Genomic DNA, 56,126 nt, shown 5'->3' on the forward strand with positions numbered 1-56,126 from the left:
CGACGGCGCTGCGCCGAACGGTCGCCCCGCAGCGTCCGCAGGGCCTGCCTGCGCGGCCATCGAGGCTGGAGGAACGAGCTTCGACGAGCTGTACGTCAACTCAACGGCGAATCGGGATACTTCGACCGCAGCCTTGGCGTATACGGGAAGGCGGGCAGCCCCTGTACTCGCTGTGGGGAAAGTGTGCGGAGCAGCACGATCGCCGGACGCACATCCCATTGGCGCCCCGGGTGCCAGAATGCCCAGCGGCGGTAATGACACCACCGGCCTGCCCTGAGCGGCCCGGTGGCTCACGTGAATTCGGCGATGAGCGCTTCCACCCGCTGGCGGATGTCGTCGCGAACTGCTCGAACGAACTCCAACGACTGGCCGGCGGGATCATCGACCTGCCAGTCCTCATACCGTTTTCCCGGGAAGATGGGGCAGGTGTCGCCGCATCCCATCGTGATGACAACATCAGACTCTGCCACGTCGTTCTCGCTGAGTCTTTTCGGCTGCTGGCCGGCGATATCGATCCCGACCTCACGCATAGCTTCGACTGCAGCGGGATTGATTTCAGCGGCAGGCGCCGAGCCTGCCGAACGAACCTCGAAGTTCGGGCTCAGTGCACGCAGCCACCCCGCGGCCATCTGAGACCTGCCCGCGTTGTGCACACACACGAACAGCACTGAGTGCTTCTTCACTTCCGATCCTTTCCATTCGGCGCGCAGATTTCGTCCAACGCCAGAGCCGCGCTGTGACCCAACGGCGTGACGCGGTACCACACCCACGTCCCGCGACGGGAAGGTCGTGGCCGATCTCGTCGACCCGCACGGACACCACATGTCGGACGCCTTGCCGAAGTTGCGAGGCCTCGCAGAGTTCGCCGAGCGATTCCCCGGCGACTTCCGACGTATTGAATCGGTCGCTGAGACGGGTGGAACACTTCGGGTCCTGGACATCACGAAAGCATCCGTGCGCCAGGCCATTCGTGATGCGCATAGCGCAAAGGCGCTGTACGAGTCGGGCCTCGCGAACGACTACTGATCTATTCGAAGCGCGACGGTCGACGTGCGAGTTCGATGTCAGTGGCTCGTTCTAGTGTTCGAAGTGACAACACGGAGGTGGGGTGATGGCCCTGAAGATGTTTCTGGCTGGTCGCGCGCAGATCACCACGCTAGCCAAAACTCATGCCCTGTCGCCTCTCCTCGAAGCGGTCGTCAGCGGAGACACGTCCGTGGAGAGTATGAACGGAGAGACATGACAGATGGACAGTCCGCCGAGGTCGGCCCCGATGATCATCTGCTCGCCCAGGTGCGGGAGGCCTACGGCCGTGTTGTGTACAGCCACAAGACGCACGAGAAACAGGCGGACCTCTGTTTTAAGAGGCACCGCGTGCAGCAGGGTGTCCTCGTTGCGCTCACCGCGGCCAGCTCGGGGACTTTCCTCGCCGCAGTACTGGGGGCGACTGTCAACCCTGAGCTGGCGGGCCTCGCGACGTCGTTCGCCGCGCTTTTGGTTTCCGCCCTCAGCCTCAGCACCAAGACGTTCAGGTTCCACGAGGAGGCCGAGGCACACCGTGACGCGGCTTCGAAGCTCTGGGATGTCCGTGAGTCCTACCTGTCGCTGATCACAGACCTCATGTCGGGCGCGGTCTCCACAACTGATGCTCGCGCGCGCCGAGACGAACTTCAAGAGGCGGCCCGTGTCGTGTACGCCACAGCACCACGAACGTGGAAGAAGGCATTCGACAAGGCAACCGGCGGACTGAAAAAGAGGGAAGAGCTCACGTTCACGTCCGACGAGATCGACCCGTTCCTTCCCGAGAAGCTCCGAATGAATGAGGAGGACTCGCGAGGATGAAGGTCTCTGAGATCTTCGGTCAGTTGCTCGAGAACCTGAAGGTCGGCGACGCCAGCACGACGATCGCCATGCGCCGCGATGCGATCATCAAGGCTCTGAACGAGGACTTCCGGTCGATCGAGGGCTCCACGGCGCACCGCCTGATGGTCGGCTCCTACGGCCGGCACACTGCGATCCGCAGCGTCTCGGACCTTGACCTGATTTTCATTCTCCCTAGTGGTCTGCGCTCGAGCTATGACGACGAGAACGGACCACGGCGAGTTCTGAACCGGGTCCGTGACGTTCTGACGAAGCGGTATCCGAACACCGACGTACGCGTCGACCAGTGCGTCGCGCGCGTGCAATTCACGACCAACAAGTTCAAGTTCGAAGTGCAGCCGGCGTTCGAGAACGCCGATGGCAGCTTCGACTACCCGGACACGAAATCTGAAGGTTGGAAGCTCACGAAGCCGCACGACGAGATCGCTGCGACGAAGGAGTGCAACGACCGCACGTCGAACAACATGCGGCACCTGGCTCGGATGGCGCGGGCATGGAAGGATGCGAACGGTGTAGCCATGGGTGGCCTGCTCATAGACACCCTCGTCCACCGGTTCTTTTCGACAACGAGCGAGTACGACGACAAGGGGCCGCTCTGGTTCGACTTCATGGTCCGCGACTTCTTTGAGTTTCTCGCGAACGAGCCGAACCAAGAGCGCTACCTTGCCCTCGGCAGCAAGCAATGGGTGGCTGTGAAGGCGCGGTTCCAACCGAAAGCCAAGAAGGCCTACAGCCGGTGCCTCGAAGCGATCGAACTGGAGGGGAAGGCCGCCGCGAACAGGAAGTGGCGTGAAGTGTTCGGTACGGCGGTGCCGCTGGCCGACACGAAGACTGATCGCACGTTCGACGACACGGAGGAGTTCGTCGAGCACCTCTATCCGGTCGACATCGCGTATTCGGTAGCCATCGACTGCAAGGTCACGCAGAACGGATTCCGCACAATGTTGCTGCGGACGATGCTTCGAGACAAGACTCCACTCCTTGCTCGAAAGGGGCTCGACTTCATCATCGTCGAGTGCACGGTGCCCGAGCCGTACGAGGTCAAGTGGAAGGTACTGAACCAGGGCTACGAGGCCGAGCGGCGCAACAAAATCCGTGGTCAGATCGTTCCGTCGAGCCGTCCGGGCACCAGACATGAGCAGACGAACTTTCGCGGCGACCACGTCGTCGAGTGCTACATCCTCAAGGACGGCATCGTTGTCGCGCGTGATGCCATCGACGTACCGATCTCAACCAATAACGATTCGTAGAAGGGAGCGTTGGGTGTGAGACCCGCGTCATTCGCCGAGGTCATGGGGCGAGGCGCTGGTTCGTACGGGCACGACTACGACGCAACGTACATGTTCCATTTCGAGTACCACCTGGAATCCCTTGGTCCTCGGGGTTGATGAACGAAAGGATGCCTCATCCCGCAGCAGAGCTTCGTGGCTGAACGGGCCTCCCAAGGCGCGAGCATTCAGTTGGTGGTCGCGAGGAGCTCCGCGGGGGAGACATCGAGCCCGTGAGCGAGCTTGAAGATGATGTCGAGCGTTGGGTTGCGACGGCTACGCTCCAGGCCGCTTTGTAGGTGCGGTCGAGACTGACGTGGTGGGCGAAGGCCTCCTGAGACGCCCAGCCTAGCTCCTGGCAGAGTTCGCGGAGATGCTCGCCGAACGCGATGCGGTGCGCGGACTCCCTCTTATCTCAACGGTTTCGCTACGATGACCATGAGTCCACGGACTGTGAGTCACATTAGTCGGTCCGGGGTGATCGCGGTTGTGTCAGGCTCCGGGCAATGCGAAGGAGCGAGTAGGGCATGGGGTCGAGCGACGAGTGGGGCAACATCTCCGCGGCTGCAGATCGCGAGTCATGTAGCCCGCAGGCCATTTGCCGACGGATCAAGGTTGGGGTTCTGACGGCGCGCATAGAAGCGTCCACGGCTCGCGATGGGCGGCACACGGTTAAGGCTTGGGTCTGGGTCTCTGAGCTCGACAAGGTGTTCGGTCACGCGGCTCGGGAGGAGCATGTTCGAAGGATCCGAGCCACCGCTCAGCCGCTGACACGCGGCCAGGAGAGCGCTCTGCGTAAGGGCTTCACGATCATCTTGCAGAGAAGCAGGCGAAGCGGACGAGACGTAGGGTCGGCGGGGAGGCCGTGGGGTGCCTACAGGGGTATCTTCGTGAAGTCTCGCCAGGCGGGCTGAGCAGCCCGCACTGCTAGAATCGAAGGCGTATGCCCCGGTGACTGTCCGGGCCTCCTGGCCCGGACCCCCGGGGCATCAGTCTTGTAGGGGGGGACGCATATGCCGACCGAGCCGCTGCATCTGGTCGATTCCCACGAGTGGTCTGGGCTGTGGTGGTTGCCCGACGCGCCGGATGAGCGTGTCCCGGGCGTGCTGCGATACGACCGCGACGGCGGTGCGGAACTAACGTTGATCGGCACCTTCGAGGACCGGGTCATGACGTCGCCCCGACCAGGCGTGACGCATGTGCATGAAGGCACACGGTCGTGGGACGTCATACTCGGCGTCGCTGAGAAGAGGGAGATCACCCTCCTTGGGTGCATCCCGACGAGCACGAACCGATCCTTCGGCGCGCGGGTGAAGAGCCCCGACAAGCAGGTGGTTTCGGCTCAATCCGCGCTGATCGGCGTCCACGCGGCGAACACGGAAGCTGCACTGTTCGAAGGACTTCAGATCTCCGTCGAGGACGTCGGTCGTTGGGCGGCAGACGGGGTCTTCTCGTCGTCGATCGGCGGCCCAGGCGGGACGCCGTTCGATGGCAGCGGCTCTATCAGTGCGAAGCCGCTGGAATCGACGTCGGTCCTGGTCGACGGCACCGAGTACTCACTCGAGCATCTTCGCAATCCTCCGTACGTCGACGAGCTTCGCGGGAGAACGACCGCGCGGATCCGCGACACGGTCTTCCTGCAGATCGCTCCGCCGGACGCGTGCTCCTTCGAGGAAGCGCTTGCGTCCGCGAAGTCTCTGCAGGACCTGATCTCGCTCGCGACCCATCGTGCTGCCGGGGTGATCTGGCTGCGGCTGAAACTGAAGGCAGACGGGCCGGGGGCCGAACGGCATCCGATGGAGCGTTATGTCGAGGTGCTCTACTCGCCCGCCGCCGTGGGGGAGCGGGATGCAAAGGCCATCGAGCACCGCAGAGTGTTCTTCACCTGCAGTGACATCCCCTTCCAGGAGATCGTCCCGCGATGGTGTGCGGTGCATAATCGCCTCCGGGCCTCGACGGACCTGATCTTGGCGCTCCTGTACGCGCCAGCGCAGTACGTCGAGAGCCGTCTTCTCATGGCGGTCGGCGCTGCCGAAGCCCTCCATCGGGCGCTCGGAATCGAAGAGCTCCCGATGCCGAACGCTGAGTTCAAAAAGATGCGCGAGGCGATGCTTGAGGTCGCTCCGGAGGATCAGCGGGAGCGGCTCAAGTCCGCGATCCGCAACGACATGACTCTCCGCGACCGGCTCGAGGCTCTTGTCAATCGGCCTGACCAGGAGGCGGTGTCGGTGCTCGTTCCTGATGTTGAACGATGGGCCAGCAGGACGGTAAAGGCCCGCAACGACCTGGCTCACGAGGGACGCACCCCCCAGGCACGAGTTCGACGAGCTCGTCGCCGTCGTCGAGGTGACGACGGGCGTGGTGATCCTGAATCTCCTGCACGAGATCGGGCTGCCCGCAGACCGTCAGCGAGCGATCGTGAGCGAGCATCCACAACTCCGGATGATCGCGCGTTGGGCGAGGGCGGAGCTCGTGACGCCCGAAGCGTGAGCTCGTCGAATGTGAGGAGCAGTACGCTCGACCACGTCACTGACGGCCTAGCCAGCCCGCGTAGGGGAGTCGAGTCCCTATCGAATCACCACTGGAATGACGACTCGACTGGCCATTGGTGAGGGTCATAAACGAGTCGAATCGGGATATTTCGACCGCAGCCTCGGCGTCTACGGAAAAGCCGGCACCGCGTGTACCCGCTGCGGTGAAACTGTGCGCAGCAGCACGATTGCCGGGCGCACATCCCACTGGTGTCCCGCGTGCCAGAAACCGCAGCGGCGGTACTGAACCGCAACCATACGAAAACCGATAGCAAAAGGGCCCGTGGGGACAGCGGACGCTGCTCCCACAGGCCCTTTGCTCAAGCAGTTCGGGCTGAACCTCGGATCAGACTGAGATCTGCTCGGAAAGCTTGCGCAGTTTGTGGCGTGCGAGTGCCAGGTTCGCGTGACGGCGATCCAGGACGAGGTAGATGAACAGACCTTCTGTTGCCGAAGTGTTGAGAACGCTCAGCAGGTGGTACTGCGATTCGAGCGTAATCATGATGTCTTCGATGTTCTCGTTGATGCCCAGGTCGGCAATGGTGGCGAGCTTTGCGCGAATGACATTCGAGTTGCCGGCAGCTGCGACGTTGAGGTCAAAGTTCGGGTTGCCGCCGGTTCCAAGCTCCATGCCCGAGGCGATGTCGACGATTGCTGCACCCGTAGCGCCTTCGATTTCGAGGAGGCTGCGAAGGGACGCCTGAATATTTGCTGACATAGTGTTCTCTTTCGTTTCTGACCGAGGATCGGTCTCCTCGGAAGAAGAATCGTCGAAGTGCTCATCTCCTTCAGAGTTCTGCAGGAAATGAGGTCCTTCGTTATTGGCACTAGCAGTATAACCGCGCACTTCAGTGAACAACGGCGTGGGTTCGGCCGAAAGGTCCTCTGCGGGGCTTTCGGTGGTGTAGGTCTCCGCGGGGAGATCCTGTTCGCCTGCGTTGTCAAAGGTTATCGCAAAGTGGTCGCGGGGTGGGTCGTCGGCGCTTTCTGCTTCAACAGGCTCGGGGTCATCAGGGGTGTCTGGGTAGTCAACTTCGAAAGATTCAGGGGCGTCGTAGTCGTCCAGGTCGGTGTGAAAGGCACGCCCGGGGCCCGGCGCTTCTTCCTGCCACGGCCGCACTGGATAGTTTGAACCGGCAGCGACCTGAGGCTGTAGGGCGCCGTAGTGGTGGCCGGTCTGCGGAGAGGCTGGCGTGGGGGTATCTGAGTTCGGCGGGGTCTGCATCACGTGTGAAATATCGGGCACATAGGGTTCGTCAGTCTGCACTTCATCTCGCTGCTGTGGTGAGCGGCGAAGAAAGTTGAAACTCATTCAATCTCACCTTGAACACCAGCGTCGGTGGTCTCCTCGGCGGTTTCTTCGGTGTTCGATGACGAGCGTCGCTTGCTTGTTGTGCGGAACGGGGTGTAGCCCAGGGCGATCATCATGATTGTGTCTTCTGTGAAGCTGTCGGTCTCGTGCGGGCCGATGAGCCTGTTTTCGCGCATAACAGCGACTCTGTCGCTCAGGGCGAGCAGTTCGCTGATATCGGATGACAGCAGGACGCAGGCGCTGCCGCGGCTGGTGACCTCTTCCAGGAGCTTGTACACGGCCTGGCGCGAAAGTTCGTCAACTCCGCGGGTGGGCTGGTTGAGCACGAAGATGTTCGCATCGCTGTGCAGGGACTTGGCGACAGCGAGCTTCTGCTGGTCGCCTCCGGACAGTTCGCCGACCTTGCGGTGAATGCTCGGAGTTTTGACCCGCAGCTCCTGGAGGGTGCTGACGAGTTCCCTGAAGCTCTGGACCTGGTCGGTGAACGACTGATCGTCTTCGTCGATTTTGGAGTACTCGGACGCGAGGTTATTGCCTTCGCCGTAGTCAACCTGACCGTCAGTTTCTCCCAGGGTGAAGATTCCCGCCTGCAGAGCATCCTCCGGGCTGGAGAAGCTCTTCTCTTCGCCGTTGACGACAATCGTGCCGGAGGTGTGGGCAGCCTTGCCGCTGATGATGTCGGCCAGCTGTTCCACACCGGATCGGCGCAGTCCCGTGATGCCGAAGATCTCACCCTTGTGGAGGGAGAACGTGGTCGGTGAGAGCTTGTCGTCGAGGGCGACATCCTCGAACCGCAGGATCTCATCGCCGATCTCGCCGCGCTTCTTGGTGGGAACGGGAGCTTCGGTATCGAAGATTTCGACTGTGATCGTGTCGCGGTCAGCTTCGCGGGGAACCAGGATTGAGCGAAGCCTGCCGTCTCTGATCACTGCAATGCGGTTCGACAGTGACTGCAGTTCGTCCAGGCGGTGGGAAACATAGATGATGGCGCGGCCCTGCTTGGACAGGCGGATGATGAGGTCGTGCACCAGCGAGATTTCGTGGTCGTTGAAGGAAGCAGAAACCTCATCCAGCAGGATCAGGGCCGTTTCCTCGTTGGCCAGCCGCAGGATCTCCACCATTGTGCGCTCGGCCTGAACAAGGTCGCGCATCTGCTCGTCAGCAGAGATGGCAACCCCGTTGTCTTCCAGGAGGCGGGTTGCTTCAGCGCGCTTTTCCTCATCCGTGAGCTTCGACAGGTACGAGGTGCGGAACATCGCGTGGTAGACGGTCTGGTCCTCATCCACCGAGATGCGCTGAGGGATGTAGCCGACGCCGATGGCTCGGGCCTCGGCTTCGGTTTCCGGGGCGAACTTCTCATCTGCGAGGGTGATCGTGCCCTCGTCTGGGATGATGCCTCCGGAAAGAACCTTCAGAAGTGTAGATTTGCCGGCGCCGTTGGCGCCGACAATGCCGAGAATCTCGCCCCGCTGCAGCGTGAATGAAAAATCATCGAGAGCGGTTTGAGACCCGTGTTTGACAGTCAGCCCCTCAACCGTCAAAACAACATCGCTGGTCATTAAGCCTCCACTTCATTGCAGATTCAGTGTTCGTGCCCGTGCCTGGTGCCGTGCCAGATCCCCCGAATGTGCGGAGTTTCGGTACGGCGTACGCGAAAGGCAGTCTACACGTGTTCGCAAGACCGCCGACGCTTTTAAGCGGAGAGCCTACATATTTCTTAATGAGGCTTGTTTCTTCCGGACCTTGCCAGCGGTGCTTCCTCAGCTTTTGCTCCGTCACCGCGGGCGGCTTACTCTGAGGGCGGTTCATGGGAGCCGGGACACGCCCGGCTGAGAGGGCGAAGCGGCCGACCATCAGCACTCGAAGCGGATCATGCCGACGTGAGGAGAATGGTGAAGACAGCGGTCATCGGGGCGGGAATTCTCGGACTCGCCACAGCTGTGCGGCTGAAGCGCCGCGGTCATGACATCACTGTCTTCGACCCGGAACCGGCGTTGGGAGCATCATATGCGGCCGCCGGTATGCTCGCCCCAGTCGCGGAAGTCCAGTTCGGCCAGGACGGTTTGCTGCCGATTATGCAGAAGGCCCTCGAGGAATACCCGGAGTTTCTGAAAATGCTTGGTGTTGCCCCGGAGGCTGTCGGCTTTGAAACCGCGGGAACCCTCCTGGTGGCCGCAGACTCCGGAGACCACGAACACCTTCAGCGGATGGAGCGGGCCTACGCCGCACGCGGTCTGACATTCAATCACCTGCCCGGAAGCGGGCTCGCCCGCCTCGAACCCGGTCTGGCGCCCGGCCTGGCAGCCGGAGCCGAAATCTCCGGTGACCTCCGCATCGACCCTCGCCGGCTCATGGAGGTCATGCTCGGCGCACTGGAGTCGACTCCCATTTTCCGCCAGCGCGTCACCCGCATTGCCGGGGCGACAGTGGAAACCGCCGACGGCAGACAGCACCCATTCGACACGACTGTCGTGGCAGCGGGCATGGGCATCGCCGGGATCGCGGGCCTGCCCGAAGATTCCAAGCCGACCCTGCGCCCCGTATACGGAGACGTCATCCGCGTGCGCACCCCCGACAGCCGCCTGCGCTTCGGTCCGCTTGTGCAGCGGACAGTCCGCGCCGTGGTCGCAGGCCGAAGCGTCTACATTGTGCCGCGGGCAAACGGCGAAATCGTCATCGGCGCATCCGTGCGCGAAGACCGCCCTGAAACCGACCTGGGCAGTGTTGCAGACCTCCTGGCTGACGCCGTCACCGTCGTTCCCGGTCTGCGCGACTGCGACCTCGTTGACGTGACAACCCGCGCCCGCCCGACAGCCGAAGACGACATGCCGGTGGTCACACGGACCGAGGTGCCCTGCCACTCGTCAGCAGGACCGGAAGCGAACCCCGCTGGCACCTCGGCGGTTGTCGTCGCAGGAGGACTGTCCCGGCACGGAATCCTTTTGACCCCTTATATTTCCCGCTTGGCTGCCCAGGCCGCCGAGACCCACACGGAAGGAAAAATCCCATGAGCATCACGGTCAACGGCACAGTGCAGGAACTCGAAGGCAGGCTCACGGTGCTTGACGTCGTGGCCCGCACGACCAACACGCAGCTCAAAGCCGACGGAACACCCGCCGACGGCAGCCGACCGGGCATCGCGGCAGCACTCAACGGCGCTGTCGTGCCGCGCGTACGCTGGGTGCGAACGGAAGTAGAAGACGGTGCCGTCATCGACATCGTCACAGCAGTGCAGGGAGGCTGACGTGCAGCCGCTGACAATCGGACCGACCACTCTGACGTCCCGGCTGATCATGGGAACCGGCGGGGCAGTCGACCACGCGAACCTGCGTGCCGCCCTGCAGGAGTCCGGGACCGAACTTACGACCGTCGCCATGCGCCGCTACAGCCCCACAGAAGCCGGTTCGCTGTTTGCCATGCTGTCCGACCTGGACATCAAGGTGCTGCCGAACACCGCCGGATGCTACACCGCGGCGGACGCAGTGCTCACCGCCGAACTCGCCCGGGAAGCCTGCGAAACCCCGCTGGTGAAAGTTGAAGTCATCGCAGACGAAAAAACCCTCCTGCCGGATGTCATTGCAACGCTGGAAGCCACCGAAATGCTCGCCGAGCGCGGCTTCGTACCCTACGTCTACACCTCGGACGATCCGGCTGTAGCCAAGCGGCTCGAATCCGCCGGGGCTGCGGCCGTCATGCCGCTGGGTGCCCCGATCGGGTCCGGTCTGGGCATTCTCAATCCGCACAACATCGAACTCATCTGCTCGCGCGCCTCTGTTCCCGTTGTGCTGGACGCCGGGATCGGCACCGCGTCCGAGGCGTCGCTGGCAATGGAGTTGGGCTGCTCGGCTGTTCTTCTGGCAAGTGCGGTCACGCGTGCAGAAGACCCCGTCGCCATGGCAAGGGCTATGCGCTTGGCCGTCGAAGCCGGCGGCTGGGCCCGAAGCGCCGGCAGGATCCCCACGCGCCGACACGGTGCTGTTGCATCGAGCAGCTTCGACGGGCTTGTCACCGGCCATGATCCGGCCGAAGGATTCCGCGGAATGGGGGTCACGCAGTGAGCGATAACACGCCGCTTGGACTGACACCGGAGGATGCTGAGCGTTTCCGCAGGCAGATGGGCCTGGCCGGCTTCGGTGAACAAGGCCAGGCCCGGCTGCTGAAGTCTCGGGTCGCGGTTGTCGGTGCGGGAGGACTCGGAGCGCCTGTGATGCAGTATTTGGCCGCCGCGGGGGTTGGCCACCTCGAAATCATTGATGACGATGTTGTCGAACGCAGCAATCTGCACCGCCAGGTCATCCACTCCGAATCCGACATCGGCAGGCTGAAAGCCGAATCTGCAGCCGATGTGTGCCGCGGTTTGTTCCCCGGAATCGAACTGACCCTGCACACCGACCGGCTGACCGCCGGCAACGCCCTGCACGTTCTGCGGGATGCGGACCTCGTGATCGACGGCACCGACAGCTTCGATTCCCGCTACCTCATTTCCGATGCGTGCGAAATGCTGCGCAAACCCGTCATCCAGGGTTCGGTCCTGCGCTTCTCCGGCCAGGTGGGCGTTTTCTGGGCGGGGAAGACCGGCACCTACCGCGACCTCTACCCGGAAGCCCCCGACGCCGGCTCAACACCCACGTGCGCGGAAGCCGGAGTCATCGGCGTGCTGCCGGGAATCATCGGGACGCTGATGACGATGGAGGCCATCAAGCTGCTCGCCGGAGTCGGCGAATCTGCCCTCGGCTCTGTTCTCATCTACGACGGACTGGCCAGCACCATGCGGAGCCTCACGGTTGCCGCAGACCCTGACCGCGCACCCGTCGACCACCTCGACTCCGCCGCCGTCATCACCCCGGCAGCTCTCGAAGCCCGCCTGCAGGCGGGCCAGTCGACCCTGCTGGTCGACGTGCGCGAAGCCGACGAGTACGCCGCCGGCACCATTGCCGGGGCGCACAATGTTCCGCTCAGCGCTCTCCTGGAAGGGGCACAGCTTCCGAAGTCCGATGCGCCGCTGACGGTGCTGTTCTGTCAGGCCGGTGTGCGCTCGCTGCAGGCACTCGACATTCTCAAAGCCAGGGGAATGCACGAAGGCGCGGCCAGTCTTGTCGGCGGCATAAACGCGGTTTGAGGCGGTTTGGCGGCTATGCTGATCTGAATGTTCCTCAAAACCCTGTCGATGCGCGGCTTCAAGTCGTTCGCGTCTGCCACCCGGCTCGAACTCGAACCGGGCATCACGTGTGTGGTCGGACCAAACGGTTCGGGCAAGTCGAACGTCGTCGACGCGCTCGCGTGGGTCATGGGCGAGCAGGGTGCGAAGAACCTCCGAGGCGGAAAAATGGAGGACGTCATCTTCGCCGGCACTTCGAAGCGGCAGGCGCTGGGCCGAGCCGAAGTCAGTCTGACGATTGACAACGCCGACGGGGCCATCCCGATCGACTACACGGAAGTCACCATCAGCCGCACGCTGTTCCGCTCCGGCGGCAGCGAATACGCCGTCAACGGCGCACCGGCGCGCCTGCTGGATATTCAGGAGCTGCTGTCCGATTCCGGTCTGGGCAAAGAAATGCACGTGATCGTCGGCCAGGGACAGCTGGACCAGGTTCTGCACGCCGATCCGTTTGAGCGCCGCGGGATCATCGAAGAGGCCGCGGGCGTTCTCAAACACCGCAGGCGCAAAGAAAAAGCCGTCCGCAAACTCAACGGCCTGCAGACCAACCTCGACCGTCTGCAGGACCTGCGTGCAGAACTGGCCCGGCAGCTGGGTCCGCTGGGCAAACAGGCACGTGCCGCACAGCGGGCCGCGACCGTGCAGGCCGAGCTGCGCGACGCAAGTGCTCGCCTGCTGGCCGACGACATCGTCCAAACACAGGCAGCGCTGCAGAACACGGGAAACGCGCGGGAAGAATCCCAACAGCGGCAGGTCGTGCAAGCGCGCATTGAACAGCTCGAACAGGACATTGCCGAAGCACGCGCTTCGGCAGTGAAAGCAGAACAGGACAACGACCGGCTGGCCCAGCTGCTGCGCAGACTCGGCCGGACCGCCACGCGAGCCACAGCGGCAGCCGGCCGCGCCCGCGACCGCGTGGAGTTTCTGCGCACGCCCGCGCAGAAGCTCAGCGGCGACGCGCCCGAAGCCCTCCTCGAGAGGGCCGAGCACTTCCGCGGTGAACTCAGCGACGCCGAAGACCAGCAGAGCAGACGGGCCCAGAGCCTCGAAGAGCTCGCCCAAGCCAGAAACGAAATCTCCGGCAAACTCGACACGGCGGAAGCAGCACTGAAAGCCGCACGTGCGGAGATCGCCGAAAAAGTCCGCATCCGGGCCGGACTCGAATCTGATGTCGAAACCGCCCAGCGGGCACTCGAGGGCATCTCTCGCGAAAAGGACGAAGCCGCACCTGCACGCGAGAAGCTTTTGGCGGACATCGAGAGCGCACGCGCCGAAGCGCAGCGGGCAGAAGCCGCCGTGGCCGATTTAGAACAGGAACAGACCGGAGTGGATGACGCAGTGCAGGCCGCAGCTGATGCGACCGCTCGCGCCCAAGCCGCTGTTGACGAAGCCGACACCCGCAGCGCCGAACTGACCGGCGAGCTGCGCAAGACGGAGGCCCGGATTGAGGCCCTGCAGATCAGCGCATCGCATTCGGCGTCCGCAGATGACCTTCTGGCCCTTGAAATCGACGGTGTCACCGGGCGAGTGGAAGACCTCCTCGAAATCGAAGCGGGCTTTGAAACAGCCGCCGCGGCAGCGCTTGGCCCCTTCGCCCAAGCTCTCTTCGCAGACACCCACCAGGCGGGGCTGGCGCTGCTGGAGAACACGGACGGCAGCACTGACGTCGACACCGTCATCGGCGCCGACTCTCACGAGGGTTCTCCAGAGCCGATCGCGATCGGTTCCGCCCGGCGAGCCGTTGACGTGGTCAGCGCATCCAACCTCGGACTGCGCACAGCACTGCGCGCTGTGCTCAGCCGCACTGTCATCGTCGAAGAATCCGAGCAGGCGCTCGCCCTGCTGCAAGAACACCCCGACCTGACGTGCGTGACCCGGTCGGGCACTGTCATCGAGACCCACCGCGTGCGCCGTTCCGGTCGTGCGGAAGCCGCCCGCGCCGAAGCCCGCAACGCGCTGGCCGAAGCTCAGGGCGGCATCGACGAGCTCGCCCTGGCAGCCGCAGAGGCAGCCGAAGAAGTCAAGAGGCTCCGCGAAGCCCTCCGGGAGGCCCGCAGTCAGGAGCAGCGGGCTCAGGAAGCTCGGCGCGATGCAGAAGCGCGCATCATCCGGGCACAGGGCGCCGTCACGGCAGCGTCCGAACGCGTGCAGCTTCTCGAAGCCGAAGTCGAGCGCCTCGACGCACGCAGCGCACAGCTGGACAAACGACAAACCCAAGCCGAAGAACAGCGCGAAAAGGCCCAGGCGGCACTGGCAGGACTCGACACGGTTGACGCCGAACCCGACACCGAAGACCGCGACCGCTTGGCGCAAGAACACACGCAGCTGGGCGAAGAGGTCATGGAGGCCCGAATCGCAGCCCGCTCAGCCGATGACCGCGTGCGCTTCCTGGCCGATCGCATCGACAGCCTGCGCCGCAAAGCCCGAGCCCAGCAGGCTGAGCGCGAACGCCTGCAGCGTGAAGAGCAGGCGCGGAAACTTCTGGCGGACAGAACTCAGGCCGCAGGCGAGGTGGCCGAAGAGCTCGCACAGCACCTGGCCGAAAGGGAAAAAAGCGTCGAAGCCGAACACGCCGCGCTGCAGGAGAGCCGCACCGCAGCCGGCGAACAGGCTGAAAAGCTGCGCGAAAACCTCGATGAACAGCGTGGGGAACTGGCGAAACTCGCAGAGGCCGAACACGCCGCGGCACTCAAACGCGAACGCTTCGTGCTCAGGCTCGAAGAGCTCAACCGGCGAGCAGAACAGGAAATCGGCCTGTCAGCCCAGAACCTCATAGAACAGTTCGGCCCCCACCTCGACGTCCCGGACTTCACCGCGGACGTCGACGGCGACGAACTGCCCACCCGCCCCTTTGTGCGCACCGAAGTGGAGGGCGTGCAGAAAAAAGCCGAACGCGAAATGAAGCGCATCGGCAAGGTCAACCCGCTGGCGCTCGAAGAGTTCACAGCGCTGCAGGAGCGTCACGACTATCTGGAAAAGCAGATCAACGACATCGAAGAGACCCGCGAGGATCTGCGCGGCATGGTCAGCCAGATCGACGAGCTCGTCAAAGAGGTCTTCGCGGAAGCCTTCGCCGACACTGCGCGGGAGTTCACCGATATCTTCAGTCGGCTGTTCCCTGGCGGCGAAGGCTCACTGTCGCTGACAGACCCAGACGACATGCTCACAACCGGGGTCGAGGTGTTTGCCAGGCCGGCCGGGAAGCGGGTTCGCAGGCTGTCGCTGCTGTCTGGTGGGGAACGGTCGCTCGTCGCAGTTGCCATCCTCGTGGCGATTTTCAAAGCCCGGCCCAGCCCCTTCTACGTCATGGACGAAGTCGAGGCAGCCCTCGACGACGTCAACCTCTCAAGACTGCTCGGGGTTTTCAAAGAGCTGCAGGAGAGTTCACAGCTGATCGTCATCACCCACCAGAAGCGCACCATGGAAATCGCCGACGCGCTGTACGGCGTCACAATGGGCGGGGACGGGATCTCCAAGGTCGTCTCACAGAGGCTGGTCAGCAGTGTTCGAGGTGCCGCTGGCGATCCCTGAATAGAACTCTCAGCTCGGTCCCACTAAGCTGGCCTTCTAAGAAATGCACGTATACGCCGTCAAGGAGCCTCTGCCCATGTTCTGCAACCGCCCGATCACGGGGTGCTGATGGCTGGTCTGGCCAGCTTTCTCATACTCCTCGTCGGATTGGCGATCATCCTGACGCTCGGCATCGTCATCGTGCTCGCCGTGGCTCTGCCGAGCCTGCGCCAAGAAGGGCGAATCAAACCCAGTTCGTCACAGCGCTTCCGCCTGCCGCACTCGTGGACCGGCTACGACGACTACGGCTTCTTCGGATCAGAGGAAGAAACCGCTCACCTCCCCACGCGCGAACAGGCGGCCGTCACCGCAATGGCCGACCACCACTACGTGCTCGTGCCGCAGCCCAGGCGCCATGCGGCACCGAGCCTGCTGACCCTGCGTCCGCGCACTCGGCACTGGAAAGTCCCGGATACCGGCACGGGGCTGAGCACCACGCTGCAGATTCTGTTCCGCTAGATTGGGTGCCATGGACACTCTTGTCACAGTCGGCATTATTCTGGCCATTGTTCTCATCGCCGCGGGCTTCGTGCTCTTCGGCCCTGCGCGCACCAAACGGCGCACCCCGTCAGCACACGTTCCGGATCTCACTGAGGACACCGCCGAAGTCGAAGAAGAGCGGCGGTATGAAACTCCCACCGAACCAACCACGCGCCTGGCCCGCCTGCGTGCTCGACTGGCCAAGTCCAACAACGTCTTCGGCCGAGGTCTGCTGACCCTGCTGTCCCAGGACACCCTGGACGAACAGACCTGGGAGGATGTCGAAGATGCCCTCATCATGGCCGACCTCGGCGTCGACACGACCGCCGAACTGGTCGACTCGCTGCGTGAAAGGGTGCGGGTGCTGGGCACACGCGATCCCGAACACCTGCGGCCGCTGCTGCGCGAAGAGCTCATCAAAGTCGTTGACCCGACCATGGACCGCACGCTCAATGTGGCTGGCTCCGAAGTTGCTCGCGAGGCCGGAGACCCCGCCGTCATGCTGGTGGTCGGTGTCAACGGTGCCGGAAAGACGACGACCGTCGGCAAAATCGCCCGCGTTCTCGTAGCCGAAGACCGCAGGGTTGTGCTCGGAGCGGCAGACACCTTCCGTGCGGCAGCGGCAGAACAGCTCACCACGTGGGGTGACCGCGTCGGGGTGGAAACGGTTCGCGGGGAAGAGGGCGCCGATCCCGCATCGGTGGCCTACGCCGCGGTAGAACAGGGCAAGCGCGACGGCGCCGATGTTGTCGTCATCGACACCGCCGGTCGCCTGCAGAACAAACGCGACCTCATGGATGAGCTCGGCAAGGTCAAGCGCGTAGCAACCCGCCCCCTGGGCGAAGGCCACGACGTCGACGAGGTGCTGCTCGTCCTGGACGCCACCACTGGCCAAAACGGCATGCAGCAGGCCAAGGTGTTCGCCGAGTCGGTTGACATCACCGGCATTGTCCTCACCAAGCTCGACGGGACGGCCAAGGGCGGCATCGTCGTCGCCGTTCAGCGCGCCCTCGGCGTGCCCGTCAAGCTCATCGGCCTGGGCGAAGGCGCAGACGACCTAGCGCCGTTCACCGCCGAGGGCTTTGTCGACGCTCTGCTCGAATCCTGACAGGCTCCCGGCTGCCGCGCAGCTGGAGGACAGCCGGGGTCGGCGCGCCACTGCTGAGAAGCCGGGACCGGCGCATCGTCTATCCTTGTCTGTTGAGTTTCAGTCCACATACGAAGGCAGTCAGAACCCGTGTTCAACTCTCTTTCCGATCGCCTGACAGCGACTTTCCGCAATCTGCGCGGCAAAGGCCGCCTGACGGAAGCCGATGTCGATGCGACTATCCGCGAAATTCGCCGCGCGCTTCTCGATGCTGACGTTGCGCTGTCGGTAGTGCGCTCCTTCACGGGGCGCGTGCGCGAACGTGCGCTCTCGGAAGAGGTTTCGCAGGCGCTCAACCCCGGCCAGCAGGTCGTCAAGATCGTCGGCGATGAGCTCAAGGGAATCCTGGGCGGACAGACCCGCCGGCTCGAGTTCGCAAAGAAGCCGCCGACGGTCATCATGCTCGCCGGTCTGCAGGGTGCCGGTAAGACGACGCTGGCCGGAAAACTCGCCCACTGGCTGCGCACGGAGGGCCACCGCCCCATGCTGGTGGCCTGTGACCTCCAGCGGCCCAACGCCGTCAACCAGCTTGAGGTGATGGGCAGTCGCGCAGGCGTGCCCGTCTACGCACCACAGCCGGGCAACGGTGTGGGAGACCCCGTCGCAGTTGCCAAGGACTCAATCGAAGAAGCGCGTCAGAAGCTGCACGACGTGGTCATCGTCGACACCGCCGGACGCCTGGGCATCGACCAGGAGCTCATGCAGCAGGCCGCCGATATCCGTGCCGCCGTCAACCCGGACGAAGTCCTGTTCGTCATCGACGCCATGATCGGCCAGGACGCAGTCCAGACCGCAGAAGCCTTCCTCGAAGGAGTCGACTTCACCGGTGTCGTCCTGTCGAAGCTCGACGGCGATTCCCGAGGCGGTGCCGCCCTATCGGTTGCCGAAGTCACCGGAAAGCCCATTATGTTCGCCTCGACCGGCGAAGGCCTGAAGGACTTCGAACAGTTCCACCCGGACCGCATGGCCGACCGGATCCTCGACATGGGCGACATCATGACGCTCATCGAGCAGGCCGAGCGCACCTTCGACAAGAAAGAAGCTGAAAAGCTCGCCAAGAAGGTCGAATCCGGCGGAGGCTTCGACCTGGAGGACTTCCTCAAGCAGATCGGCGCCATCCGCAAGATGGGTTCGATGAAGAAGATGCTCGGCATGATCCCGGGCATGGCCCAGCACCGGCAGCTGATCGAACAGTTCGACGAACGCGAATTCGACCGCATCGAAGCGATCATCCGCTCAATGACCCCGGCCGAACGCGCCAACCCCAAGATCCTCAACGGGTCCCGCCGTGCGCGCATCGCTCGCGGCGCCGGTGTTGAGGTCAGCCGCGTCAATCAGCTCATGGAGCAGTTCGCCGCCATGCAGAAGATGATGAAGCAGATGGGCGGCGGCCGCGGTATGCCGTCGATGCCGGGAATGCCCGCCATGCCGGGAATGCCCGGCGCCGGGGCTGGCGCAGGCCGGAAGCCGCGCCGCAAGTCCGGTGGCAAGAAGAAGGGCAGCGGGGCGGGCAAGTCCGGAAATCCCGCAAAGCGGGCCCAGCAGGAACGCGAAGCGCAGCTGCGCCGCGAGGGCAAAGCACCCAGCCAGCAGGGTGCGGCCTTCGGCGGCATCGACCTCGGTGACGACGAAGAGTTCGACCTGTCGAAGCTGCCCAAGGGCTTCGGCGGCTTCTCGAAGTGAACCCGGTGGAAAGCCGCCGTCTTTTCTGGCACAATAATCTGCTGTACTTGTCTGCCCGCTGATCCCTCTCAGCCAGCGGACAGGCTGGAACACGAGGAAACGAAACGCCGACATCCCCACGTTGCGCGTTCGGATCTTCACCCTGATTGCAAAAGGAGACACCACAGAAGTGGCAGTCAAAATTCGTCTGAACCGCATCGGCAAGGTCCACGCACCGCACTACCGCGTTGTCGTGGCTGACTCGAAGACCCGCCAGAACGGCCGTCCGATCGAAGAGATCGGTCTGTACCAGCCCACCTACAACCCCTCGGTCATCAAGATCGACTCGGAGCGCGCACAGTACTGGCTCTCCGTCGGTGCTCAGCCCACCGACCAGGTCAAGGCTCTGCTCAAGCTCACGGGTGACTGGGCTAAGTTCACCGGCGAAGGCGACACCGCCAACCGGGTCGAAGGTCAGGCTGAAAAGCAGGAATTCGAAGCTCCCGAAGCCAAGTCGGTCATCAAGCCGAAGGAAGACAAGGCTGAGGAAAACGCCGAAGCCGCTGCTGAAGAAGCACCCGCTGCCGAAGAAGCAGAAGAGGCCTGATCATGCTTGCGCAGGCGCTTGAACACCTCGTGCAGGGAATCGTCGACAACCCAGACGACGTTTCCGTGAGGGAGCGCAGCGGCGGTCGCGGTACGACCCTCGAAGTGCGCGTCCACCCTGACGACCTCGGTCGTGTCATCGGACGTGCCGGGCGCACCGCCAAATCGCTGCGCAAGGTCGTCAACGCCATTTCGGGCGACCGAGTGCGAGTCGACCTCGTTGAAGCCTGATCACACTCGCAGTCTTCTAACAGCGCCCCGCGGAGGGAAACCTCCCCGGGGCGCTGTTGCATTTGGGCGCCAATGAGCAGGCGCGCAGGCGGTTGATCTGCACACGAAGACTCCCGTTAGCCGGGATCTGCGCTTCAACCGCAAGGAACCCACCCTCCAGCAACAAAAACTCCCGTCAGCCACCGCTCTTTTCGGGTGTTTTTGTTGCTGGAGGGTGTGCGGGTGCAGAACAGGCCGAGGCGGAGGTCTGGTTCAGCAGGGCGAAACCCCTGTGGGGTGGGGCTTGGCTGCGCTGGTGCCAGGCGTGCCCGGCAACTGCCGCCCGCCGTTACACTGGAGGGGTTCGTCAAGCTGTGAAAGGCCCCTGTGAGTCAAGTTGTCGCCCGCCTGGGCAAACCGCACGGCATCCGCGGTGAGTTCACCGTCGAGGTCCGCACCGATGATCCCGACGAGCGCTTTCTCGTCGGCAGTGAATTCGCCACCGAGCCGGACATCGGCACCCTCACCCTCACCCGTGCCAGGTGGCACCGTGATCGCCTGCTGCTGACCTTTGCGGAAATCAGCGATCGCACGCGGGCAGAGGAAGTCCGCAACACACTCATCAGCGTTGAAGCTGAGGACGACGATGACGACAGTGCCTGGTATGTCGCCGACCTCATCGGCCTTGACGTTGTTGAAGACGGTGCGGTGATCGGCACGGTCGCCGACGTCATCAACAACCCCGCCCAGGACCTCCTCGAAATCACGCTGAGCGCCGGTGCCGAGGCTCTGGTGCCGTTCGTTGAGGAAATCGTTCCGCACGTCGACATCGACGCCGGCACGGTCACCATCACCCCGCCGGCGGGTCTGCTGCCGCAGGACGGCGAATCGTGAGGCTTGACGTCCTCACCATCTTTCCGGACTACCTGAGTCCCCTTGACCTTTCGCTCATCGGCAAGGCCCGCAGGGACGGCCACCTTGATCTGAGGGTGAGCAACCCGCGTGACTACACAGCCGACCGCCACCATACGGTCGACGACACCCCCTACGGTGGGGGAGCCGGGATGGTGATGAAAGCCGAACCCTGGGCCCTGGCCCTTGAAAGCACACTCGAAGGAACCTCGACAACGGCCGAGCGGCCGTTGCTGATCGTGCCCAGCCCCGCAGGCGCTCCGTTTACGCAGAAGACTGCCCGCGAACTGGCTCAGCGTGAGCACCTTGTCTTTGCGTGCGGCCGCTACGAGGGAATCGACCAGAGGGTGATCGAGTGGGCAGGCGATGACGGCCGATTCGACGTCCGACTGGTCAGCATCGGCGACTATGTGCTCAACGGCGGCGAAGTCGCCGCTCTCGTCATGATCGAAGCCATTGCCCGGCTGATTCCCGGGATCATCGGCAATCCGGAATCACTCGATGAGGAAAGCCACGAAGACGGGCTGCTCGAATATCCCGCCTACACCAAACCCGCCGAATGGCGGGGTCGAGCGATCCCTGAGGTGCTGCTGTCGGGAAACCACGCGGCAATTGCCCGCTGGCGCTATGAACAGCGGCTGCTCAGAACGAGTCAAGTGCGGCCGGACATGCTCGAAAAGCTGTGGGACAACCTCAGCCAAAAAGACCGGGCCTACTTGGAAGCGCAGCTGCGCCAGCACTGACAGGAACGGCTGGCGCGGCAGGAGCCGATCGGCTTCGCGAGATCCTCGAGGCCCCGAGTTGGTCAGTCCCGCGCCCGTGCACTAAACTGAGCCTCTGTGTTTGCTGACTGCAGCCTGCCTCGGAGGGCTCGCAAGTCCACAAGGGAAAGCCGCAGGGCCATCCGGCAGACCATCCGCCCATCCGCTTGCCGCGGATAATGACACGCGCATGTACGATCCGGGGCGCGCATGCAGGAGAAACCCATGCAGAAACTTGATTTTCTCGACAAGGCTTCGCTGAAGACCGACATTCCCAAGTTCAAAGCCGGTGACACCGTTGATGTGCACGTGCGCGTCATCGAAGGCTCGCGTTCGCGTGTCCAGGTGTTCCGCGGTGTTGTTCTGCGCCGCCACGGCCAGGGCGTCGGCGAAACCTTCACCGTCCGCAAGATCAGCTTCGGCATCGGCGTCGAGCGTACCTTCCCGGTCCACGCACCCACGATCGACAAGATCGACGTGCTGACCCGCGGTGACGTTCGCCGTGCCAAGCTGTACTACCTGCGCGACCGTCACGGCAAGGCCGCTCGCATTCGCGAGAAGCGCTGAGTATGACGCACTGAGGGCGCGAACCGCCGGGTTCGCGCCCTTTGTCATATCCAGAACATGCACACATCACGCACACGCAGAATCCTGCCCGTGATCGCCTGGCTGGCCATTGCCGCACTTCTGCTGGCCGGCATTCTGCGCGGCTTCGTCGTCCAGCGGTTCACCATACCGTCCGAATCCATGGAACCTGCACTTCAGCCGGGCCAGAAGATAACGGTGTGGCGCATGCCCGCACTGTCAGCCGGCATCGAGCGCGGCGATGTTGTCGTCTTCGACGGTCGCGGCAGCATGCTGCCGGGCACGGGCCCCGGCGGGGTGCAGAACATCGCATCGTGGTTCGGCATCGGACCGAAAGACGTCTTCTACGTCAAGCGCGTCATCGGCACGGGCGGAGATGAGGTCGTCTGCTGTGAGGGCAAACACCTCACGGTCAACGGCGAGGTGCTGAAAGAGCCGTACCTGAAAGACCAGTCCGGCTCCGCCTCGGACATCGAATTCCACGTGCGAGTGCCCGAGGGGCGGGTGTGGCTCATGGGTGACAACAGGCACAATTCGACCGATTCGCGGAACCTGCTGGGCAGGCCCGGCGGGGGAATGGTGCCGCTGAAGCGGATTATAGGAACTGTCCGAGAGTCCGACCTGCGCGGTTCGCGGTAGGATGGCTCGGTGACTGAACGGAAGAAGAACGGCGGCAGGGCTCTGCGGGGTCTGCGTGAAATCGCCATCATCGCGGTAATCGCACTCGTCGTATCCTTCGCGATCAAGACGTTCGTCGTCCGGTCTTTCTACATCCCGTCGTCGTCGATGGAGAACACGCTGCAGATTGACGACCGCATCATGGTCAACCAGCTGCCGTGGAACGAACCTGAACGCGGACAGATCATCGTCTTTGACGACCCGGGCGGATGGCTGCCGCCGGCCGCCGCCGGCACCTATCAGCCGAACCCGATTCTCGAATTCTTGGGCCTCGTGCCCGCCAACGCAGGCCAGCAGCTCATCAAGCGCGTCATCGGCGTCGGCGGGGACACAGTCGAATGCTGCGATGAACAGGGCCGAATCAAAGTCAACGGCCAGCCAATCGACGAAAGCTACGTTAAGAGCGGAACCGACCCGTCGGCCATCAAGTTCAACGTGGAAGTCCCCGAGGGAAGCTACTGGGTGATGGGCGACAACCGCTCAAACTCACTCGATTCGCGCTACAACACCGAATCTCCCGGCGGTCCTTTCGTGCCGAAGGACAACGTGGTCGGCACGGTGTTCGTCATCAACTGGCCCTTGGACCGCTTCTCTCGGGTCAAAGCTGCCACCGACGTCTTCGCCGACGTGCCCAACCCGTGAATGGACTGACCGACCTCAGCCTCGAAAAGCAGCTGTACGACGAGGGCATTGGGCGGGTCATCGGAATGGACGAGGTGGGGCGCGGCTGCACCGCGGGCCCCGTCGGCGTGGGCGCCGTCTGGTTCTGTCTGCATGAGCTGCTGGGCGGGGCTGAGCACATTCCGGCAGGGCTCCACGACTCCAAGCAGATCAGCCCGGCACGCCGACCCGGTGTCGCCCAGTCGGTCCGCGACTGGCAGGAGCACGCGCAGGTGAGCTTCGCCTCGGCTGGGGAGATTGACGAAATCGGGCTGACGGCAGCATTGGCGCTTGCGGGCAGGCGGGCGCTGGCACAGCTTCCCGAAGCTGATCTTGTGCTGCTGGACGGCAAACACAACTGGCTGTCTTATGAACCGTCTCTTGTGGACGCCCACCTGTTTGCCGATGCTGATGCTGTTGTGCCGAAAGTGCGCACATTCATCAAGGGAGACGGGCGGATTGTGACGATCGCGGCGGCGTCCGTCATCGCCAAAGTCGACCGTGACGCACTGATGGTTCAACTCGACGCGCAGTTCCCCGGCTACGGCTGGGCTGGAAACAAAGGCTATCCGAGCCCCGCGCACAAGCGGGCCGTTGCCGAACTGGGGCCCACGCCCTGGCATCGCAGGTCATTTGCCCTCTGAGGGCCGAACACTAGGGTAGGGGCTATGAGCGTCGAGGACTTAGAAGCTTTTGAAGCCGATCTTGAACTGCAGCTGTACCGTGAGTACCGCGACGTCATCAGTCTCTTCTCCTACGCTGTGGAAACCGAACGCCGGTTCTATCTGGCCAACTCCGTTGACGTGCAGCAGCATTCCGACGGCAGGGATGTGTTCTTCGAGGTCACGCTGGCTGACGCCTGGGTGTGGGACACGTGGCGCACTGCCCGCTTCGTGACCAATGTGCGGATTCTGACCTACAAGGACGTCAACATAGAAGAGCTCGCCAAGAGCGATTTCCCCGGGCCCGAGGACCTCGACGGCTGAGGTTGTTTCCGCTGCCGCGGTCGAGGTGGTGGTCGGCGGGGCAATTGGGCTGGTGCTGACTGCGGCTAAGGAGCCTGTGGACTGCTGCCCGGTTATCCCCAGCAGTTTCCATGGGGTGCCGCTTGAAGCGGTCCGCCGGGCACCGTTGGCGGCATGAATGAGCCGCAGAGAAAACCACACAACACCACGCTGGGCGCGCGGGGTGAAGAAATCGCCGCAATCTATCTTGAACGCGAATGCGATTGGATCATCCTCGACCGCAATTGGCGGTGTCGCGACGGTGAAATCGACATCATCGCCTATGACGACGAAGACGTCGTCTTCGTTGAAGTCAAAACCCGTTCCACTGCATTTTCCGGTGATCCGCTGGAAGCCGTCGACTTCCATAAGCTGCGCACCCTGCAGGGCCTGGCCACACGCTGGGTGACACAGCAGAAGGGCTACATACCCAGCTACCGGATTGACGTCATCGGAATCTGCTTCGGGGGCCAAGCGCCCACGCTCACCCACATTGAGCAGGTGTTCCATGACTGGTGAAGCACTGGCGCCGGCAGCCGAAGCTCCCTTCACGCGGCCTGACGGGCCCGGAGACGGCAGTGAAGCCCCCGCATACACCGTCATCAAGCCGAAAGCGAGGGCTATTGGGGCTACGAGCGCGGTTGCCCTGTGGGGACTGTCCGGGACGGTCGTAGCGGTGGAGGCGAGCATCAACAACGGTCTGCCCGGCATCGACATCGTGGGTCTTCCCGACGCTTCGGTGTCGGAAGCGCGCAAACGAGTCCGCGCCGCAGTGTCGAATGTGGGACTGAGCTTGTCGGCGCAGCGCATCACGGTGAACCTCTCGCCGGGCAGCGTGAAGAAAGCGGGCACCGCGTTTGACCTGGGCATTGCAATAGCGCTTCTTGCCGCCGAAGGCGCGGTCAGCCGCGACAGCGCCCAATCGTGCGTGTGCATTGGGGAACTGGGCTTGGACGGTCGGCTTCACCCAGTCAACGGAGTGCTGCCGATGGTGTCAGCGCTTCAGCGGGAAGGCCTGTGCAGAGTGATTGTGCCCAAGGCCAATGAAAGCGAAGCCCGACTGGCAGGCGATGTCGATGTGCGCGGGTGCATAAGCCTGGCCGACGCTGTGAGAGTCCTCGGCGGCCACGTCCGCCCCGTAGACCTCGTGCCAGTGCAGCTGAGCGGTCGGCGCTCTGCCGAGCCGCAGCGGCCGGGGGACCTTGCGGACGTGCAGGGTCAAGACGATGCCCGGTGGGCTCTCGAAGTCGCCGCAGCCGGCGGGCACCACCTGTTGATGAGCGGGCCGCCGGGGGCGGGAAAGACAATGCTCGCCGGCTGTCTGCCGGGCCTGCTGCCGCCGCTTGCCCCTGACGAGGCGGTGGAAGCCTGCTCTCTGCAGTCCCTGGACGGAACATTCGATCCCGATCGCGGGCTCAACGCCGTTCCGCCTTTTGAAGCTCCACACCATCGGACAACAGCCGCGGCAATGGTGGGCGGTTCCAAGCCTGGGATGATCGGGGTGCTGTCAAAAGCCCACAGGGGAGTGCTGTTCCTCGACGAGTCGTGCAATGGAAAGTGCACCTCCTTCTCCAAGGAGGTCACTGATGGCAACGAACACGAGCACGACGGAGCGTCGTCCCGGCCCGAACGCGCGGCCCGGACGAGCTACGCGGTCGGTGGTATACCCGGCGTTCACCCGGACTGGACCGGACGAGCCGTTGCCGGGAACGAGGCCGATCTACCTGTACTTGCGGCTGTCGAAGTACCACAAGGACAAGGCCGATGCGATCGAGCGGCAGCGGCTTGACCTGACCCGGAAGCTGGCAGCAGAGGGCGGCTGGACGATCATGGGCGAGTACATCGACAACGACTCAGCCAGCAAGTCCGCGGCTCGCACTCGGAAGGGGTGGCGACAGCTCAACCAGGACATCAAGGCCGAGAAAGTTCCGGCGTTGGCGTTCTGGAAGCTCGATCGCACCAACCGGATCGCGGCGAAGACGATCGAGTGGATCGCGCAGTGCCAGCAAGCGGGGGTCTATCTGGTCTCGCACCAGGACAGCGCTGACGAGCTGAACACGGCGACGGCGGGCGCCAAGCTGGTGACCGGGATCAAGGCGCTACTGGCCGAGGTCGAAACCGACGCGATGAGCGAGCGACAGCTCGCGTCGAAGAGGCATCTCGCCGAGGCTGGCTTCATCCACGGTGGCATGTTGCCCTTCGGGTGGAAGGCGGGTCCGCGGGTGGTTGACGAGTTCGGCCGCTCCGGGGTCCGGCTGGTACCGCATCCGGTCGAGCATCCAGCTTTGAAGGACGCTGTGGACATGGTGCTGGCTGGGAAGAGCCTCGCTCAGATCGGTCGGCACTGGCAGGAGCAGTACGGGATCACGACTGCGAAGGGTAGGCCATTGTATGAGGGAAACATTCGTCGGTACCTGGTGTCTCCGCGGATGATTGGCTATCGGATGCGGAAGGTCCCCGAGCACCAGCGGGGGGTGAGTGTCGAGCTGTTGGACTACATCGCTCGTGACGCGTCAGGAGAGCCCGTGATTGCTCATGAGCCGGTGTGTGATCGTGCCACGTGGTTGCGCGTGCGGAGGTTGCTGGAACAGGCGAGGACGTCGAAGACCAGGCGGCCGTGGGGCTCACATGAGTGGCTGCTGACCGGTTTGCTGTACTGCCAATGCGGGGCATCCCTGTATGGGAAGCAGAAGTACTGGAAGAAGGCCTCTGGAGAGTCGGTGAAAGCGTTTGAGTACACCTGCCAGGCGAACCGGAGGAACGGCCCGGGCAGTTGCTCGGGCGGTTGCACGGTCAATGCGGAGCGTGCCGAGGCGTTCGTGCTGGGATGGTTCTTCTCGCAGATCACCGACGAGGCACTGGAGAAGGCTCGGGCGCGCCGCCGAGCTGCGCGCTCCGATACGGGAATCAACGAGATGCTCGCTCAGCTCGATGAGGCCAAGGCAGAGAGGGATACTCTCGTCGCCAAGCAGGGCACCGGTGAGTACCGTGGCGCGATGGTGACAGTGCTCCTCTCACTGATCGAGGACGCCCAGGCTCGCGTGGAGTCCCTACAGCGACGACTGGACGCCATGGAGCTCGATGAGATCCCCTTCGAAGATGGGCCGACTCTCATCGCATCGTGGAAGGGTCGCGACATCAAGGAGAAGCGGGCCTATCTGCGGCGGCTGATCCATCGCATCGATGTGCTCCCGATCAAGGCAGCCGTCGAAGAGCGGCTGCAGATTATTCCCGTGCAGTGAGGCTGTCGGCGACGTGCACGGCATCGAGCATCGTCGCTACATCATCGATCAGCTCCGCGGAGGCGGGGTGGGCGGTCCGTCGGAAGATACCGGCGGACCACCCGGCTGTGAAGGCACTGTACGCGCGGGAAGGCACGACTCCGTCGAGGGCAGCGACAGGTGGGCAGTCCATTTCGGCTGACTCTGCTGGCTGATGACACGGCCCGTGGGGCTGGCTGAGCGCCTCATGCTGAGCCATCGAGGTCGCCGCCGCGGTTGACTCGGGTTCGCTGCTCGTGGGTGTCATACCAGACAGGTGCGACGGTTCCCCCGAGCCCTGGGGAACGTGAGCGCATAGACTCGCCCTCATGGGCAAGAAGATCATTGAACAGCTGGTGGATGATGTGGACGGTACTGTCCTTGAGCCTGGGAAAGGCGAGACGGTCACCTTCAGCATCGATTACCGCTCCTACGAAATCGACCTCACCAATGCTCACGCGCAGGAACTTCGAGACGCGCTGGACACGTACGTGAACGCGGCTCGGAAGATCAGTCCCAACCGCGCACCCCGTGCACGGCGCAAGCAGGGCAGTGCCTCGCATCAGCGCAGCGGTTACCCTCTGGCCGAGATTCGGACATGGGCGCAGAAGAACGGATTTGAGGTCTCCGATCGTGGGCGGGTGTCTAACGACGTGATCGACGCCTATACCGCATCTCGCTAATCGCCTTCGACTCGCTTATCGGGCACGCCCTGACGTCGACGTCATTAAGGAGGTGCAGCTGACAAACGCAACCAACCGTTGGAGCAGGAAGCACACAACCTCCATCCCCCGTAACCGGGCCAGTCGAGATCCTCTAACCGGACGAAGGAATCCGGATGCAGCCGAGAACGACAAGCCAATTACCATGGGTTTGAAGGCATGCACACGTCGAAGGTAGAAAGGGGGGCCATGCACTTGAATGTATCAGTTCCTGAGAAGACGCTTGAGCATTGGGTGAGCCAGTACCTCACCTACCGTTACCGGTCCAACGCGGCATTATGGTGGCCCGTTCGGGGCGAGGATGTCGACGTTCAATCGCTTCCCCACCTACCGGGCAAAGCTGTTCAGCTCGAGTTGAAGACCACTACTCCGGGCGCCAAGGGTCGGCACAAAGTCATCGTGGATATCGGGCAGCTCATAGACTACTTGCGGTCCGATGTCCCGGTGTATTACGTGATCCCTCGGCCGACCTGGTCCGGTGAACTCAAGCCCGCCGCTCACAGTTCCGGCGTGCCCGCCACGGATATAGCATTCTCTCGCAGTGGACACAAATGGTGGTTCGCTGAATGGATGATCGTGCTCACCGCGAAGCAGGTCGCGAAGGTTCTCAGTAAAGAAGTCGCCGCCCACGGCAGTACGGTTCGGGGAAAACGTGAAAGGCTCGTGCTTTTCACCGTCGGCCCAAGAGGCCGTGTGACTGCTCGATGGGGTACAGGCGTGAAGCCACCAGTCATCTATGAGTGGAGAGACTTCTGGACGCGGCTGGGCCGGTGCGGGGAGCCAGACTGGCCCCAGGTCGTCCGAGTGCCGAGCGAGCACGTCCAGGGGCGCATGCAGCTGTCGAGAGATGACGTTCGTTCCGCGCTGGCTGACGCGGCCAACTCGATCGATGAAGATGGACGCTTCCAGGGAGAACTCACGGACTTTGTCGCCAGCGAGACCGAGGGATTCCGCATCATGGAACCCGCCGATGAGGTGCCCGATCCATTACTCGATTCCGAGGACGAGGAGCATCGACAGATTGTGTTCCTCGACGCCCGGGCACTACAGAATTAGCAACCGGTCTCTGGCACTGGTCGGGAACGGCTAAATGTGCGGGGAACTTCCGGTTCCTTGCGAGGAATGGTCGTCGGGCAGCTGTGCGCTATACGGAGCCCCTGAGACCCTAAAGGTCGTGCTCGACGGCCCCGGCCGCCCCCGACTCGCACGGAGACTATGGCCTTGCCGTGATCGGGGCGTGCAACGGGGCCCGGCCGCGGGCCAGGAGGCCAGCAGGGTACTGATCAGCGACGTCGCCGATCGTACGGGACTACTAGTCTGGGCCGCTCGTCTCAGTTCCCAGCGTTGACGGGCTCAGCGGTAGATACGTTCGCGGGCGTGTGGCTGTCCTCCGAGGCGCCGCATGTGTCGCGCCGATGCTGGGCGTGTTCGCGGAGGCGGGCCGCGGCGAGGTGGATGAGGCTGAGGGGGCCGATCCAGATGAACTTGAACCCGGAGATGATGCAGATGAGCACGACGAGGTGGAGCAGACCAGTGGCGCCGGTGTCGATGGCGACGGTGCACCAGTAGGCGATCGCGAAGTACGGGATCGCCAGCAGCATCGCGGGCACGCCCCATTTAAGGCCGCGCCGGGTGCGGATGGCGTTGAGGATGAGGTTGCTGGGCAGCCACGGGCTGATGACCAGGGTGTAGCGGGTGGTGATGAACACGCCCACGGCGATGGCGGCGAACCAGATGAGAGCAAGCACGACACAGTCCTTCCTACGTGGACGGCGACGTCACGTATAGAAGGACTAGCCCAAGCGGCTCCTTGGGGTCGTCAGCCACCAGTCGGGCTGGTAGCGCAGGCAATTTTCACTGCCGCCGTGCCCCAGATTTTACCCCGCCCGCCGGCCGAACGGAAGGGCACTGCCCGGCGCGCGACCGGCAACAGTGGTGTACCTGGCCGGTGGGAGGTGACCGGGACCATGGCTGCATCCGATGGGCAGTTGGCGTTCGACTTCGACGAGCTCGCCCGCGAGGAGGCCCGTCAGCATGCCGGGCAGTGGCAGGGCGCACCGCTGCACTTCACCACGGACTACTACCCGCCGAGCGAGCTGGTCGGAGCTTTCGAGCACTGGTGCTTCCTCTACAGCCACTTCGACTCCTACGCCCGCAGTCACATGTGGCATCGCGACATCGCCCACGACCAGCGCACCGAGCTGGGCGAGCACGCCGGGGAGATGTTCACCGCGGAACTACGGCCCGACCACGGGGAGGAAGGGCCCGGCGATCTCCTCTATCAGATGATCTGTGAGCCGTGCGGCTGGCACTCCATCGCGGGCAACGAGAACGCCGCGGTCGAGGCGTGGCACGACCACGCGCTTCCGGGCTGGCGGGATCTTCCCGTGGTCCCCGGCAAGGTGATCGCGCGCACCGAGACCGGCCTGAGCAAGGTCGGGCGCGTCTGGATCACCGAGCGCTACCCGCAGCACATGCAGATACCCGGCGCTCCAATCATCACCGAACGGGCACCGTACGGCACCCGTCACGTACCGGGCCGCTCACCCTGGGGCGGCTGCGACTTGTCCTCCACCGCACTAAACGTTCCGGCTACTCCTCGCGGGGAGGCCGTACGCCTTGAGCGTGCGGTGCCGTCCTTCGACCACACGGCCGGGCCTGCGCAAGGGCCGGTGCGCGGCCGCTCCCTGACCGACTGACACCCGTGGTCGACGCGCTGGCGGGGCCGGCACCAGTGTGGTGCCGGCCCCTCCGGGTTCGGGGTGTGGGTCAGGTGATCTCGCCGGTGTCCGGGTTGATGCGCTGGTAGACCGCTTCCTCGGCTTTCCGGCGCCGTTCGACATCGTCGAGGACGAAGGCGACGAAGTCCTCGTCCCGATCGGTGATCGGGGTCTCCTCGATCGGCCCGGCGGCCTCTTCGCCCGGCCAGGTCGTCTGCCGGGTGGGCCGGTCGCGGTCAAGCCGGGTCCCGGAAGCGGCGACCCAGTCGCGCAGCCGCTGGCGGGCATCGGCAAAATCCCTGTGCCAGCCCAGCGCCGCGCTCCCGTTCTGCTCCGGGTCGTAGGCGCACAGCCAGTGCGTGTGCAGCGCGGAAAGTTCCCACACAAGTTCGGCGTGGCGGTGCCACATCGGTGGGATCACCGAGGCCGGGAGTCCGTAGGTGTGGCGGAGCCAATCGACCCAGGCGTTGAGCTCGAGCCAGGCGAACTCCGCCTCGTCCGCGCGCAACAAGTTCCAGTTGACCGGGGCCGGCGGGTCATCGGCCATCGGTGCCGGGCGAGGCTGGGTGAACTCCTCCCCGTCGAAGGGCCCCATGGGCGGGGTCTCGTCGTGCGGGTCGTCGTGGTCGGTGCTCATCGTCCGACCACCGCGCTCGGTGGTGCCTGTACTGGCCGCTGGGGCGGGTCGAAAGCCTGCCCGGCGTTGTCCACCGTGGCGGGTTGCCGCTGCGGGGCCTCCTGGGCCTGGGAGCGCTGGGGTGGCGTCCGGTTCAGGCCCTGGCCGGGCCCGGAGGCGTTCGGCCAGGTATGGCGGATGACATCGGCGACGAACTCCTCTTCCCGGAGCGTCCCATCGTGTCCGGGCTCGGGGGTGTGCTGGTAGCCGGAGGCGAGGAACGGGTCGCGCTTGTTGAAGTTCTGGTAGGCATATTCGGCTTCCTGACCGAAGATGACCAGGTTGTGGAACGACGGCGGCAGCCGCGTCCAGGACCCGTCCTCCTCCGGCCGGGAGTGCAACTGCTTGAACCGGGCGTAGAAGCGGGCGATGCCCGTCTTGCCGTAGGTGAGCTTCGGTTCGGTGGCGATGTAGCCGCGCACCGAGGTGCCGGTCTGCATCTGCGCCTGCTGTGCGTCCATCATGTCCTCCTGATCCGTACGACCCCGGCCGGTGGCCTGCGGGGGTGACGACAGGAAGGTGCACGCACGCTCCCCGGCACCGCCGCGTCCCGTTAGAAGTGATGCGTTGGCGGGTCGGGCCGGTGTCCGGGAGGACGGGTGGGCTCGGCGATCGAGGCGGGCTCGCGGTGCGGGTTAGGGTGCACGCCCAGGGCAGGGCGATGGCCGCGCACCGCCTCGACCGTGAGACCGGCCTCGTCAGGGGGCGGGGGCTTGGGCGGGCTGGTCTCGGCTGGGCCCTGGTGGGTGACGTCGTCGTTCATGGTCGCCAGCTGTGTCTGCACCCGGTCGAGATCGGCTTCGGCCGTGGCAAGGGCCTCGGCGTGGCGGAAGGGCTCCCCGATGCGCTGCCCGGCCTCCGCGGCGGCCTCGCGCGCGTCGTCGAGGTCGCGCTGGGCGTGCTCCAAGAGCGTGGGGATGCCCGCGGCCCGGTTCTCGATGCGCTGGATGAGCCCGATGCCACCGTCGAGGAACCCCGACCGGCTCATGACGAACCCGGTGCGCGGTACACCCGCGAGTTCGACCTCGACATGCGGTTCGTCGCCGAGAGCAGGCCGGGTGGAGACGGTGACGTCAAATCCCGAGACCTGGCCGAGGACCCCGAAATCCCGGGCGGCGTACTTCGGTGCCCAGGTCAGCCCCGAACCTTGCGCCCAGGCACCCACCGCCGTCGCAGCATCGGCGCGGGAGTCGTAGACTCTGTCGCCGATGCGCATCCGGAACCGGTCACCGGAGGTGTCGGCGACCTGCGGGAGTGCCGCCTGCAGGCCAGCGATGTCGTGCTCGGCGCGGCGGGCGTCCTCACTGGCCCGGTCGCGAGTGTGGGCGAGCATCGCCTGGGAGCGGTGGTGCGCGCGCTCGAGGCGCCGCAGCCGGGTGACCTCGGTCTGGATCGTGGCATGCTCGAGCAGCAGCGGGTTCCCGCTGGAGATGGCTTTGGCCTCGGCCGCCGACAGGGCCGAGGAGTCGATCTCCTCGATCTCGCGGGCATCGAGGCTGCCGCGCATGATCTGGGCGATGAACCTGGCTTTGCGCTCCACGCCCTGCCACATGTAGGAGTCGAAGGAGCGCTCGGTGACGAGCCTGACGATCGCGACCTGCTCGTTCTGGTTGCCCTGTCGCAGGATGCGGCCTTCGCGTTGGGCGACGTCGGCTGGCCGCCACGGGCAGTCGAGGTGATACAGCGCGAGCGCGCGATTTTGCACGTTCGTGCCGACACCCATTTTCTCCGTCGAGCCGATCAGCACGGCGATGTGGCCGGCGCGTGCGGCAGCGAAAAGTCTGGCTTTCTCGACGTCGGTCTTGGCTTCGTGCATGAACCGGATCGACTCGCCGGGCATGCCCCGCATCACCAGTTGCGCGGCGAGCTCGTCGTAGGCGTTCCACCGGTCCGGGTGCGGGGTGCCGATATCGGAGAACACCAGCTGCAGGCCACCGCGTACCGGTGAGGGCTCCCCGGTGGACGGGTCGAGGTACTCGCGGTCGCGGGTGGCCTGCCAGGTGCCGGCGATCATGTCCGCGGCGACGTCGATCTTCGTCGGCCCGGTCGGGTCCTGCGGCAGGACCATCCGGATGTCGAGCGCGGCTTTTCTGCCGTCGGTGGAGATGACCAACATGTTGTCGTCGCTGGGTGATACGGCCCGTGAGGCGACTTTCTCCGCGCGGGTGCCGAGCTGGGCGACGAAGTCTTCGAGTTCGACAGTGGGTGGGACCGGGATCGTGGCCGGGACGCGTTGCCCGTCCTCGCGCGCGGTGATCTCCGGTACCGGCAGCTGGAGGTCTTCTGCGGTCTTGACATCGGCGAACACGCTGAAGATCCGCAGCATCTCGGGGACATTGGTGAACTTCGCGAACCTGGTTTTCATCCGGAAGTTCGTGCCGGTGGGGTCCATCTCCATCTGCGTGATCGTCTGCCCGAACGTGGCCGCCCACGCATCGAAGGACTCCACCCCGGCGGCTTCGAGGAGGTCCGGGCGCATGTAGCGTTCCATGACGTAGGCCTCGGTGATGCTGTTGGCGATCGGGGTGGCCGTCGCCCCGGTCACGACTCGCTCCTTGCCCTGGGAGCGGAGGTATTCGAGCTTCATGTGCAGATCGGATGCGCGTGCGCTGCCCTCGATCGCGGCATCCCGGATATTGGATTCCGTCGAGAGGTTCTTGTACATGTGCATCTCATCGATCACGACGTAATCGATGCCCGTATCTTCGAAGGACACGCCCTGGTCCCGGTCGGTGTCCAGACGCGACTTCAGCTTGTTCTCCAAGCTCAGCAGCTTGCGCTGGATGCGCTTGACGCTCATCGCGTCCTCGCCGGTGGCATCTTCGAGGACCCGGCGGACCTCGTCGATCTGCGCCCGCAGGTAGGCCTGCTGGGTCTCCTCCCGCAGGCCGATCTTCGCGAACGCGCCCTGGGTCATGACCACCGCGTCCCAATCGTTGGCGGCCGCCCGCGCGACGAACTGCCGCCTCTTATCCGCGGCGAGGTCTTTGGTGGACGCGGCGAGGATGCGGGCCCTCGGGTAGATCTGGAGCCATTCCCTCCCGACCTGTTCGAGCATGTGATTGGGCACCACGACGACGGGTTTGCGCACCATCCCCATCCGCCTCATCTCCATGGCACCCATGACGAACTCCGCGGTCTTGCCCGCCCCGACCTCATGGAACAGACCCGTGGCGGGCTCCGCGATCATCCGGGCGACCGCGGCCCGCTGATGCGGGCGGGGTGTGAACGACTCCGCGACCCCGGGCAGGGTGAGGTAGTCCCCGGCATCGCTGTAGTCGCGCAGCACGATCGAGTTGAAGCGGCGGTTGTACTCCTCGACGAGCGCCTGGGCGCGGGCGGGGTCTTCCCACACCCATTCGCTGAAGCGTTCCTGGAGCTGCTCGGCTTTTTCCTGCGCGGCGACGGTTTCGACCTGGTTGAGCACGGGCCGTTTACGGCCGTCGGCGTCTTCGATCTCGTCGTAGACCAGCAGCGTCTTCTGCTCCATGAGCGCCTGCGCGATGTCCGAGGCCGGCCGGCGTTCGGTGCCCCACTCCGAGGTCGCCAGCAGGCCCTGCCGTCCGCCGCGGACCTCCCACATCCCGCTCATCGGGTTCTCCACGCGCACGTCCGGGGCACGCAGCAGTTCGCGCAGGAACCTCTCGTGGATCTCGGCGCTGATCCACACCGCCCCGAGGCGGGCGGTGATGTCCTCGACCCCCAAGGGGTCCGGCAGCACCGCGGTCAGCGCCTCGACGTTGGCCGTGAAGGAGGGATCGGTCTCGGCGCGGGCGTGGGCGGCGTCGAGCTTCGTGCGCACGTCACCGGAGAGGTAGGCCGGTGCGTGGACGAGCTCGTCGGTGGCCGGGTCGGTGAACACCAGCCCGGTCAGGGCCTCCCGGGCCTCGGTCTCGTCCATGCCGAGCATGTCCGCGACCAGTGGCAGGTCGATGCTGCCGGTGCGGTCGAGGGACACGGCGATCGCGTCGGCCGGGGTCTCCACGCCCTGGACCTCGGTACGGGGCGCGACCACCCGGCGGGAGAGGATCTCTGCCGGTGTGGCGGTCTGGTCGGTGTCGTCGAAGTTCTCCAACGCCATGACCAGGGGCCCGAAAGGGTCGCCGCGCAGCAGCCGGATGGCGCGGGGGATGATGCGGGCATGGGTGTCCTCACCGGCGTCGTTGGTCCTGCCGGACCGGCGCAGCGTGTACCTGTTCAAGGGCCCGTAGCGTCCGAGGTACTTCTGGTAGGCCCGGCGCAGGTCCTCCCGTGCGGTGGTGATCTCCGCGGTGTCCTCGGCGGTCGCGGCCTCGGCTTCCAGCAGGCTGGTCGCCGCGTCCCGCAGCCCCAGCAGGGCACGCAGCTCCGTGGTGGTGCTCTTGGGGACCTCGAGCGGTTCGATGCCTCCGGCGGTGACGGTGCCGAACCCCGTGCCGGTGCCGACGATGCTGCCATCCCACCGCTGCGGCGGCGCCGGTTGGCGGGCCACCGGGCGCATCGCCCGCTCCGGTGGGGCGTCGGTGAACGTCAGGCCGGTGCGGCGGGCGGTGAACGTGATCTGGTCGAGGACATCGGCCAGATCAGCGTCGACCCGGTCCACGTCGCCTGTGACCGTCAGTTCCTGGCGTCCGAACTGGCCGGTGTCCGCGCCGATCTGCCCGAGAACATGCTCCGGATGCTGGTCGAAGTAGCGGTTCATCCGTAGGGTCTGCCCGTCCACGGTGATCGGGGTGACGGTCTCCCACAGATCATCGAGGACCGGTTCCCCCTCCTCGCGGCGGCGGAAGAGGAGCAGGTCGGTGACCACATCCGTGCCCGCGGTGCGCCGGTGAGCCCCGGCCGGCAGCCGCACCGCGCCGACGAGGTCGGCCATCAGGTTCATCTCCCGGCGTGCTCCCGGGTTCTGGGCATCCATCGTGTACCGGGAGGTCAGCACCGCCACCATCCCGCCCGGACGCGTCAAGGCCAGGGACTTGAGGATGAAGTGGTTGTGCATCGAGTGCTTGTGCGGGTTGTGTACCCGGTCGTGCAGCGCCACGTCGGCAAACGGCACGTTCCCGACCGTGAGGTCGAAGCCGCCCTCCGGCAGGCGGGTGTCGGCGAAGGACTCGGTGCGGATCTGCGCGTGCGGGTAGAGGGCGCGGCTGATCTGCGCGGTCACGGGGTCGAGCTCGATACCGGTCATCTGCGCGGTCTCGGGGGCCAGGCCGATGAACGTGCCCAGGCCACTGCCGGGCTCGAGCACGCGCCCGCCCCGGAACCCGAGCGCGTCCAGGGCGCGCCACATCTGTGTGGCGAGGGCCGGGTCGGTGTAGTGGGCGTTCAGCGTCGTCCGGGCCGCTGCCTCCCACTCCTGCTCCGAGAGCAGGCCCCGCAGCTGGTCCCGCTCCGCCTCCCAGCCGGGTTTCCCGGTATCGAAGACGTCGGGGACGGCACCCCACGAGGACCAGCGTGCCAGGACCTGCTGCTCCTCGGCCGTGGCGGCGCGGTCCTGCTCGGTCAGCGTGCGCGCGAGCCGGATCGCTGCGATGTTTGCCTGGAACCGGGCCTTCGCCCCGGACGGTGCCAGCTGGTCACGGGAGGGCACGAACCGCGGCACCCCCACCACAGGGGGAGGTGGTGTGGGGGTGTCGGTTACGGGGTGCCGGTCACCTCGCGGAGGAACCTCACGTCCGCTGCTTGCCGCAGCACCTCCTGGTGCTCCTGGGCGTACTGGCCCGGGATCTCCGCTGCCAGCAGGCCCTCCAGGAACCACATCGGGATCGCCCAGTCGAGGGCCTTCTGCTCCAGCTCGACCTGGGAGTACTGCGGGTACGGGGAGTCCTGGGTCCGCTCCGCCCACGAGATCAGGTTCTCGTCGGCTGGTCGGGTCTCCTCCCACTCCTGCCGCGCCTCGTCCAGGGGCAGGCTCGGGTCGTGGATCCAGGCCAGCTGGCTCATCACGACCTCCTCCGCGATCTGGTGCGCCGTCATCCGGCGCGAGACCTCCTGGAGATAATTGTCCTCCCTCGGGCTCTGTTTCTCCAGGCCCCAGATCCGGTCGTTCTCCAGCCGGGTCGACAGCTCGGTCACCTGCGCCTGGATCTCCTGGCCTAGCTGGGTGAAGAACCAGCTTGGATCCTCCATCGCTGCGACCCGCTCCGGGGCGTGTGCCCTCCAGTGCTCCATCGCCCGTGCCCCGTACTGGTTCATCACTGTCCTCCCGCGGTGTCTCGGTGGGGGTCTGTCCGGCCTCGGCGACGGCGGCATCGGCCTCGGCCTCGCCGAGGCCCCACAGATCGAACTCCAGCTGACCGGGAGGCGGAGTGCGGCGGCGCCGGGCCATCACCACCACCCCCGCACGCCCGGCAGCCGACCGCCCCTGCCCGCTGGTGACCGGTGGGCGGTGGTGGTGTGGGTGGGTGCTTCGGGGGTCATGAGGCGGGGTCCTCGAGCAGCGCCTCGATCTCGGTCCGGTCCTGCTTGAGCTGGTCGGCATCCGTACGGGCCGGCCACGGCCGGAGATCCGTGATGATCGGTGGGGCCGAGCGCAGCAGGGTCACCCCGGTGCCGAAAGGCAACATCCGAATCCGGTCCGGGGGCATGACCGCGACCCGGCGGATGGAGCGCTGGTTCGACCGTGACCCGTGATCGCCGAGTGTGACGGAGTCGGTGTGCTCATCGCGCTCACCGATGAGCGTGGACAGGTCCTGCAAGTCTCTGCTGTTGGAGGCCCCGCCGAGGATGATCTTCACGATCGCGGCATCCCAGATCGCCCCGGCCTGGGCTTCGTTCCACTTGTCTCTGGCCTGGGCCAGGGATTGGAGCACCGGCATCGTGGTGATGCCCGTGCCTCCGCCCTCGGCCATCAGCGTCGGCAGCGACGGCAAGGGGCTCAGGTTCCCGATCTCGTCGAGGGCCAGCAGCAGCGGCGGGTCCAGGCGGGCGCCCGGGGACCGGGCGGCCATGCGGCGGGCGACCTCGACGAGATCCTCGACGAGCGCCGCCACCAGCGCCGCCGAGGCGCCTGCCCCGGCACCGGTGGCCAGAAGGTAGAGGGTGCCCTGGTCGCGGATGAACTGCGCCGGGTCGAACTCTTCACCCTCGCCGGGGCTGACCGCATCCAGCACGCGCGGATCGGCCAGGGCCGACAGGGCCAGGGACACGCCCTGCCAGATGCTGTCGCGGGTGCGGGGGTCGGCGTCGATCATCGACTCCAGGGAGTCCGCCCACCCCTCTGCGGCGCCGGAGTGGTTGGTGAGGATCGCGACCGCATCGGAGGCCGCCGTCGGGTCCAGCGTCCACCGGAACAACTCCGAGGACGGGCGATGATCGAGTGCGGCGGCGTGCAAGAGTGCTTGCAGCGCGGTCTTCGTCTTGCCTTCCCAGAACCCGCCGGACTCGACCCCTCCCGAGCCGAGCCCGGTCGAGGCGGCCAGGCCCGAGGCACGGATCATCGCGGTCAGCGGGTCCGCGCAGCCCCGGATCGGTGACCAGCGCAGGCCCGCGGGCAGGCCCTCGGCCAGGTGCTGCGGATCGAACACCGCCACCGGGCCGCGCCGCTGCCTGGCCCGGAGCGTGGCAGTCAGATTGTCGGGGCGGGTCGAGGTGGCGATGACCGCACCGGGGGCGTCCAAGATCGCGTTGATGACCACATGCAGGCCCTTGCCGGATCGGGGCGGGCCGAGAACCAACATCGAGTCCTCGACCGAGGCCCACACCTGGCGGCCTTTCGACCGGCCCAGCAGATACCCCACCTCCGCGGGAGTGGGCGTCTCCAGCGAAGGGCGCAGCGTCCCGGCCCGCTTGAGCAGGGCCTGGGAGGAGGCGCTCTGGTCGATATCGCGCCGGTTGGCCGCGCCGGCGACCTTCCGAGGGTCGGTCTCGACCTGGTGGACATGGCGGCGCACCCGTACCCAGGTCCACCCGCCGAGCGTGCCGAGCCCGACCAGCACCACCCCGGTGACCAGCCAGTACCCGAGCGTGCTCAGCCCGGCCGCGTCCAGGGCTCGGGCGGGGTCTGCCGGGTTGAGCAGCACGGCGGCACCGGCGGCCAGTCCGGCACGCGGTTGCGGTGCGCCGGTGAGGAACGCGGTGATCGACCCGCCCAGGCGCAGGATGAGGGTGAGGCCGAACATTCCGATCAGCGCGATCATCGCGGCGTTGGTCAGCTCGTCCCCGAAGCTGCCGGCCTGGCGGCCCTGCGGCGAGCTCACGACAGCGCCTCGACATGGACGGCGCCCGAGACCCGCCCGACCAGGACGACCTCCCCGGCCTCGCGCAGTCCCGCACGCGCGATCACCGCCCGGGCCCGGCCCTGCCCGTCGGCCTCCGCGGTCCCGGTGATGATGGCGATGGCGATGTCCTCGCCGGGCACGAACCCGGTCGCGGTGACCTCGACATGCCGGGTCGGCTTCGCCTTCTTCGGTGTCGCCGGCGGTGAGGCCGTCGCCGGGGGCTCTGGTCGGTGTCGGGCGGCGTGGACGATGTCGGTGAACGCGGTGCCGTCCGTTTCGTGGACCTCGATCCGCACCGGCACGCGACGCTCGTCGGTGACCGTGTCGAGCAGTTCCCCGAACCTCGCCCGCGTCCAGGGTCTCTTCGGCGAGCGGGGTGGGAGGTCCTTTCCGTCGACGGTGACATCCAGGGTTCCCGCGTCCGTGGCCGTGATGACCACGTGCGGGAGCACCGGCGGCACCGCGGGCAGATCCGCCTGCTCGGAGCCTCGCGTGCCCGTGGCCTCGGGGTCGTCGGTGCTTCTCCGGTGCCGGTGCTTCCTGCCGGGTTCGTGTGTGCTCATGACCGCAGGTGCGCACCCAGGCACCCCGCGCGCCCGATGGCCTCATCGTCTGGTCAGTAGCGGGCGCGTTCATAGGTTCTGCCGCGGGCACGGTGCCGGTGGCAGAACAGGAGAATCGATGACTATGGACAACGCCGTACCCGGGCCCGCGTGGCTGCGCGAGTCGTGCCCGTCATGGTGCACCGGCGATCACCACCGGCAGGTCCTCGCCGCTGACCGCGGCCACTTCGGGGAGCTGTGCGAGGTTCCCGCGATCACCCGTCGCTACCGGCATGCCTCCGACTGCGATCCGGTCCCGATCGTCGACGCTGGTGCGCTGGTCCTGGCCGCCAGCCGTGGGATCGGGGCCAGAGACACGTGGGTGGCGATCGGCACCGAGCACGAGCGCATCGAGGTCACCCTCGAGAGCGCGCTGCGCCTGCTGGACCAGCTGGCCGTGTTCCTGAACGGGCTCAACCCCGCCACGGACAGGTGAAGCTAGTGCGGGCCGGGCACCTCCCTGCTGGGGTTCCCGGCCCGCACCCGGTCAGAGACCGCGCCCGGGCCGCGGCGGCTCGGGACCGGACCGGTCGAGCACGGCGAATGCCTCACGCAGCGCGTCCCGGCGGGCCATGGAGCGGGCCGTCTGTGCCCAGTTTCGGACCAGGCCCAGGAGTTCCTCGACGTTCTCGGGCTGGACCTCCCAGCTGGAATTCTCATGCCAGTAGGGCGAGCCGTCCTCGCGCGTGCTCAGCGTCTCCTCCCGCCAGAGCCACGAGGAGAGCACCGGTACCTGGCCCGGGACCCTGCTCGTGGTGAGTTCTTCGATGGCGAAGCGGCGGCCAGGGTCCGCGCTGCGGTAGAGCACATGGTGCCCACCGCTGACGAGACCGATGAACCCGCCGCCATACGGCTGCGGCTCCTCCCGCCGGTAGTCCACATACCGCCCGTACTGATCGGCGAGATCGGCCAGACCGAGACGTAGGCGCAGCCCGGGCTCGTCACCTGTTGCCGGGCTGCTCTCAGCCACGTCCTGCTCCCTCCCGTGAAAGTACGGCCGCGGGGCATGCGCCAGGTTCGTCCGTGGTCGTGGAGTGGCACGGCCGTTACTGGTCTGGCCCCTGGGGTGTGGTGTCAGAGGCTGCGGTCGGGCCCCCGCGGGATCGGGGCCGGACTGCGAGGGGCGAAGGCGGAGGCGGCGTCGTCACGGCGCGCGGCCGTGCGCGCCTGTTGCGCCCACTGCCCGGCACGGTCCAGCAGCTGCTCGAAGTCTTCGGAGGCGACCTCGCCGCTGTCGTGCTCGTGCCAGTACCCGCCTCCGTCAGGGTGCGTCCGCAGACTCTCATCGCGCCACGTCCACGAGGTCGGTATCTGCTCCTCCTCCGAGACCTCGTCGGCGTACTGCTCCTCGATCGCGAACCGACGCTCGGCGTCGTCGAGACGGGCGTCGTCGAGGCGATAGAACACGTAGTGCCCGCCGCCGAACGCGCTGGGATCGGAATCGGTGAGCTCCACGTACCGGCCGTAGTCCTGCGCAACCTGCTCCAAGCCATGCCACAGCCGCATCATGCGATCTTCGAACCCGCCGCGGGCATCCTCATCCATCGGTTCCACCTCCCCGGGCCCCGGACCGCCGTCGATGCGTTCTCCGGGGTCCCGCGCCCTGCCCGTCCATGTCGTCCTGTACTCGAGGTGCACGATCTGCCACCACGACCCCAGCGGGCCGATCGATCACGGGCAGGGCGTGAGGGCCTCGCTCGGTGCACACCGCGCAGCCGGTACAGCCTGCACCTCGGCGGCTCAATCGACCCCGGCGTGTTCCCTTGCGTGTGAACGGTGGTTACAGCGAGGGGGCGGCAGGCCCGTGCGCCTGTGGGCTGCGGTGCTGGGCATGGAACGGGTTCGGCGGGGCCGGTGGCGGGGGCGCGTCGAGGGCGTCGGCGATCTGCCGGGCATCGCTGGTGAGCATCGCCGTGCCTGCGGCGATGAGCTGATGGGGTCCGGCACTGGCCGCACTGGTGACCGGACCGGGCACCGCCCCGACGACCCGCCCCAGGGCGTGCGCGTGGCTGGCAGTGCCCAGGGCTCCGGAGCGAGGGCCCGATTCGACCAGCACTGTCGCCCCGGCCATGGCCGCCATCAAGCGCGACCGGGCCAGGAATCGGGTCCGGGTCGGTGTGGCCTGCGGGGGGAGCTCGGTCACGAGCAGGCCCCGGTCGCCGATCCGGTCCAACAGATCGGCGTGGGCGCGGGGATACGGCCGGTCCAACCCACCAGGAAGCACCGCGATGGTGTCACCGCCGTGGGCGAGAACCCCGCGGTGAGCGGCGCCCTCGATGCCGAAGGCCCCACCGCCGACGACGACCTTCCCCGCCGCGGCGAACTGGCCGGCGAAGTCGCTGGCGACGCGCTCCCCGTACGAGGTCGCCGCCCGGGTTCCGGTGACCGTGACGGTCTCCCGGGTGCGCGGGCCGAGCAGGGTCTCGTTGCCGAGGGTCCACAAGACGTAGGGGGCGCGATCGGTGAGATCGTTGACCCCGGCAGGCCAGTCCGGATCGGTCGGGATGAGCGTGCCGTAGCCGGCCTGGCGGGCATGATCGAGGGCTTCCAGCAGGCCGTCGCCCATGCGTCGGGCGTGCTGGTCGCGCCAGATCATCGCATCCGCGCGGCCCAGCAGCGGCACCGTGTCCTGGGACTCGAGCAGCCGCACCGTGCCCACGGCGCCGGCGAGTGCGAGCACCCGCCCGGTCACCGCATCGCCGGGCTCGGCGATCATCGACAACACCATGCGCGCTTCCCGCTCGTCCTGGAGTTCGTCGGCCAGTCCCGCCATGTCGATGTCCTTCCATGATCGTCGTCACCGGTCAGGTACGCCTGGACTCACCAGGTCCCGCTAGCCGTCACCGATGCACGGTGGACGGATCGGTTCACAGGCCCCATCCGTGGTGCGGTGGGCCGGCGCGCGGGGGCGTGGGTGGTTCCGGGCCTGGACGCTGCCGCGGTTGCGGTGCGGGATAGTGGATGCTGAGCACGTCGCTGGCGCCGAGCACGGCCTGCGCGGCCCCGTCGCGGATGAGTTCATTCGGAACTTCGCTGGCTGGGCTGGTCACCGGTCCTGGTATGGCCCCGACGGGTCGGCCCAGCTCCCGGGCGCGATCGACGACCGCGGCGGCGGCCGAGCGGTCGTCGGCTTCGACGAGCGTGACCGATCCCGACAGCGCGGCCTCGATCCTCAATCGGGCGAGGATGCGGTCCGCATCGTGCCCGCCCTCACCCGGCGGGCTCTCGCTGAGCAGCAGGCCCTGAGCGGCGATCTCGTCGAGGGTCTGGGCGTTGCTGTCCCCTCCGCGAACGTCGATGCCGCCGGGGATGACGGCGATGGTGCGGCCATCGTTGCGCAGCGCCGTCTCATGCACGGCGGCATCGATGCCGGACGCGCCCCCGGCGACGACGACACCCCAGTCATCGACGAGGTCGACAGCGAGCTCGCTGGCCATCTGCCGCCCGTAGGCGGTGGAGTTGTGGGTGCCGGTGATCGTGAAGGTCTGGGCGAACGACTGGAGCAGCTGGGTGTCGCCGGAGGCCCAGAGGATGTACGGGGCACGGTGACCTAAGTCGGCGAGTCCGGGCGGGTAGTGCTCGTCATCGGGGATGAGCGTGCGGAGGCCGGACTTGTCCGTGCGGTCGAGGGCCTGCTCGATCCTGTCGGCGTCGATCCGTGGGCGCTGCCGTGTCCGCCATAGGCCGGTCTCGACCCTGTCCAGTCCCGGGATCGGATCCTCGTCCTCGAGGAGCCGGAGGGTTTCGAGCGCGCCGACGGTGGTGAGCACGCGCCCGGTCAGCGGGTCGCCGGGGCCGGCGATGGCCGCGAGCGCGATGCGTGCCGAGCGTTCGTCGCCGGTCATCTGGGTCAGGGCCGCCATGAGGGTCTCCTTCGGTCCTCAGTCAGGTGCGCCCGCAGTGCCGTGAGCACGGTAGTGGTCGCGCAGCACTCGGATGTCCTCATCGGAGAAGACGAGGACCCCGGATCTGCGCGTGATCGCGGAGCATGGCATGACCGAGCCCCAACCTGGAGGGCTGGTGATGAAGACCCGGTGCGCTGTCCCGGTCTCACACGCCTCACAAGCCTCGCCGGAGTTCTGGGGGTGGCGGCGATGGAGCAGCCAGAGCGTACCGATCGCCAGGGGCGCGTTGAGCAGGCCCGGTGCGCCCGGCCACACCGCGTCGGCGAGGACACCGTAGACGGCCCACACGGTGGCGTTGGCGAGCACGCACACCTGGCCGAGGCTGCTGATCCCGGCCAGCCTCTCCGCTCGGTGCCGGTTCACCCAGGTGTGCCGGGCCTGCGGAAGGAAGAGCACGAACGAGAGCACACTCCCGCATGCGCCTACAATCGTGGTGAGTTCCATCAGAGTGCCGCCTCCCTCCGTGCGGATATGGATTCCAGGCCGCGGCCTAGCGGGAATCAGTCATGCGGCTTGTCGTGTCGAAGAGCTCGTATTCGGCTGGGTGGAGTTGATGTTGCGCGACGAAAGCCCTGTCCTTGATCTTCCACAGCCCCTGACCCGTGGTCAGCTGCGGCAGGAGCTGGCGTTCCGTGCGGGTCAGGCCCAGGGTCTCCGCGGTGATGCCGAGCTGGTCGCTTTCCTGTCGATAGATGATCCGTGTTTCGGCATTGGCGAGCAGAGAATTCGCCAGAGACCGCATCGCGCTACCGGAGTCGCCGACGTTCTCCAAGTCGCTGAGCTTGTGGAAGACGAGCATGTTGGCGATCCCGTAATGTCGGGCAAGCCTCCATTGGGAATCCATTCTTTTCAGCAATGACGGGTACTGCATGAGCCGCCAGGCCTCGTCGTAGACCACCCACCGCTGCCCGCCAGCGGGGTCGAGCAGCGCGGCTTCCATCCACGCCGAGGAACACGTCATCAGCACCGAGATCAATGTCGCGTTCTCGGTCACCCGCGACAGATCGAGCGAGAGCATCGGCAAGGTGGGATCGAAGCGGACCGTCGAGGGGCCGTCGAACAATCCACTCAGATCCCCGGCGACCAGCCGGCGCAGCGCATGCCCGACCAGACGCCCGTCTTCCTTCAGCCGCCCATCGGGGTCCTCGGTGGGGTCGAGGATGTGATCGACGATCATCGGCAGAATCGGGACGCTGTTCTCACGCACCGTCGCAGTCAGGGCCTGATCGATCGCGGTGTGCTCCAGGGGCGTGAGCCCGCGGGCGAGGACGGTCTCGGCGAGCGCGCCGATGAGGTCCCGGCGTCGTGCGGCGACCGTGGTCGCCCACTCGGCATCGCTCATGTCCCTGGGGCGGTAGCCCTCGTCGAGAGGGTTGAGCCGGGCCGAGGCCCCGTGACCGAGGGCGATCGCCTTCCCGCCGACCGCCTCGGCGACTTTCGTATGCTCCCCTTTCGGGTCCCCGGGTACGTAGACGCGGCGCCCGAACGGCAACGACCGGGTATACAAGCTCTTGGCGAGGGAGGACTTGCCGGAGCCGACGATGCCGGCCAACACGATGTTTGGCGCGGTGATGACGCCGCGTGCGTAGAGGACCCAGGGGTCGTAGACGAAGCTCGCGCCCGAGTACAAGTCCTGGCCGATGAAGATCCCGTTGCTGCCCAACCCGCCTTCGGCCAAGAAGACGTACGCGTTCGACAGGGTCGCGCTGGTGTCCTGGTGCCGCGGCAAATGTAGCCGCGCCGGGGTGCGCAGCTGTGCGGGGCCGGGTTCCCCGGCGGCGGGCAGGTAGCGGGTGGCGCGGCGTTCAGCGCGTTCGGCCTCGGCGCGGGCCTTCGCCTCAGCGATCTCGGCCCGGCGTCGTTCGGTCCGGATCCGTGCGGCGGCCTGGCGGCGCTGCTTGCGCAGGCGCCTGCGCTCGGCCGCCGGTGCGACCAGGACCGCGGTGTGGAGCTTCTCGTCTCGCTCGGTCACCGTCCCAGCCCCCGCTCCTGCGCGACCGCGGCCACCCCGGGATGCCCGAACCAGGACGCATCCGGAAGCTGCCGTCCTCCGGTCTGGCTGCCGGTCGCGGTGCCTGCCGGGTCAGGACCGCCGATACCGTCGAGGCCGGTTGCACCGGGGTCGCTGGGGTTGGCGTGGTCGAGTGGGAGGGTCTGGCGGCGGTAGAGCGCGATCTGGGGCGGGGTGGAGCCGTACCTCAGCAGGTAGGTGTCGGCGTCGACCCGGTGGTCCATCGAGCCCGCGGGCGGTTCGTCGTAGACGTACCCGTTCTCCAGTGCCTCGGTGGTCGTGGCCTCGCCGCGGTCCCACGTCGTGAGGTGGTCGAGGCCGGCGGAGACGCCGTCTCGGTCGATGCGGTCGAGGGCGGCCTGGGCCTGCGCGCCCTCGAGGCGCACGACGGAGATCCACCGCTGCTGCGTATCGGTTCCCGGGGCATGCCAGGCGATGCGACCGGCTGCTGCCATGGCGGTGTCGAGGTGGTTCTCGGTCAGGTCGGCCAGCGCGCTGGCCTCGCGCAGCCAGGCGGACGCGACGCGCGCGTTGAGCACACCGGCGTCGTGACTGCCGGCATCGTCGTGCGCGCGGGCGCGGTGCGTGAGGTGGGCGTCGGCGAGCTGGTCGAGGACCTGCCGCAGCGACCGGACGCCGCTGAGCAGATCCCCGAGCACGCCGTAGAGGTCCTGGGGGTGGTCGAACGCGCGGCTGGCATGCGCGAGCCCCCGCAGTGCCTGCGAGGCTTCGCCGGCGTCCGCGACGGGGTCGTAGAAGGTGGGCATGACGGTTCCTCCCGGTTCATGGCGATGGGATGTCGGTCAGGTGCCCGCCCCCTCCCCACCAGCCCGGCCCGGTGAGCGCAGGCAGTCCAGAGGTGTGGCCAGAGAGCGCGGGGGCGCCGGGCCCCCGCGGGTGCCTGTCTCCGGCTGGCTCGTTTTCCTGGGTGAGCGCCGGTCACAGGCCCGGTCCGGGGGCGCGTCTGCCGGTGGTGCTGCCCGGGTGCTCGAACCACGACGCGTCGGCGCGTCCTCTCGATGCCGCGGGGTCGTGGTGGCGCACCGGGACGGGACTGGGCGTGGTGGGGTGCAGCGCCGGTGGCAGGGGCGGGGCGAGGGTGGGTCCCTGGCCCGGTTCGTCCCAGTGCGAGAGGCCCGCCCAGCGGCCTTCCGGGTTGATGCTCAGCTGGTAGGCCCCGACCTGGAACACCCGCTCACGGCCCGGTGGCGGTTCGTCGTAGGCGTAGCCGCGCTCGAGCTCGCGCATGATGGCGGGGTCTCCGTGGTCGGCCTGGGCGAGGTAGGCGACAGCGGCCTCGGCGCCGTGCTCGTCCAGCAGGCGCATCGTCCTCGCAGCGGTCGTGCCTTCCTGCAGGGTCACCGTCCGCCAGACCCCGCGCTCGGACAGGCCTCTGTACGCCTGGGAGGGGGCGATCTCCTCGACCACCGGAGCAGTCGGAGCGGGAGCGGGTGTCCAGTCGATGGTGTCTGTCCGGTCCACGGCCTCCCGCAGCAGCTCCTCGACCCCGCCAAGCCGCTGGGCCGCTTCCCGCAGGACGGTGTAGGCGTCCGCGGCGGTGGCACGGCCGGTGGCCAGGTCACCACTGAGGCTGATCGCCCGGCCCTGGTGGTGCGGGTGGGCGTCGGCGAGCTGGGCCAGTGTCGTCTGCAGTGCCCGCGTTCCGCCGCGGAGGTCGTCGATGACGGCAGAGAGCTGGTCGGGATCTTCGACGTGGCGTGTGGCGTCGGCGAGGAGCCGCAGCGCGGCATGGGCGGACTCGGCATGCTCGGCGGGGTTCGTGGACATGATCGCTCCCTCTTCCGTGATCGGCCGTGCCCATCAGGTGCACGCGTCCCCTGGCCGGTCCCAGCGGGGTCAGACTCTCCGGCACAGGGGTAGCGCGGCGGCGGTGAACGCTTGCGCTTGCTGGCCGACGAGGCGGCGGGTCTCGCAGGAGGACTGGACGGCGGCCTGCTCGATCGCGGCGATCGCGGCATCGAGCTCGGCGACGGTGGGCGCGGACACCGAGATCAGGCCCGTGTAGCGCAGGACGCCGTGGCCGGCGGTCAGATCGGCTTCCTGCTGGAGCACGTCCTGATACTCGGCGCGCTGGCCGGCGTCCTCGATCTGCCCGATCCGGGCCCGCTGAGCGGCATCGGAGACGTACTCCGTCTTCTTCTTCCGGATGTCGCGGGCGGCCTGGTCGGTGCGCATCGGCGTGCAGATCAGCGACATCGACCGCTGCACGCCGGTGGAGAGCAGCACCGGGGACAGGAACGTCGGATACACCAGCGAGCGCGGCCACTCACTGATCCACAGCACCGCGTGGTAGGCCGAATCCGTGCGCAGGTGCGTCCACGTCTCGGCGACCGCGACCGGGCCCGCTGTGGCCAGCTGTTGCCCGATCTCCCCGTGACGTTCCAGCGTGGTCGCGACCGAGGGGTCGTAGGCCGAGCGCAGGATCACCGCGACCTCGCCGGAGGTCAGCCACGCCGAGGGCTTGAGCTCGGCCGAGCGCAGGGCCGCGACCAGCGTCGTCATCTCCTGGCGCAGCACCTGGGCTGCCCCGCGCATGCCGCCGCCGGCGGTGCGGATCTGCCGGGCCGCTGATTTCATGTCGAGGCTGAGGCTGATCGTGGAGGCGTGGCGTTCCCCGGCCGGGCCGGCGCGCTCGATGAGCTCGGCGTAGGTCGTCGCCGCCCATGACCCGTCACCGCTGCCGTGGGCGGCCCACCATTCGGCCAGGCCGCTGCCGGAGTCCGGCAGGGTCCGCTCCAGCACTTGCAGTGTCGCGACTCGTCCGGACCGGCACACGGTGGCCAGCACGCGCCCCCAGGCGTCGACCCGGCGTCCCTGTTCGGCCGGGTCGAGCAGGATGAATGCCGGATGCGTGACGCTGCACAGCACCGTGAGTGTGGCCTGGGCGGGGTCGTGGATCATGCACGCCCCGGTCTCGGGATCGCTGTACTCGCGCAGGCGCCCCATGTCGCCGGGCAGGGCCAGCGTCCCGGCCGGCCGCGGGGTGACGATGCGGCGCCGGTAGAGCAGCTGCCCGCCCGTGGTCCGCCACAGCCACCAGAACGCGATCGGCAGCCACTCGACGATCGGCCGCCCGCCGAGGGGAATCCAGGTCACGGCAGCGGCCAGCACCCAGATCGGTGCCGAGACCAGCACCCGGATCCCACCCCCGGCATAGAACGCGGTCACCAGGCTGGCCGCGCCGATGCCCAGGGCGATCAGCTGCGACACCGACAGGCCCAGTAGGACTCCACGCCGGGTCAGCCGGGAGAACTTCACCGGCTCCAGCTCGGTCGAGGTCTTCTCGTTCGTTGCAGACACCTGTCCTCACTCCTTCCCGGGCTTCGGTGGCGTGCTGGGGTTCTCCGGCGTTGAGCGCGGCTGCGGCGGTGAGGGCTGCGGCGGAGGCGTCGACGTCGGCTGGTCCGGACCGGACGAAGGACCCGTGCCCGAACCCGTGCCGGGGCCGGGGTTCGGGGGCGTCGGCGGTGGCGGGGATGAGGAGGCTGGCTGATCGGCGGAGTCGGCGGCCGTCTCGGCCTGATCGGCGATGGCCTTGCCCGTCTGCGGGCCGGCTTCCGCGGTCTTCTTCACGGCCTCGGCACCGAGGACGACGGCTGCGGCCGGACCGGCAGCGGCAGCCCCGCCACCCGCGCCCGCACCACCCGCACCGGCGCCAGCACCTTCCGCACCGCCTGCACCGGCGCCGGTGCTTCCCGAGGAGGCCGGGGGCGGGGTGGGCTTCGAGCCGGAGGTCTTGCCGCCCTCGCTGCTGCCGCCGGGCGAGTCGGACTTCTTGTCGTCGAGGACCTGCTTCGGCTCGTTGCCCTGCGACTTGCCCGGCATCGGCACCGGCCGGTTCAAGGCCTGCTTGGCGTCCTGCTCGGAGCCGGCCATCGTGTAGAAGTCGGAGCCGATGAAGGACAGGAATCGATAGCAGATGTAGGGGGCAAAGCCCGCCAGCGCCATGAGCACGATTCCGGCCAGCGGGTCGCTGATCGAGGAGATGTCCCCGTCGATCGGTGCCGAGACCTGGGTGACGGCGACCAGCAGGATCACGACGAGGACCAACTTCGAGCAGATCAGCGCGATGACGAACATCGCCCACTTGCCGATCCACCCGCGCGCGTGGTCCCAGCTCGCCCCCGAGAACGCCAGCGGTGCCAGGGCGATCGCGACCAGCAGCAAGGCTTTCCTGACCAGGAGGGAGAGCCAGACGATCGCGGCGGCGGCGATCGCCATCGCCCCCAGGAAGATCCCCAGGATCGCGGCCACGCCCGGCGCGGTGAGATTGAGCGCGGTCAGGCCCGCGACGAGCACGGCGATCTTGTCGCCCATCGACTCGGTCGTCTCGCCGGCGGCTTGGATGATCCCGACGCAGAGCTGATCGACGATCTCGAGCGCGAGACCGGTCAAACTGATGACGACGAACGACCCGATCACCGATTTCACGAGGCCGAGCGCGGCCCTGCTCAACGCTGCCGGTTCCCGCCGAATCAGTCCTTGGATGAGCTGGAGGCAGAAGAAGACCAGCATGAGCATCACGCCGATGCCGAAGAGCAGGTTGTAGACCGACACGTACTCCGGACTGGAGACATCGACCAGCGTCGTGGTGTCGAAGACGGTCCACACGGCCTCGAACATCCAGCCAGCCGTTTCACCCAGTGCCGAGGCCAGCCAGTCGAATGGCGCGGTGATCAACGAGGCCGCGGCTTCGCCGGCGGAATCGCACACATTCGAGATGACGGGAATATCGCACACACCCATCAGGAACCTCCCAAGCGGAAATGGAGATGGGTGGAATCAGACGCTCTGGCCGACATCCCAGAAGAACTGGATCAGAGTCACCGAGGCGCCACAGATCACCGCGGCACCGCAGGAGATGAGAACGCCGAGCTTCGCCCTCCCCGCGAGATGCGGGTTCGAGGAATTGGAGCCGAAGCCCCAGACGATGGCCGAGATGATCAGCGCCAGAACGCTGAGGATGAGACCGATGGTCATCACGGCACCGACGATGGTGCGCAGCTGGGCGATACCCGGAAGGCCGTCGTCATTCGGGGCGATATCGATATTCGCCGCGAGCAGTTCCGGGGCCGCGAGAGCGAAGGTCAGGAAGTCGAGCACGAGAGCACTCCTCACACAGAGTTCCCGCATCGAGGCGGGGTTGATGAGCGGAAACGGGGTCGCTCATCAGGTGCCCGCCACCACCCCTGCGAAGCGAGCGCCCCACCGCGCCGTTGCAGAGGTCCCCGCGCACCGGGTCCAGGGCAAAAGCGAGCGAGAGGGTTGCGACCTCCGCGCACGGCGTGACCGATGACCGCGGAGAACGGCTGGTCACTCAGGTCCGCGGTGACAGTCCAGCTGGAGTGAGGCGGCGCCCACGACGCAGGCGTGGACGGCGCCCGCGCCCTCAGCGAGAAACGGTTCCGTCCGACGCGATCACTCATCGATGAGTGAGTGCGTGACCGGCTACCCCGGTGGTCAGCCGACGATCAGGCACGTGGGCGCAGGGGCGGTCCGGGAGCAAGGAGCAGCAGGGAGGGCGAGCCGGTGGGCAGCGATTACGGGTGCAGTTCCGGGTGGTGGTGTGGGTCAGAGTTGCTCGCCGATGGCGATCAGCCAGTTCATCCACGCGATTCCGCACCCACCCAGTGCCGCGGCGCCGAGGGCGACCAGCACTCCGGTCTTGGCCTTGGATGCGGCCGCGGCGTGGCCGGTGGCCGCGGCGATGGCCCAGACGACGGCCGAGACGATCAGCATCAGCACCGCGGTGACCAGGATGAACATCAGCAGCGCGCCGATCACGGTCTCGAGGTCGGTGAGGCCGTCGAGCCCACCGAAGTCCGGGGTCACGTTCATCGCCGCACCACCGATGCCAGCGAAGAGTCACGATGCTCCATATCCATATCCGGCAGGTACACCGCCACCACCGACCACGATCCTGCCCAGAGGCGAACAGCCCGACCACCGGTTCGCCTGCGGCGGGCGCGGTCCCGGCGCGACCCGGGATCTGGCTACATGCCCAGTGGCGGTGGGCCCATGCGGCGCTGGCCTGCGGGAGGAAGCGCCCAAGGCACGTCGGTGGTCACCGTGCGGGGCCGAGCGACGTCGAGGTGGGTGCGCCACCGGGTGAGGAGGTCGCGGTCGTCGGCCCAGGCGTCGCCGAGGGTGTCGGCGAAGTCGCGACGCTGGGCCCACTGCCGGTGTTCCTCGGGATCCCGGGCACGCAGCCAGGACCGTGCTTCCTCGAGCCGGTCCAGACGGACTCGCAGCAGCCCGGTGACGGCATGGCCCATGTGCTCCGGGGCCGTGCCCGTATCGCGGTGCAGGCGCCAGGCACCGAACAACCACGCCCGGTCGCGGTTGCGTTCGGTATCGGTCAGCGCGAGGGCGTGCGCGTGCCGCCAATCCACCTCGCGGCCGGAGCCCAGCCAGGCCAGGCCAGGCTCTGCGCCAGCTTCGCCGCCTGCCGCAGGTGGTCAGGAAGCGGGTCGTCACGGTGGATGCGCCACTGGCGGACCAGGTCGTGTTGGAGCCGCGTATAGGTCTCCTCGTCCTCGCTGAGGTCGGCGCCCAGCAGGGCGCGGTCCCGTCTCGCGTACTCGCCAGGGTCGATCGTCTCCAGCCAGGCGTGGGCCTGCAGCACATCGGATAGACGTGCCTCTTCCATGCCTCCGGGTTCCTCGCGTGCCATACCGACCAGGTGCACGAACCAGACACATCGCCACCGAAAAAGAAACTGCTAGAATCTATTCAGTGCACCGATGAATGTCGCCGACGCTAACCCGACGAATACTAGTTATTCGCTGACGGTAATATGCAGGTGATCGTAATGTCCGCCGGTGATATCCGAGGGGTCGTGCATTCCGCCCCCATTGTATTCCCGCCAGCCCTCGTCATCGCGCTTGAGCGACCAGATCTTCCCATCCCAGATCAGGTATTCGACGCCAAGGGTTTCGGCATTATCCTTGACCCAGTTCGTGACATCCCACCCCAGTTCACGCTGTTCGGGAGTGGGGCGTTGCCCAATGGGATTGCCGAAAGTGATGTCACAGGCCCTCCCCAGTGGATGCTCGGATTTCGTGCCCGGGCGGGGTGAATAACACGCCCAGCTCGTGTCGGGGAAAGCGTCGAGGGTCTGCTGATAGACATGCAGCATCCGGGCGGTGATCTGCCCGTCGGTGGTGGGATCGTCGACGAGCCGGTTGGGATCGCCGTCACCGATCGGATCCGGCTCGCCGCCGGGGCCGCTGCCTCCCTCCTCGCAGCTCTCGTCATCGGGGCCACCGGGAGGGCCGCCCTCGGCCTCGGGCAGGTCGGCCGCGTCATGCTGGTTCAGCCAGGCGGCGGGATCGGTGTACTCGCCATCGGTGCCGCCCTCGCGGACTTCGAAGTGCAGGTGCGGGCCGGTGCTGTAGCCGGAGGAGCCGACGTCACCGATGTGCTGGCCAGCGCTGACCCGGTCACCGGTCTCCACGTGGATGCCGTGCTCCCACATGTGCGCGTACGCGGTCGCCACCTGCTGCCCGTCGACGTGGTGCTCGATGACGATGAGCCCGCCGTAGCCGCCAGAGAACGAGGCGACCGTGACGGTGCCGTCGGCGGTGGCGAGGATCGGCGTGCCATCGGGAGCGGAGAAGTCCGTGCCCGTGTGCAGCTTGTATTCCCCGGTGATGGGGTGCTGGCGCATCCCGAACGGGCTGGTCATCACCCAGGTGTCCGCGGGCAGGGGGAACACGACCCGTGAGGTCTCCCCACCGGTCGCCGGTGCTGCTACGGCGGCGGCCTCGCCGGCGCCCGTGGTCGAGCCGGTGAGCGTGTCGAGGATCGTCTCGGCGGCGGGTTCGTAGTTCTGGTAGCGGTCGGGGTAGGCGCTGACCTCGACGGCTTGGGCGGCCTCGCCCTTGTCCATGTCTTCCCAGCCGGGGATGTCGAGCAGCCCACGCGGGGAGCCGCCGTTGGGTCCGTCTGGGCCGCCGAAGAACGCCTGCGACTGGTACTGGGCATCCATCAGCTCGGCGACCGTGCCCCATCCGCTGCCAGGCCGCATCTGGAACAGGCCCAGCGAGTCGTGATCCGATCCGGTGCCGTCGTGGGGGCGGTCCTCGGAGCCGGGGACCGTGGAGTTGGCGAGCATGCGCAGGCTCGACTCGGTCAGGGCGGCCATGAGCGCGATCTGGATCCCGTCGCGGCCGACCCCGTCGATCCCGGAGCCGGTCTCGATGATCGTCGCGGCATGGGTCAGCTGGTCCCGGTTGAGTGCGATCTGCTGGCCGTCGGCGGTGGTGACGGTGAGCTCGTCGGGAACGTCCCCGATGGTGACGCTGCCGTCCGGGTTGACGGTGCAGGTGGTGCCCGCGGCGGGGTTCATCAGCACCGCGACCCCGACCAGGCCCAGCATCGGGGCCAGCAGCACGAGCGCGAGGGCGATGATGAGCAGCTTCTTGACCATGCCGGCTCACCGCAGGGGGTTGTCCAGCTCGGACAGCCGCGCCACGTAACAGCTCGCCTGCCCCGTGTCGTCGGTCTGTGCTCTGGGTGTGGGGGTGCCTGGGGGTGGGCAGACCAGGAAGATCGTGAAGCTCACGGAGTGCTCGCTGGTGACGTCCTCGCCGTTCCAGACGCCGGTGCGGTGGCGGGTGCCCTCGATGGTGATCGCCGTCGCCCCGTCCGGGAGCTGGCCGGGTGGGGCCTGGGCGAGCGCGTCGTCCCAGGCGTCGGGCACATAGGCGGAGGAGATGCTCAGGTGCTGGCGGGTGGCGTACTGGCGCAGGTCCGTCCAGGCGTCGCGGCTGGGCAGGTAGGCGGCGACATCGGAGGCGAGTCCGGCCTGCTCGGTGCCGCTCGGGTCGCCGACGTCGAGGATGACCGCCGAGTAGTCCAAGGGCATGAGCCCGGAGGCGGTGTCCCAGGCGAAGAGGGTCTCGGCGACGGTGCGCGCGAACTCCTCCGGGTCCGCGCTCGGCGGGATCGTCGCCAGCCGTCCGGGTGTCGCCGAGGGGTCCGCCGGTGAGCTCGCCGTCGGGCGCGGTGCCGGGGTGGGGTCATCAGGGGGTTCGGGTCCGAGGATCAGCCCGTAGAGGCCGGTGGCGACCAGGAGCAGTGCGGCGAGGCCGCCGGCGATGAGGGCGATCCTTCGCGCCCGGGTGCGCGGGTCAACAGGTGCGTCGGGGGTCTTCATACCGGCCAGGTGCACCCCACCCGCCCGGGGGTTCAGATGGCGCGCAGGTGCTCCCGCCCGGTCCCGGCGGCCTCGCTGGGCTGTGTGCGAGCGGCGCGCAGCTCCTCGGCGAAGCGGGCGGTGGCCTCGGCGGCGGCGAAGAACTTCTCGAGCTGCTCGTCGGTGAGCCTGGCGGCCAGTTCGGTGGCGTCGTAGTGGTCCCACCAGGTGGCCAGCTGCTCGGTGTTCATCACGAACGAGCGCATCGACCAGCGCGCAGCCGGCTCCTCGCCGCCCCCGTCAGCAACGTCGAGGTCGTCGTTGTCGGTGGTGGTGTGGCGGACCCGAGCCAGGGCGGCCTGGGCGAGCCGGTCCACCTCCTCACTGTCCCCGGTCTCGGGTGGGGGCGTTGTGGCGGCGCGGATGCGGGTGTAGGCGGGGTGGACG

At 66.5% G+C, this 56,126-nt stretch carries 59 protein-coding genes and 1 riboswitch (1 of these 60 running past the window's edge); of the genes, 31 read left to right on the plus strand and 28 right to left on the minus strand.

Annotated elements, in window-relative coordinates:
- Positions 1-277, plus strand: a 277-nt coding sequence (locus tag HMPREF2757_RS12005) for a hypothetical protein (protein WP_370919385.1), incomplete at its 5' end; no start/stop codon positions are given.
- A gap of 13 nt (positions 278-290) precedes the next feature.
- Here the strand turns inward: HMPREF2757_RS12005 and HMPREF2757_RS11425 are convergent.
- Entirely contained in the window at positions 291-683 is a 393-nt protein-coding gene (locus HMPREF2757_RS11425) for an arsenate reductase ArsC (RefSeq protein ID WP_226829370.1), read from the minus strand.
- A 106-nt stretch (positions 684-789) separates the two neighbouring features.
- On the opposite strand from HMPREF2757_RS11425, the gene HMPREF2757_RS05405 reads away from it, so the two are divergent.
- From HMPREF2757_RS05405 to HMPREF2757_RS12095, 4 genes are all read left to right on the plus strand, one after another.
- Positions 790-1,026, plus strand: coding sequence for a hypothetical protein (locus HMPREF2757_RS05405; protein ID WP_070574081.1), 237 nt, complete (start codon positions 790-792; stop codon positions 1,024-1,026).
- Positions 1,027-1,239: 213 nt separating this feature from the next.
- The gene (locus HMPREF2757_RS05410; protein ID WP_070574084.1) at positions 1,240-1,842 is read left to right on the plus strand and encodes an SLATT domain-containing protein; all 603 of its coding nucleotides are present in this window, start codon (positions 1,240-1,242) and stop codon (positions 1,840-1,842) included.
- Positions 1,839-3,131 (plus strand): nucleotide-binding domain-containing protein, encoded by a 1,293-nt coding sequence (locus tag HMPREF2757_RS05415; protein ID WP_070574087.1) that lies wholly within the window; start codon positions 1,839-1,841, stop codon positions 3,129-3,131. The genes HMPREF2757_RS05410 and HMPREF2757_RS05415 overlap by 4 nt, the downstream gene beginning before the upstream one ends.
- A gap of 15 nt (positions 3,132-3,146) precedes the next feature.
- On the plus strand, positions 3,147-3,269 hold the full coding sequence (locus tag HMPREF2757_RS12095; protein WP_256278268.1) for a hypothetical protein: 123 nt from the start codon (positions 3,147-3,149) through the stop codon (positions 3,267-3,269).
- 68 nt (positions 3,270-3,337) lie between these two features.
- Here the strand turns inward: HMPREF2757_RS12095 and HMPREF2757_RS12205 are convergent, their stop codons facing one another.
- Entirely contained in the window at positions 3,338-3,511 is a 174-nt protein-coding gene (locus HMPREF2757_RS12205) for a helix-turn-helix domain-containing protein (RefSeq protein ID WP_141750199.1), read from the minus strand.
- A gap of 651 nt (positions 3,512-4,162) precedes the next feature.
- Here HMPREF2757_RS12205 and HMPREF2757_RS05425 point away from each other — a divergent pair.
- On the plus strand, positions 4,163-5,761 hold the full coding sequence (locus HMPREF2757_RS05425) for an ApeA N-terminal domain 1-containing protein (RefSeq protein ID WP_218079073.1): 1,599 nt from the start codon (positions 4,163-4,165) through the stop codon (positions 5,759-5,761).
- The gene (locus HMPREF2757_RS12210; RefSeq protein WP_370919386.1) at positions 5,736-5,927 is read left to right on the plus strand and encodes a zinc finger domain-containing protein; all 192 of its coding nucleotides are present in this window, start codon (positions 5,736-5,738) and stop codon (positions 5,925-5,927) included. Before HMPREF2757_RS05425 ends, HMPREF2757_RS12210 begins: the two co-directional genes overlap by 26 nt.
- A 99-nt stretch (positions 5,928-6,026) precedes the next feature.
- Here HMPREF2757_RS12210 and HMPREF2757_RS12100 read toward each other — a convergent pair whose 3' ends face one another.
- Positions 6,027-6,992 (minus strand): roadblock/LC7 domain-containing protein, encoded by a 966-nt coding sequence (locus tag HMPREF2757_RS12100; protein ID WP_256278269.1) that lies wholly within the window; start codon positions 6,990-6,992, stop codon positions 6,027-6,029.
- The gene (locus tag HMPREF2757_RS05435; protein ID WP_070574092.1) at positions 6,989-8,551 is read right to left on the minus strand and encodes an ATP-binding cassette domain-containing protein; all 1,563 of its coding nucleotides are present in this window, start codon (positions 8,549-8,551) and stop codon (positions 6,989-6,991) included. The genes HMPREF2757_RS12100 and HMPREF2757_RS05435 overlap by 4 nt, the downstream gene beginning before the upstream one ends.
- 238 nt (positions 8,552-8,789) lie before the next feature.
- A riboswitch (TPP riboswitch) is annotated at positions 8,790-8,896 on the plus strand.
- Between HMPREF2757_RS05435 and HMPREF2757_RS05440 the strand changes: the two genes are divergently transcribed.
- The 22 genes from HMPREF2757_RS05440 to HMPREF2757_RS05550 all read left to right on the plus strand — a co-directional run bounded on the left by HMPREF2757_RS05440 (position 8,882) and on the right by HMPREF2757_RS05550 (position 29,463).
- Positions 8,882-10,003 carry an FAD-dependent oxidoreductase gene (locus tag HMPREF2757_RS05440; RefSeq protein ID WP_070574095.1) on the plus strand — a complete coding sequence of 374 codons (1,122 nt, stop codon included), beginning with the start codon at positions 8,882-8,884 and terminating at the stop codon, positions 10,001-10,003. Its footprint overlaps the riboswitch before it by 15 nt.
- Positions 10,000-10,236, plus strand: a complete 237-nt coding sequence (thiS, locus tag HMPREF2757_RS05445; protein WP_070574098.1) for a sulfur carrier protein ThiS — start codon at positions 10,000-10,002, stop codon at positions 10,234-10,236. The genes HMPREF2757_RS05440 and thiS overlap by 4 nt, the downstream gene beginning before the upstream one ends.
- Before the next feature lies 1 nt (position 10,237).
- Positions 10,238-11,050 carry a thiazole synthase gene (locus tag HMPREF2757_RS05450; protein WP_083304123.1) on the plus strand — a complete coding sequence of 271 codons (813 nt, stop codon included), beginning with the start codon at positions 10,238-10,240 and terminating at the stop codon, positions 11,048-11,050.
- Positions 11,047-12,111, plus strand: a complete 1,065-nt coding sequence (locus tag HMPREF2757_RS05455; protein WP_070574101.1) for a ThiF family adenylyltransferase — start codon at positions 11,047-11,049, stop codon at positions 12,109-12,111. Before HMPREF2757_RS05450 ends, HMPREF2757_RS05455 begins: the two co-directional genes overlap by 4 nt.
- A 27-nt stretch (positions 12,112-12,138) precedes the next feature.
- Positions 12,139-15,681, plus strand: coding sequence for a chromosome segregation protein SMC (gene smc / locus HMPREF2757_RS05460; protein ID WP_070574104.1), 3,543 nt, complete (start codon positions 12,139-12,141; stop codon positions 15,679-15,681).
- 108 nt (positions 15,682-15,789) lie between these two features.
- Complete coding sequence (locus tag HMPREF2757_RS05465; protein ID WP_176745894.1) at positions 15,790-16,179, plus strand: hypothetical protein; 390 nt, start codon at positions 15,790-15,792, stop codon at positions 16,177-16,179.
- A gap of 10 nt (positions 16,180-16,189) precedes the next feature.
- The gene (gene ftsY / locus HMPREF2757_RS05470) at positions 16,190-17,308 is read left to right on the plus strand and encodes a signal recognition particle-docking protein FtsY (protein WP_070574106.1); all 1,119 of its coding nucleotides are present in this window, start codon (positions 16,190-16,192) and stop codon (positions 17,306-17,308) included.
- Positions 17,309-17,437: 129 nt separating this feature from the next.
- Positions 17,438-19,030 (plus strand): signal recognition particle protein, encoded by a 1,593-nt coding sequence (gene ffh / locus HMPREF2757_RS05475; RefSeq protein ID WP_070574109.1) that lies wholly within the window; start codon positions 17,438-17,440, stop codon positions 19,028-19,030.
- A 169-nt stretch (positions 19,031-19,199) separates the two neighbouring features.
- Positions 19,200-19,616 (plus strand): 30S ribosomal protein S16, encoded by a 417-nt coding sequence (gene rpsP, locus HMPREF2757_RS05480; protein WP_070574418.1) that lies wholly within the window; start codon positions 19,200-19,202, stop codon positions 19,614-19,616.
- Positions 19,617-19,618: 2 nt separating this feature from the next.
- Positions 19,619-19,846, plus strand: a complete 228-nt coding sequence (locus HMPREF2757_RS05485; RefSeq protein WP_070574113.1) for an RNA-binding protein — start codon at positions 19,619-19,621, stop codon at positions 19,844-19,846.
- Positions 19,847-20,212: 366 nt separating this feature from the next.
- The gene (rimM, locus tag HMPREF2757_RS05490; protein WP_070574116.1) at positions 20,213-20,719 is read left to right on the plus strand and encodes a ribosome maturation factor RimM; all 507 of its coding nucleotides are present in this window, start codon (positions 20,213-20,215) and stop codon (positions 20,717-20,719) included.
- Entirely contained in the window at positions 20,716-21,480 is a 765-nt protein-coding gene (gene trmD / locus HMPREF2757_RS05495) for a tRNA (guanosine(37)-N1)-methyltransferase TrmD (protein ID WP_070574118.1), read from the plus strand. The genes rimM and trmD overlap by 4 nt, the downstream gene beginning before the upstream one ends.
- Before the next feature lie 243 nt (positions 21,481-21,723).
- Positions 21,724-22,065: a 50S ribosomal protein L19 gene (gene rplS, locus HMPREF2757_RS05500; protein WP_070574120.1), complete on the plus strand. Its 342-nt coding sequence runs from the start codon at positions 21,724-21,726 to the stop codon at positions 22,063-22,065.
- Between the two features lie 57 nt (positions 22,066-22,122).
- Positions 22,123-22,722 (plus strand): signal peptidase I, encoded by a 600-nt coding sequence (gene lepB, locus HMPREF2757_RS05505; RefSeq protein ID WP_070574122.1) that lies wholly within the window; start codon positions 22,123-22,125, stop codon positions 22,720-22,722.
- Positions 22,723-22,731: 9 nt separating this feature from the next.
- Positions 22,732-23,403 carry a signal peptidase I gene (gene lepB / locus HMPREF2757_RS05510; RefSeq protein ID WP_070574123.1) on the plus strand — a complete coding sequence of 224 codons (672 nt, stop codon included), beginning with the start codon at positions 22,732-22,734 and terminating at the stop codon, positions 23,401-23,403.
- Positions 23,400-24,065 carry a ribonuclease HII gene (locus tag HMPREF2757_RS05515; protein WP_070574125.1) on the plus strand — a complete coding sequence of 222 codons (666 nt, stop codon included), beginning with the start codon at positions 23,400-23,402 and terminating at the stop codon, positions 24,063-24,065. Before lepB (HMPREF2757_RS05510) ends, HMPREF2757_RS05515 begins: the two co-directional genes overlap by 4 nt.
- Positions 24,066-24,089: 24 nt before the next feature.
- The gene (locus tag HMPREF2757_RS05520) at positions 24,090-24,407 is read left to right on the plus strand and encodes a DUF2469 domain-containing protein (RefSeq protein ID WP_070574127.1); all 318 of its coding nucleotides are present in this window, start codon (positions 24,090-24,092) and stop codon (positions 24,405-24,407) included.
- Between the two features lie 153 nt (positions 24,408-24,560).
- A complete protein-coding gene (locus tag HMPREF2757_RS05525; protein WP_070574129.1) occupies positions 24,561-24,944 on the plus strand; it encodes a YraN family protein in 384 nt (127 codons plus the stop codon).
- Positions 24,934-26,214: an ATP-binding protein gene (locus HMPREF2757_RS05530; RefSeq protein ID WP_256278270.1), complete on the plus strand. Its 1,281-nt coding sequence runs from the start codon at positions 24,934-24,936 to the stop codon at positions 26,212-26,214. The genes HMPREF2757_RS05525 and HMPREF2757_RS05530 overlap by 11 nt, the downstream gene beginning before the upstream one ends.
- Positions 26,156-27,667: a recombinase family protein gene (locus HMPREF2757_RS05535; protein ID WP_256278271.1), complete on the plus strand. Its 1,512-nt coding sequence runs from the start codon at positions 26,156-26,158 to the stop codon at positions 27,665-27,667. Before HMPREF2757_RS05530 ends, HMPREF2757_RS05535 begins: the two co-directional genes overlap by 59 nt.
- A 347-nt stretch (positions 27,668-28,014) precedes the next feature.
- Positions 28,015-28,368: a histone-like nucleoid-structuring protein Lsr2 gene (locus tag HMPREF2757_RS05545; RefSeq protein ID WP_070574135.1), complete on the plus strand. Its 354-nt coding sequence runs from the start codon at positions 28,015-28,017 to the stop codon at positions 28,366-28,368.
- A 273-nt stretch (positions 28,369-28,641) separates the two neighbouring features.
- Entirely contained in the window at positions 28,642-29,463 is an 822-nt protein-coding gene (locus tag HMPREF2757_RS05550; RefSeq protein ID WP_218079075.1) for a hypothetical protein, read from the plus strand.
- 275 nt (positions 29,464-29,738) lie between these two features.
- On the opposite strand, the gene HMPREF2757_RS05555 is transcribed toward HMPREF2757_RS05550, so the two are convergent.
- Positions 29,739-30,155, minus strand: a complete 417-nt coding sequence (locus tag HMPREF2757_RS05555; protein WP_070574138.1) for a hypothetical protein — start codon at positions 30,153-30,155, stop codon at positions 29,739-29,741.
- A 219-nt stretch (positions 30,156-30,374) separates the two neighbouring features.
- On the opposite strand from HMPREF2757_RS05555, the gene HMPREF2757_RS05560 reads away from it, so the two are divergent.
- The gene (locus HMPREF2757_RS05560) at positions 30,375-31,106 is read left to right on the plus strand and encodes a DUF6349 family protein (RefSeq protein WP_070574141.1); all 732 of its coding nucleotides are present in this window, start codon (positions 30,375-30,377) and stop codon (positions 31,104-31,106) included.
- Between the two features lie 70 nt (positions 31,107-31,176).
- Here the strand turns inward: HMPREF2757_RS05560 and HMPREF2757_RS05565 are convergent, their stop codons facing one another.
- From HMPREF2757_RS05565 to HMPREF2757_RS05590, 6 genes are all read right to left on the minus strand, one after another.
- Complete coding sequence (locus HMPREF2757_RS05565) at positions 31,177-31,764, minus strand: hypothetical protein (protein ID WP_141750188.1); 588 nt, start codon at positions 31,762-31,764, stop codon at positions 31,177-31,179.
- Positions 31,761-32,267: a single-stranded DNA-binding protein gene (locus HMPREF2757_RS05570; RefSeq protein ID WP_083318971.1), complete on the minus strand. Its 507-nt coding sequence runs from the start codon at positions 32,265-32,267 to the stop codon at positions 31,761-31,763. The genes HMPREF2757_RS05565 and HMPREF2757_RS05570 overlap by 4 nt, the downstream gene beginning before the upstream one ends.
- Positions 32,268-32,356: 89 nt before the next feature.
- Entirely contained in the window at positions 32,357-37,372 is a 5,016-nt protein-coding gene (locus tag HMPREF2757_RS05575) for a helicase (RefSeq protein ID WP_256278272.1), read from the minus strand.
- A gap of 47 nt (positions 37,373-37,419) precedes the next feature.
- Positions 37,420-37,977, minus strand: coding sequence for a hypothetical protein (locus HMPREF2757_RS05580; RefSeq protein ID WP_070574144.1), 558 nt, complete (start codon positions 37,975-37,977; stop codon positions 37,420-37,422).
- Between the two features lie 221 nt (positions 37,978-38,198).
- On the minus strand, positions 38,199-39,980 hold the full coding sequence (locus tag HMPREF2757_RS05585; protein WP_070574146.1) for a TraM recognition domain-containing protein: 1,782 nt from the start codon (positions 39,978-39,980) through the stop codon (positions 38,199-38,201).
- Positions 39,977-40,564 (minus strand): hypothetical protein, encoded by a 588-nt coding sequence (locus HMPREF2757_RS05590; RefSeq protein ID WP_256278273.1) that lies wholly within the window; start codon positions 40,562-40,564, stop codon positions 39,977-39,979. The genes HMPREF2757_RS05585 and HMPREF2757_RS05590 overlap by 4 nt, the downstream gene beginning before the upstream one ends.
- A gap of 124 nt (positions 40,565-40,688) precedes the next feature.
- Here HMPREF2757_RS05590 and HMPREF2757_RS05595 point away from each other — a divergent pair, with 124 nt between their 5' ends.
- Positions 40,689-41,039 (plus strand): DUF6907 domain-containing protein, encoded by a 351-nt coding sequence (locus tag HMPREF2757_RS05595; protein WP_070574148.1) that lies wholly within the window; start codon positions 40,689-40,691, stop codon positions 41,037-41,039.
- A 51-nt stretch (positions 41,040-41,090) separates the two neighbouring features.
- Here HMPREF2757_RS05595 and HMPREF2757_RS05600 read toward each other — a convergent pair whose 3' ends face one another.
- The 17 genes from HMPREF2757_RS05600 to HMPREF2757_RS05680 all read right to left on the minus strand — a co-directional run.
- Positions 41,091-41,573, minus strand: a complete 483-nt coding sequence (locus HMPREF2757_RS05600) for a hypothetical protein (protein WP_070574150.1) — start codon at positions 41,571-41,573, stop codon at positions 41,091-41,093.
- 104 nt (positions 41,574-41,677) lie between these two features.
- On the minus strand, positions 41,678-42,148 hold the full coding sequence (locus tag HMPREF2757_RS05605) for a hypothetical protein (RefSeq protein ID WP_141750189.1): 471 nt from the start codon (positions 42,146-42,148) through the stop codon (positions 41,678-41,680).
- 235 nt (positions 42,149-42,383) lie between these two features.
- Complete coding sequence (locus tag HMPREF2757_RS05610; RefSeq protein ID WP_070574154.1) at positions 42,384-43,376, minus strand: DNA-processing protein DprA; 993 nt, start codon at positions 43,374-43,376, stop codon at positions 42,384-42,386.
- 94 nt (positions 43,377-43,470) lie between these two features.
- Positions 43,471-44,466, minus strand: coding sequence for a DNA-processing protein DprA (locus HMPREF2757_RS05615; RefSeq protein WP_070574156.1), 996 nt, complete (start codon positions 44,464-44,466; stop codon positions 43,471-43,473).
- Between the two features lie 18 nt (positions 44,467-44,484).
- Complete coding sequence (locus HMPREF2757_RS05620) at positions 44,485-44,952, minus strand: hypothetical protein (protein ID WP_070574158.1); 468 nt, start codon at positions 44,950-44,952, stop codon at positions 44,485-44,487.
- A 46-nt stretch (positions 44,953-44,998) separates the two neighbouring features.
- A complete protein-coding gene (locus tag HMPREF2757_RS05625; RefSeq protein WP_070574160.1) occupies positions 44,999-46,480 on the minus strand; it encodes an ATP-binding protein in 1,482 nt (493 codons plus the stop codon).
- Positions 46,477-47,286 (minus strand): hypothetical protein, encoded by an 810-nt coding sequence (locus tag HMPREF2757_RS05630; protein WP_070574162.1) that lies wholly within the window; start codon positions 47,284-47,286, stop codon positions 46,477-46,479. The genes HMPREF2757_RS05625 and HMPREF2757_RS05630 overlap by 4 nt, the downstream gene beginning before the upstream one ends.
- Positions 47,287-47,458: 172 nt before the next feature.
- Positions 47,459-48,307, minus strand: a complete 849-nt coding sequence (locus tag HMPREF2757_RS05635) for a hypothetical protein (RefSeq protein WP_070574164.1) — start codon at positions 48,305-48,307, stop codon at positions 47,459-47,461.
- Positions 48,308-48,376: 69 nt separating this feature from the next.
- Entirely contained in the window at positions 48,377-49,840 is a 1,464-nt protein-coding gene (locus tag HMPREF2757_RS05640; protein ID WP_070574166.1) for an SCO6880 family protein, read from the minus strand.
- 6 nt (positions 49,841-49,846) lie between these two features.
- Positions 49,847-51,286 carry a conjugal transfer protein TrbL gene (locus HMPREF2757_RS05645; protein WP_070574168.1) on the minus strand — a complete coding sequence of 480 codons (1,440 nt, stop codon included), beginning with the start codon at positions 51,284-51,286 and terminating at the stop codon, positions 49,847-49,849.
- Positions 51,287-51,322: 36 nt separating this feature from the next.
- Positions 51,323-51,643, minus strand: a complete 321-nt coding sequence (locus HMPREF2757_RS05650; RefSeq protein WP_176745895.1) for a DUF6112 family protein — start codon at positions 51,641-51,643, stop codon at positions 51,323-51,325.
- Between the two features lie 468 nt (positions 51,644-52,111).
- On the minus strand, positions 52,112-52,378 hold the full coding sequence (locus HMPREF2757_RS05655; protein ID WP_070574172.1) for a DUF6112 family protein: 267 nt from the start codon (positions 52,376-52,378) through the stop codon (positions 52,112-52,114).
- A gap of 155 nt (positions 52,379-52,533) precedes the next feature.
- A complete protein-coding gene (locus HMPREF2757_RS05660) occupies positions 52,534-52,932 on the minus strand; it encodes a hypothetical protein (RefSeq protein ID WP_070574174.1) in 399 nt (132 codons plus the stop codon).
- Positions 52,899-53,189, minus strand: a complete 291-nt coding sequence (locus tag HMPREF2757_RS05665) for a hypothetical protein (RefSeq protein WP_070574176.1) — start codon at positions 53,187-53,189, stop codon at positions 52,899-52,901. Before HMPREF2757_RS05665 ends, HMPREF2757_RS05660 begins: the two co-directional genes overlap by 34 nt.
- Positions 53,190-53,318: 129 nt before the next feature.
- The gene (locus HMPREF2757_RS05670) at positions 53,319-54,971 is read right to left on the minus strand and encodes a M23 family metallopeptidase (protein ID WP_070574178.1); all 1,653 of its coding nucleotides are present in this window, start codon (positions 54,969-54,971) and stop codon (positions 53,319-53,321) included.
- Positions 54,972-54,977: 6 nt separating this feature from the next.
- Positions 54,978-55,700 (minus strand): hypothetical protein, encoded by a 723-nt coding sequence (locus HMPREF2757_RS05675; RefSeq protein ID WP_070574180.1) that lies wholly within the window; start codon positions 55,698-55,700, stop codon positions 54,978-54,980.
- A gap of 32 nt (positions 55,701-55,732) precedes the next feature.
- Positions 55,733-56,126: the final stretch of a ParB N-terminal domain-containing protein gene (locus HMPREF2757_RS05680; protein ID WP_070574182.1), read on the minus strand. Its footprint extends 614 nt past the window's final position; the window shows 394 of its 1,008 coding nt (coding positions 615-1,008); the start codon falls outside the window, past its right edge; the stop codon is at positions 55,733-55,735.

It is taken from the genome of Brevibacterium sp. HMSC063G07, assembly GCF_001810665.1.
In the GTDB taxonomy this organism is placed as follows: domain Bacteria; phylum Actinomycetota; class Actinomycetes; order Actinomycetales; family Brevibacteriaceae; genus Brevibacterium.

What these genes read in the sequence shown, in the direction of transcription:
- HMPREF2757_RS05595 (WP_070574148.1), top strand. Translation starts at nt 40,689, where the DNA reads ATGGACAACGCCGTACCCGGGCCCGCGTGGCTGCGCGAGTCGTGCCCG.
- ftsY (WP_070574106.1), top strand. Translation starts at nt 16,190, where the DNA reads ATGGACACTCTTGTCACAGTCGGCATTATTCTGGCCATTGTTCTCATC.
- HMPREF2757_RS05620 (WP_070574158.1), bottom strand. Translation starts at nt 44,952, where the DNA reads ATGGAACTCACCACGATTGTAGGCGCATGCGGGAGTGTGCTCTCGTTC.
- HMPREF2757_RS05410 (WP_070574084.1), top strand. Translation starts at nt 1,240, where the DNA reads ATGACAGATGGACAGTCCGCCGAGGTCGGCCCCGATGATCATCTGCTC.
- HMPREF2757_RS05560 (WP_070574141.1), top strand. Translation starts at nt 30,375, where the DNA reads ATGGCTGCATCCGATGGGCAGTTGGCGTTCGACTTCGACGAGCTCGCC.
- HMPREF2757_RS05615 (WP_070574156.1), bottom strand. Translation starts at nt 44,466, where the DNA reads ATGGCGGCCCTGACCCAGATGACCGGCGACGAACGCTCGGCACGCATC.
- HMPREF2757_RS05630 (WP_070574162.1), bottom strand. Translation starts at nt 47,286, where the DNA reads ATGCCCACCTTCTACGACCCCGTCGCGGACGCCGGCGAAGCCTCGCAG.
- HMPREF2757_RS05465 (WP_176745894.1), top strand. Translation starts at nt 15,790, where the DNA reads ATGGCTGGTCTGGCCAGCTTTCTCATACTCCTCGTCGGATTGGCGATC.
- HMPREF2757_RS05565 (WP_141750188.1), bottom strand. Translation starts at nt 31,764, where the DNA reads ATGAGCACCGACCACGACGACCCGCACGACGAGACCCCGCCCATGGGG.
- HMPREF2757_RS05530 (WP_256278270.1), top strand. Translation starts at nt 24,934, where the DNA reads ATGACTGGTGAAGCACTGGCGCCGGCAGCCGAAGCTCCCTTCACGCGG.
- HMPREF2757_RS05415 (WP_070574087.1), top strand. Translation starts at nt 1,839, where the DNA reads ATGAAGGTCTCTGAGATCTTCGGTCAGTTGCTCGAGAACCTGAAGGTC.
- HMPREF2757_RS05610 (WP_070574154.1), bottom strand. Translation starts at nt 43,376, where the DNA reads ATGGCGGGACTGGCCGACGAACTCCAGGACGAGCGGGAAGCGCGCATG.
- HMPREF2757_RS05590 (WP_256278273.1), bottom strand. Translation starts at nt 40,564, where the DNA reads ATGAGCACACACGAACCCGGCAGGAAGCACCGGCACCGGAGAAGCACC.
- rplS (WP_070574120.1), top strand. Translation starts at nt 21,724, where the DNA reads ATGCAGAAACTTGATTTTCTCGACAAGGCTTCGCTGAAGACCGACATT.
- HMPREF2757_RS05580 (WP_070574144.1), bottom strand. Translation starts at nt 37,977, where the DNA reads ATGAACCAGTACGGGGCACGGGCGATGGAGCACTGGAGGGCACACGCC.
- HMPREF2757_RS05520 (WP_070574127.1), top strand. Translation starts at nt 24,090, where the DNA reads ATGAGCGTCGAGGACTTAGAAGCTTTTGAAGCCGATCTTGAACTGCAG.
- HMPREF2757_RS05665 (WP_070574176.1), bottom strand. Translation starts at nt 53,189, where the DNA reads ATGGAAGAGGCACGTCTATCCGATGTGCTGCAGGCCCACGCCTGGCTG.
- HMPREF2757_RS05440 (WP_070574095.1), top strand. Translation starts at nt 8,882, where the DNA reads ATGGTGAAGACAGCGGTCATCGGGGCGGGAATTCTCGGACTCGCCACA.
- HMPREF2757_RS05435 (WP_070574092.1), bottom strand. Translation starts at nt 8,551, where the DNA reads ATGACCAGCGATGTTGTTTTGACGGTTGAGGGGCTGACTGTCAAACAC.
- HMPREF2757_RS12100 (WP_256278269.1), bottom strand. Translation starts at nt 6,992, where the DNA reads ATGAGTTTCAACTTTCTTCGCCGCTCACCACAGCAGCGAGATGAAGTG.
- HMPREF2757_RS05655 (WP_070574172.1), bottom strand. Translation starts at nt 52,378, where the DNA reads ATGAACGTGACCCCGGACTTCGGTGGGCTCGACGGCCTCACCGACCTC.
- HMPREF2757_RS05425 (WP_218079073.1), top strand. Translation starts at nt 4,163, where the DNA reads ATGCCGACCGAGCCGCTGCATCTGGTCGATTCCCACGAGTGGTCTGGG.
- HMPREF2757_RS05670 (WP_070574178.1), bottom strand. Translation starts at nt 54,971, where the DNA reads ATGGTCAAGAAGCTGCTCATCATCGCCCTCGCGCTCGTGCTGCTGGCC.
- HMPREF2757_RS05525 (WP_070574129.1), top strand. Translation starts at nt 24,561, where the DNA reads ATGAATGAGCCGCAGAGAAAACCACACAACACCACGCTGGGCGCGCGG.
- HMPREF2757_RS05645 (WP_070574168.1), bottom strand. Translation starts at nt 51,286, where the DNA reads ATGGGTGTGTGCGATATTCCCGTCATCTCGAATGTGTGCGATTCCGCC.
- HMPREF2757_RS05545 (WP_070574135.1), top strand. Translation starts at nt 28,015, where the DNA reads ATGGGCAAGAAGATCATTGAACAGCTGGTGGATGATGTGGACGGTACT.
- lepB (WP_070574122.1), top strand. Translation starts at nt 22,123, where the DNA reads ATGCACACATCACGCACACGCAGAATCCTGCCCGTGATCGCCTGGCTG.
- HMPREF2757_RS05485 (WP_070574113.1), top strand. Translation starts at nt 19,619, where the DNA reads ATGCTTGCGCAGGCGCTTGAACACCTCGTGCAGGGAATCGTCGACAAC.
- thiS (WP_070574098.1), top strand. Translation starts at nt 10,000, where the DNA reads ATGAGCATCACGGTCAACGGCACAGTGCAGGAACTCGAAGGCAGGCTC.
- HMPREF2757_RS05675 (WP_070574180.1), bottom strand. Translation starts at nt 55,700, where the DNA reads ATGAAGACCCCCGACGCACCTGTTGACCCGCGCACCCGGGCGCGAAGG.
- HMPREF2757_RS05605 (WP_141750189.1), bottom strand. Translation starts at nt 42,148, where the DNA reads ATGGATGAGGATGCCCGCGGCGGGTTCGAAGATCGCATGATGCGGCTG.
- HMPREF2757_RS05570 (WP_083318971.1), bottom strand. Translation starts at nt 32,267, where the DNA reads ATGATGGACGCACAGCAGGCGCAGATGCAGACCGGCACCTCGGTGCGC.
- HMPREF2757_RS05635 (WP_070574164.1), bottom strand. Translation starts at nt 48,307, where the DNA reads ATGTCCACGAACCCCGCCGAGCATGCCGAGTCCGCCCATGCCGCGCTG.
- smc (WP_070574104.1), top strand. Translation starts at nt 12,139, where the DNA reads ATGTTCCTCAAAACCCTGTCGATGCGCGGCTTCAAGTCGTTCGCGTCT.
- HMPREF2757_RS12210 (WP_370919386.1), top strand. Translation starts at nt 5,736, where the DNA reads ATGACGACTCGACTGGCCATTGGTGAGGGTCATAAACGAGTCGAATCG.